This is a genomic window from Novosphingobium sp., assembly GCF_030696665.1.
Taxonomy (GTDB): Bacteria; Pseudomonadota; Alphaproteobacteria; order Sphingomonadales; family Sphingomonadaceae; genus Novosphingobium.
In genome coordinates, this window is sequence record NZ_JAUYRV010000046.1 from 513,624 (window position 1) to 567,466 (window position 53,843).

Sequence of the window (53,843 nt, forward strand, 5' to 3'; positions counted from 1 at the left end):
CGCGCGGCTGGCGGCAGAGAAAGAGGCCAAGGCCGACGCTCGCGAACGCGCGCTGGCCAAGGCGCAGCGCGATGCGGAGCTCGCCGTGATTTCGGAACGCGACAACGGGCTTGCGCTGGCCGCGTTGCTGTTGGTGGCGGCGCTGGCGGCGGGCGGCTGGGGCATGGTGCAGGCTTCGAAGCGGCGCGGACGGTTTCAGCGCAAACATCTGTTTGGTGCAGGTGCGCTGCTGGTTTCGGCGATTGCCGTGTGGTTCCTGCGCCCCTCCCTCGCTTCGATAGACAGCCGTGCGACGGAACTGTTGAGCCAGCCTGAAGCAAGCCCCAGCGCCAGCACATCGGCCATCGCCACGGCGAAATCGGGCAACGGCAAAATGATTTGCGTGCTCGATCCGCAGCGCAGCCGCGTCACCGTGTCCGACATTACAGACGTTCCCATCGAGTGGACCGAGAGCGGCTGCATGAACGGCAAGACGCAATATGGGACGGCACAGGATGGGTGGAGCCGGATTCTCGTGCCCAATCAGGAAGAGGCCGTCTCTGTAAATTCGTATGACCCACAGACACGCACGTACACGGTGGAGCGCTTCCTTGTGGACCTCGATACCATGACCAAGGCCCGTGCAGAGCGTGCAAAACTCAACGCGCCTGCCTGCGGTGCGGGCGAGGATGCCGCACTGCAATTTGGCCGGAGTCAGCAGGCAATCAAGGCACTGCTGCCGCCCGAACCGAACGAACGCATGCGGTATAACTGCCAACCTGCCGGATAAATACGCCCCGCATACCAAAAAACAGGGTCATACCTATGCACGAGAAGGCAAGTCGCATCTTGTCATAACCGCGTGACGTTGCTAGGCGCGCCCCGTCTGCAGGCCACTCGGTGTTCGTCACCGGGCAATGGTCTGCTTCGGCTTATCCTTGGATGAAGGAACCTCGACGCGTGGAGATTTCCGGCGGCATTACGGCCAGCTTGTCAGGGCGTTACGCTTCGGCGTTGTTCGAACTGGCGAATGAACAGGGCCATGTCATGGCTGTCGAGAGCGATCTCGAAAAGCTCGATGCTGCACTGCGCGAATCGGCTGACCTCAAGAATCTGATCGGCAACCCGCAACTGGGCCGCGAAGACGCGGGCCGCGCGATGGACGCGGTCGGCGGATTGATCGGTCTGGGTGAGCTGACAAAGAAGTTCATCGGCGTGCTCGCCGCCAACCGCCGCCTCTCGGCCCTGCCCGATGTGATCCGCGCCTTTGCACAGATCGCTGCTGCCAGCCGGGGCGAGGCAACGGCCGAAGTGACCAGCGCACACGCCCTCGACGATGCCCAGATCGCCGCCCTCACTGAAAAGCTGCAGGGCCGCACCGGCAAGTCGATCAAGCTCAAGACCAACGTCGATCCCGATATTCTCGGTGGCCTTGTCGTGAAAATCGGCAGCCAGATGATCGACAGCTCGATCCGCACCCGTCTCAATTCCCTCGCTACGGCGATGAAGGCTTGAAGCCTCAAGGCTCTGTGAAAGGCTGAAAATGGAAATCCGCGCCGCTGAAATCTCGAAGGTCATCAAGGACCAGATCGCCAGCTTCGGCACCGAAGCCCAGGTCTCGGAAGTTGGTTCCGTGCTCTCGGTGGGTGACGGTATCGCCCGCATCCACGGTCTGGACAACGTTCAGGCCGGCGAAATGGTCGAATTCTCGAACGGCGTTAAGGGCATGGCCCTGAACCTCGAAGCCGACAACGTCGGCGTCGTGATCTTCGGCTCGGACGCCGAGATCAAGGAAGGCGATGTCGTCAAGCGTACCGGCACCATCGTGGACGTTCCCGTCGGCAAGGGTCTGCTGGGCCGCGTGGTCGATGCACTGGGCAACCCGATCGATGGCAAGGGCCCGATCGTGGACGCCACCCGCCAGCGCGTTGAAGTCAAGGCTCCGGGCATCATCCCGCGTAAGTCGGTGCACGAACCCGTGCAGACCGGCCTCAAGGCAATCGACGCTCTCGTGCCCGTCGGCCGTGGCCAGCGCGAACTGATCATCGGTGACCGCCAGACCGGCAAGACCGCCGTCGCCATCGACACCTTCATCAACCAGAAGGGCCCGAACGCGGGCGACGATGAAGGCAAGAAGCTGTACTGCATCTATGTTGCTGTCGGCCAGAAGCGCTCGACCGTGGCGCAGATCGTCCGCCAGCTCGAAGAAAACGGCGCGATGGAATACTCCATCGTCGTGGCCGCCACCGCTTCGGAACCGGCTCCGCTCCAGTACCTCGCACCCTACACCGGCGCGACGATGGGCGAATTCGTCCGCGACAACGGCATGCACGCTGTGATCGTGTATGACGACCTTTCGAAGCAGGCCGTGGCCTATCGCCAGATGTCGCTGCTGCTGCGTCGTCCTCCGGGCCGCGAAGCTTACCCCGGTGACGTGTTCTATCTCCACAGCCGCCTGCTTGAGCGCGCTGCGAAGATGAACGACGAAAACGGCAACGGTTCGCTGACCGCGCTGCCGATCATCGAAACCCAGGCGGGTGACGTTTCGGCCTACATTCCGACCAACGTGATCTCGATCACCGATGGCCAGATCTTCCTTGAAACCGGCCTGTTCTATCAGGGCATCCGTCCGGCAATCAACGTCGGCCTCTCGGTGTCGCGCGTGGGTTCGGCTGCTCAGACCAAGGCGATGAAGAAGGTTGCCGGCTCGATCAAGCTGGAGCTGGCGCAGTATCGCGAAATGGCGGCTTTTGCCCAGTTCGGTTCGGACCTCGATGCCTCGACGCAGAAGCTGCTGAATCGCGGTGCGCGCCTGACCGAGCTGCTCAAGCAGCCGCAGTTCTCGCCGCTCGGCTTTGAAGAGCAGACCTGCGTGATCTTTGCTGGTACGCAGGGCTATCTCGATGCCGTGCCAGTGACGCGCGTGACCGAATACGAAGCCGAACTGCTCAGCTTCCTGCGCACGCAGCATGCCGATCTGCTGACGCTGATCCGCGACACCAAGGATCTTGGCGACGAAGCCAAGGGCAAGCTGGTCGCCGCGCTCACCGCTTTCGGCAAGCAGTTCGCATAAAGTCTTAGGCAACATCCACTTCGTCATCCCCGCGAAGGCGGGGATCCAGAGCGACAAAGCGCAAACCCGGACTGGATTCCCGCCTGCGCGGGAATGACGAAAGAGGAAGGAAACGAGAGTGGCTTCACTCAAGGAACTCAAGGGTCGGATCAACTCGGTCAAATCGACCCAGAAGATCACCAAGGCCAAGCAGATGGTCGCAGCCGCAAAGCTGCGCAAGGCGCAGGCGGCTGCCGAAGCCGCGCGTCCCTATGCCAGCCGACTGGCCGAAGTGATGGGCAGCCTTGCCACCAAGGTTGCAGGTCAGGACAACGGCCCGCTGCTGATGCGCGGTACAGGGTCAGACAAGCGCCACCTCCTCGTCGTGGTCAACACCGACAAGGGCCTGTGCGGCGGTCTGAACTCGAATCTTGTCAAGGAAGCCAAGATTCAGGCCCGCGCGCTTGAAGCCGCTGGCAAGACCGTGACCTTCTACCTCGTAGGCAAGAAGGGCCGCGCGCCGATCAAGCGCGACTATCCGAACGGCATTGCTGCCGGATATGACACCAGCACCGTGCGCACGCCCGGCTTCGATGAAGCCAGCGCGATTGCCCACGAACTGATCGCCATGTTCGAGGCTGGCAAGTTCGATGTCGCGCATCTGATCGCCCCGGTGTTCAAGAACGCGCTGACGCAGCTGCCAGTGACAACGCAGCTGATCCCCGTGCCCGCCCCCGCTGTGAAGAGCGAAGGCGGATCGGTTGTGGAATATGAGCCGAGCGAGGAGGAAATCCTCGAGGAACTGCTGCCGCGCTATGTCACGACGCAGGTTTTCGGTGCGTTGCTGGAGCGCGAAGCTTCCGAACAGGGCGCCTCGATGACCGCAATGGACAACGCCACGCGCAACGCCGGCGATCTCATCAACAAGCTCACCATCCAGTACAACCGCAGCCGTCAGGCCGCGATCACCACCGAACTCATCGAAATCATTGCTGGTGCCGAGGCACTGTAGCAACAACAAATGTCTTGGGCGCAGAAGCGCTCTGACGACGGCTTAGAAGGCAAGGAAACAACATGGCCACCGTGCTCACCTCTACCGGCAAGATCAGCCAGGTCATCGGCGCCGTCGTCGACGTGACCTTTGACGGCGAACTTCCCGCCATTCTCTCGGCGCTCGAAACCGACAACAACGGCAACCGCCTTGTTCTCGAGGTTGCGCAGCACCTTGGTGAAAACACCGTCCGCACCATCGCGATGGATTCGACCGACGGTCTGACCCGTGGCAACCCGGTGCGCGATACCGGTGCGCAGATCTCGGTGCCGGTTGGCCCGATGACGCTGGGCCGCATCATGAACGTGATCGGTGAGCCGATTGACGAGCGTGGCCCGGTCGGCGCGGCCAAGACCGCCCCGATCCATGCCAAGGCTCCTGAGTTCATCGACCAGTCGACCGAAGCCGCGATCCTTGTGACCGGCATCAAGGTCATCGACCTGCTCGCGCCTTATGCACGCGGCGGCAAGATCGGCCTGTTCGGCGGCGCAGGCGTTGGCAAGACGGTTCTCATTCAGGAACTGATCAACAACATCGCCAAGGGCCACGGCGGCGTGTCGGTTTTCGCAGGCGTGGGTGAACGCACCCGCGAAGGTAACGACCTCTATCACGAATTCCTCGACGCTGGCGTTATCGCCAAGGACGCCGATGGCAACCCGACGCCCGATGGTTCGAAGGTTGCTCTCGTGTTCGGCCAGATGAACGAGCCTCCGGGTGCGCGCGCGCGCGTTGCTCTGTCGGGTCTGACGATGGCAGAATACTTCCGCGACGAAGAAGGCCAGGACGTGCTGTTCTTCGTGGACAACATTTTCCGCTTTACCCAGGCGGGTTCGGAAGTGTCGGCTCTGCTCGGCCGTATTCCTTCGGCTGTGGGCTACCAGCCGACGCTGGCGACAGACATGGGCCAGCTCCAGGAGCGTATCACCTCCACCACCAAGGGTTCGATCACCTCGGTGCAGGCGATCTACGTTCCCGCCGACGATCTTACCGACCCTGCGCCAGCCGCTTCGTTCGCCCACTTGGACGCAACGACCACGCTGAACCGCGCGATTTCGGAACTCGGCATCTACCCGGCGGTCGACCCGCTCGACTCGACCTCGCGCGTGCTGACGCCCGCCGTGGTTGGTGAAGAGCACTACCGCACCGCCCGCCGCGTTCAGGAAACGCTGCAGAAGTACAAGTCGCTGCAGGACATCATCGCGATTCTGGGCATGGACGAGCTTTCGGAAGAAGATAAGCTCACCGTCGCCCGCGCCCGCAAGATCCAGCGCTTCCTGTCACAGCCCTTCCACGTGGCCGAAGTGTTCACCGGCATCAGCGGCAAGTTCGTGCAAGTCGAAGACACCGTGCGCTCGTTCAAGGCTGTGGTTGACGGCGAGTACGACCACCTTCCCGAAGCCGCGTTCTACATGGTCGGCGGCATCGACGAAGCAGTCGAAAAGGCCAAGAAGCTGGCTGAAGAAGCTTAAGCTACGTGAGGCCCCTCCCGTAAACGGGAGGGGTTTGGGGTGGGCCTGTTCATACACAGTGCTTGCCCTCGCCCACCCCCGACCCCTCCCGCCTGCGGGAGGGGGGAGAAGATAGAAATGTCCCTTCACTTCGAACTCGTCACCCCAGCCCGTCTCGTCCGTTCGGAAGAGGTGCACATGGTCGTCGTTCCCGGCACCGACGGTGAATTCGGCGTGCTGGAAGGCCACGCGCCGTTCATGTCGACGGTGAAGGACGGCTCGATCAAGGTCTACAAGTCGGCGGGCTCTGCGCCGGAAGAGATCAAGGTTCAGGGCGGCTTTGCCGAAGTTGGCGTCAACGGCCTGACCGTTCTGGCTGAACACGTCGAAGGCTGATTGGTCTTATCCGTGACACCGAAAGGGCTGGCCTGCGAAGGTCGGCCCTTTTCGTTTGTCGAATTCAGACCTTCGTCTTTCCTACATTTCATCGTCATTCCCGCGCAGGTGGGAATCCAGTCAAATAGAGCAGCCGTCGCACAGCGACGACCTTTTGTGCGCTGGATTCCCGCCTGCGCGGGAATGACGAAGGTGGGGTGGCATACATCGTATGCAACACATACATTTTTCATTCACTTCATCATTCCGAACTTTTCAAGCACGCGAAAATAGTGCATAGCCTCTCCACAGCCGTGAAATCGCATCGGGAGAGCCAAGAACCATGTCCCAGACACTCGAACAGGTCATCCAGAACGCCGGTGACCTCGTCAATTTCGTCCGCAACCAGCAGGTCGGGCCAAACGTCTATCCGGGCGTTCCATCAGAATTCTCGAACTGGCGCGCTGAGCAGTGGGCATGGGGCCACACAGCCGTGCTTTACAACCAGTCGTACCACATGGTCGATCTGGCGGTTAAGGGGCCGGATGCGTTCAAGATGCTGGAACACCTCGGCATCAACTCGTTCAAGAACTTCCAGCCGGACCGCGCCAAGCAGTTCGTGCCCGTCACCCCCGATGGCTACGTGATCGGTGACGTGATCCTGTTCTATCTTGATGAGAACCACTTCAACCTCGTCGGCCGCGCGCCGACCATCGAATGGGTCGAATTCCACGCCGCCAGCGGCAACTGGAACGTCACCGTAGAGCGTGACGAACGCTGGGCGATGCGCACCGACGGCAAGCGCAACTCGTATCGCTTTCAGGTGCAAGGCCCGAACGCGATGAAGATCATCGAGAAGGCCACCGGCAAGACCCCGCCCGAACTCAAATTCTTCCACATGACCCGCATGACCATCGGCGGCAAGGAAGTGCGTGCGCTGCGTCACGGCATGGCCGGGCAGCCGGGCTTTGAGCTGATGGGCCCGTGGGAAGACTATGGCGCGGTGCATGCCGCGCTGGTCGAGGCTGGCAAGGAGTTCCAGATGGCACTGGTCGGTGGGCGTGCCTATTCGTCCAATACGCTGGAATCCGGCTGGATCCCCTCGCCCTTCCCCGCGATCTACACCGGCGAGGCGCTCGCGCCCTACCGCGCATGGCTCTCGGCCAATTCCTATGAAGCCAAGTGCTCGGTCGGCGGCAGCTATGTGCCCGAAACCATCGAAGGCTATTACACCACGCCGTGGGATCTGGGTTACGGGCCGTTCGTGAAGTTCGATCATGACTTCATCGGTCGCCCCGCGCTCGAAAAGATGGCAGCCGAAGGCAAGCACCGCACCAAGGTGACGCTGGCGCTCGACAACGAAGACGTGATGCGCGTCCAGTCGTCGGCGCTCAGCACCGGCGACCGCGCGAAGTTCATGGAATACCCCAGCGCCGTGTACTCGATGCACCCGTTCGATCAGGTGCTGGCAGACGGCAAGATGGTCGGCCTCTCCACATGGATCGGCTACACTGCCAACGAGGGCAAGTTCCTGACGCTCGCCATGATGGAGCCGGGCTTTGAAACGCCGGGCACCGAAGTCAGCCTGCTGTGGGGCGAACCGAATGGCGGCACCACCAAGCCCACCGTGGAACCGCACGTGCAGACCGAAATCAAGGCTACTGTTTCCGCCGTGCCCTATGTCGCCGCCGCGCGCGACAACTACGCCGAGGGCTGGCGCACGCGCAAATAGGCTACGGGCGAAAGCCTGACAGCGAGAGCGCCGGCCCATCCCGACGGGTCCGGCGCTCTTTGTGTTTGTCGTTCCTATTCCACCCTTCCTCGTCGCCCCGGGCTTGACCCGGGGTTGGGCTTCTTTTGCGGGATTGCGCGGTATCGCAAGAACAAGCCTTGCCCCGGATCAAGTCCGGGGCGACGTGAGTGCAGGACCAGCATGAAGCACAAATATCGTTTGTGTTACTAACAATATCTGGCAGTATGCTCGCAACAAAAAGTGAGGATGCAATGGCCGCCAACAACACCATCACCTTCTATGATCTGGCCCTCTCCACAGGCGCCACGATCAGCCCGTTCGTCTGGGCCACCAAGTACGCCTTGAAGCACAAGGGCTTCGATCTCGATGTCGTGCCCGGCGGTTTCACCGGCATTCTTGAGCGCACCGGCGGCAAGACCGAACGCTTGCCCGCCATCGTCGACGATGGTGAGTTCGTGCTCGATAGCTGGGGCATCGTCGAATACCTCGACGCCAAGTATCCTGACCGCCCTGCCCTAATCCCGCATGAAAGCGTTGCCGCCACCACCAAGGCGCTCGACAACTGGTTCTGGAATGCCGCCGTCGGCCCGTGGATGTTCTGCTTCTGTCAGGATTACCGCGATCTTTCGCTGCCGCAGGACCACGAATATGTGACCCACAGCCGCGAAAAGATGCTCGGTCGCAAGCTGGAAGACGTCCAGGCCGGTCGCGAAGGACGCCTGCCGAAGATCAGCGCCGCTCTGGAACCGTTGCGTGCTGCGATTGGCCAGCACCAATGGCTCGGCGGATCGACGCCGAACTATGCGGACTACCGCATCATGGGCGGCATCCTCTTCACCGCATCAGTGTGCAAGACGCCGGTTTTGGCCAACGATGACCCGCTGCGCGATTGGATCGAGCGCTGCCTCGATCTTTATGGCGGCCTTGGCCGTCACCCCGGCCTGTTCCCGCTCTTCGGGCTTGAGCAGCGCGAAGGTGACCCGGACCTGTTCAACCGCGCCGCAGGCCAGGGCGGCATCTACAAGCGCAACACCGGCCCGGATTCGACCCGCGCCGAAACCCAGCGCATCACGGAAGGCATGTCGAAGTAACGATCCAAAGCCGGGCGGCGACCAACCGCCCGGCATCCGATCATTTCAGCTTGGCCAGCATGTCGGCAAAGGTCAGCCGCGTGTCGATGGTGGTGTAGACCCGGATTTGGCGGCCTTGCGGATTGGCCTGATACAGCCCGTCAGCGCGGATCAGGGGGCATGGCCGCATCACATAATCGCTCGACGCCGGATCAGGTTCGAACGTGGATTGCAGCGCGGTCAGTGTCACCAGCGGGCTATCGCCCAGCACATAGGTTTCGCCGGTCGACAGATCGAACTTGGCGACCATCTCCCAGACCTTCTCAACCTCGGCCACCAGCCATGCCGAAAGTCCGCCACGCGCCTTCATTTCCATGAGTTCCGCTGCGCTGAAAAGCATCCGGCGATAGGTGTTGCGCGGCACCTGCCAGATCGGAACGGTGGACCGGTTGAACACGACTTGCGCGGCCACCGTATCAATCGTGAGGTTGTATTCGGCAGGTGTGGCGTTTGGTACCGGAATGCCCAGCCCTTCATATTCCTGCCCGCCGATCCACACCAGCGTCATGCGCTTGGCAATGGCCGGTTCGATCAGCAGCGCCATCGCCAGATCGGTAAGGCCCGCACCCGCGCAATAGAATAGCGGGCGGGCATCATCGCGCATCGCTTCGGCAATGATCACATCGGTCGCCGCCGTGCGCGTGGGCACCTGCATTGACGTGATGGCTTTTGCTGCCCCGGCGATGACCGGAACCTTGCCTTCCATGCCCAACTTGCCCAGCAGTTCCACCCCACGCGCTGCCGATGCCTTCGCCTGATCGCCGGGGCCGCCCCACGGCTCATTCTCATGCATGTGCGAACCGATGATCGCGCGGATTTCGACCGAGGGTGACCGCAAATGGTGGGCCAGCTGGAACAGCCCATCAGGATCGCCCGCCAGATCATTGTCCACAATCACGCGGTAACGCCGGGGATCGCGCGCAGCAAAGGCCGGAACCGGCAAGGCAAGGGCGCTGGCAATCGCCCCTATCGACAGCAGCAGACCGCGGCGGTTTGGCTTTATCATCCGGCCTGAATGGCAGCAGCCGTGCGGATCAGCAAGGCAGCGATGCGCGCCTCGCTGGCAGCATCAAAGCGCACTGCTGGCACGGCCACGCTGAACGCACCCATCAGTTGCCGGTCGATCCACACCGGCACCGCCGTGCCGCAAATGCCGGGCGTCGCCTCTTCCCGCGCAACGCAGATGCCTTCGTTGCGAATGCGGCTGAAATCGGCGCGCAATTCAGCCTCGGTCGTGCGTGTTGCGGCGGTAAAGCGCTCGCGTTGCACCTGTTCGAAGTAGCGCGCCAATTCGCCCTCGGGCAACCACGCCAGCATGACCTTGCCCGCCGCCAATGCGTGCAACGGCCGCCGCGTGCCGGGATCGACGGCATAGCGCAGTGCCTGATCGCTTGCCTCGGTCACCAGCGCTTCCACGTCCCAATCGCGCCGCACCATGAACGATGACGTCTCGTTCAATTCGCTGCGCAGCGCACGCACCAGTGGCGTTACGCGATCTTCCAGCGTCAGCGCCGCATCGGGCGCGCGCAACCGCTCAAGCCCCGGCCCCGGCAGATAACGCCGCCCTTCGCGCGCCAGATAGCCGCGCTCGGTCAAAGTGGCCAGCAGGTAGGACAGGCTGCTGACCGGGATCGCCAGCGCGCCTGCGATCTCCTGCGCCACCGCGCCCTGCCGATGCGCGACGACATACTCGATCACATCGAGCGTGCGCATCGCTGATTTGACAGGATTGGAGGCGGCAGGAGTGATCACTTGAACAACAGGCTACCCCGCCGCTCTGCAAAGCGCCAGCCCTCGGCGGTCAGCACGAAGCGGTCATGGAACGATCCTACCAGCGGCACAGGATCGCCCGTGAACAGCAGCATGGCACTGGTGCCGTGCGCCGTCGTCGGGCTTTCCACGTCGATCACCACGTTCGAACAGACATGCCGAGTGGTGCGGGCTGCGCGCGCCTTGAACGCGGCAAGGATCGCCTCGCGCCCTTCCACGCCCGCATCGGGTGCAGTCGGGCGGAACATCACGCCGTCCTCGGCATAGAGCGCCGCCACTTCATCCCACCGTGCCTCGTCGTTGAGATTGGCGTAAAGCGCTATCAGCCGCGCGCAATCGGCTTCTGCGCCGCGCCGCTCATCAGGCGTCACAGGCGGCCCGCGGCGATGTCCGCGCCTTCGCGCAGGGACTTGAGCTTGCGCCACGTCACGATGGGATCAAGCTTGCCATAGCCCGCAAACGTGCCGAACCCGCAGTCCGTGCTGGCAACCACGCGATCCGCACCCACGATGGCGGCAAAGCGCTCAATGCGCTGCGCGATCAGTTCAGGATGCTCGATATAGTTGGAGCAGGTGTCGATCAGGCCCGGTGCAAGGATCTTGTGGTCCGGCAGCTTGGCCTCCTTCCACACCTTCCATTCGTGTTCGTGGCGCGGGTTGGCCGCTTCGAACAGGATTGTGGCGGGGCGCGCCTTGATGATCGTGTCCACTACGCGCTCCAGCGGAATGTCGTGATCGTGTGGGCCTTCATAGTTGCCCCAGCAGATGTGCATGCGCATCTTTTCGGGCGGAATGTTCGCCGTCGCCGCATTCAGCGCCTCGACGTTCGCTTCGGCCACCTTGACGAATTCCTCGTCGGTCAGATCCTGATAGCCGGTGTGGCGGCTCATCGCCAGATCGGGGCAGTCGAGTTGCAGGTAGAAGCCTGCCGCAACGATGGTCTCGTATTCCTCGCGCATCGCATCGACCAGATCGGCGAGGTAGGCCTCGTGCGTCGGATAGTGGCGGTTCACCTGAAACGCGGTAATCAGCCCCGGCGAAGCGGCGTTGAGGAAAGCTTCGGTATCGGGCGCTGCGTGCTTTTCCAGCGCAGCTTTGAAGCGGCGAATGTCTTCGTGCAGCGGATCGAGCGTGATCAGGCGAACGTCACCGATGCACGATGCGCGCACGAATTCCTGGCTGCCCATGATCGCCGAGAGCTTCTTCACAAGGTTCGGCACTTCGGCCAGATCTGCCGCAGGCTTGCGATCAATGTGCCCACCAAAGCCCGAAAGGCGCTCGATCATGTAGGTCGAATAGCCAACCTTGCCCAGTTCCCCGTCAGACACGACCGAGACCCCGGCCTCAACCTGAGCCTTGACCCCCGCATCAACCGCAGCCGACACAACGCGGTCAAATTCCACTGCGTCATAAGGCTCGCCCTTGTCGCGCGCCAGCAGCAGCGGGGTCAATTCGTCTCCGCGCGGGAGACTGCCGACGTGGGTGGTTTTGATCCGGGCCATTTCGCAAACCTCTCCGTAAGTTCATATCCGTGAAAATTTCATAGCGAAGTTTGCAAACGAAACAAGCGGTTTCAGGCGGCGATAACCTTGTCCTCAGATGGCCGCCGCCCGGTCATCCGCTGGTAGAAGCGCGAGAAGTAACTGGGGTCGTCAAAGCCCAGTTCCGCTGCCACTTGCGTTGCCGTGGCATTGGTAAAGCGCAGCAACCGGTGCGCTTCCAGCGCCATGCGGCGGTGGATCACTTCCATTGGGCTGCACCCCAACCCCGCTGCCGTCATGCGCGACAGGGTGCGGCGGGTCATGCCCAGTGCGCCTGCGTAGAAGTCCAGATCGCGGTGCTGGCGATAGTGCAGTTCCACCAGTTGCCGGAAGCGCTCCAGCCGCCGGTCGTCACGGGCATCCTCCTCCGGCGCAGCCTCCGCCGCCACACAGCGGATCAGTGCCTCAGCCAGCGCCATGAACAGCGGGTCTTGTTCTTGCCACTCCTGCTGCAACCCCAGCATCTCGCGCGCCAGCCAGAAGGCGCGCCGCGCCGCATCGGGTGAAAGCGCCGCCATTCCGCCTCGCGCCAGCGCCGCCAACAGCATATCGGCAGGGCCGTTTGCCCTTGTGGAAAAGTCTGTGGACAGAGTGAGGACAAACCCGCGCGTGCCCTGCCGGAAACGAAATCCATGCACCGCGCCAGCAGGCACGATCACGCGGCCCGGCCCCTCCAGCCCGCTCTGCGCGCCATCAAGCGCCACGGCGGCGTGTCCCTCCTCTACCAGCAGCACCTGCACAAAATGGTCGTGCCGATGCACCCCGATTTCCCAGTCATGCAGCGCACTACGCTCGGCAATCGTTTCGATATGCGCAAAACCGCCGGAAGACCGCGCCGCGCCCTCACCGTACAGTGAATATGTCGGTATCGCCTGCGCCATGTCCCGAAAGTGCCAGCAGTTTGTCCTGCCGCTGCCTTCCGCGATTGCGCCTCCGATGTCAAATTCCTCTCCATAGTGGCCCGCATCGCAGCGCGGCTGCGTGGGAGAATTGCCATGAAAACCCAAGTCGCCATCATTGGCGCAGGCCCCGCTGGCCTGCTGCTCGGACACCTGCTCAAGGCCGAAGGCATCGATTGCGTGGTGGTCGAGCGCCAGCAGCCCGACTACATCCTCGGCCGCATCCGCGCTGGCGTGCTCGAACAGATCACCGTTAGCCTGATGTCCCGCCTCGGCCTCGATGCCCGGCTCAACGCAGAAGGCTTGGTCGAAGAAGGCTTCAACCTTGCCGATGGCGAACGCCTGATCCGCATTGATGTGGCCAACCTCACCGGCAAGACCGTGGTGGTTTATGGCCAGACCGAGATCACCAAGGATCTGATGGACGCCGCCCCCTCACGCGGACTGCAGGTGATCTACGGTGCCGAAGACGTGGCCCTGCACAACATCGAGAGCGATGCCCCAGCCGTCACCTACACCCTCGATGGCACCGCCCAGCGCATCGACGCACGCTTCATCGTCGGGTGCGATGGCTTCCACGGCCCCAGCCGCAAATCCATCCCGGCCAGTGCCGTGCGCGAATACGAGCGCGTCTATCCCTTCGGCTGGCTCGGCATCCTCGCAGATGTGCCTCCCTGCAATCACGAACTGATCTACGCCAACCACGAACGCGGCTTCGCGCTCGCCTCGATGCGCAGCCACACACGCAGCCGCTATTACGTGGACGTGCCGCTGACCGAGAAGATCGAGGACTGGTCGGACGAGCGCATCTGGGACGAACTCGCCATCCGCCTTGGCCCCGATGCCGCCGCAAACATCACGCGCGGTCCCTCGATCGAAAAGTCGATCGCACCCCTGCGTTCCTACGTGTTCGAACCCATGCGCCACGGCAGCCTGCTGCTCTGCGGCGATTCCGCGCACATCGTGCCCCCCACCGGTGCCAAAGGCCTGAACCTTGCCGCCAGCGACGTCCACTACGCTGCCGAAGCGCTCACCGCCTACTTCAAGCACGCCAGCAACGATGCGGTCGAAGGCTACTCGGCCAAGGCGCTGGCCCGCGTGTGGAAGTCCGAGCGGTTCTCATGGTCGCTCACCAAACTGATGCACCGCTTCCCCGATGACGGCCCGTTCGAACGCGCAATGCAGGTGGCCGAACTCGATTATATCGCCACCAGCACCGCAGCACAGACCAGCATCGCCGAAAACTACGTAGGCCTGCCGGTTTAAGGTCGAGAGGCCCACCCCCAACCCCTCCCGCCTGCGGGAGGGGGAAAGACAGCACTGTGAACGCCCTCCCGCCTGCGGGAGGGCCGCGAGACTTACTGAACGTCGTGAAGTTAGTCGCAGCGGGGTGGGCTTTGACACTTGCCCAGAAATCCATGCGCCCCAAAACCATGCAATCGCTGTAACATCGTCATTCGCCCGTCACAAAACAGCGACAGAAAGCCTTCATCGACAGGGGCTTTCTTCACATGCGGCGTATCGACATTTTGCTGACGGATGACCTTTCGGGGGGCCGTGAAACTTTCCAGCATTCAGATTTGCGCGTGGTGTTCCATCGCTGGAAGTCCGATGGCCCCCTGCCGCTGATGGAAGGCAAGCCGTGGGCCTTCATCGATTGGGTGCTGCCTGAAATGTCCGGCCTCGAACTGTGCCGTCGCCTGCGCTGCGCCGACAGTCTGGGGCAGGACGCCCACATCACCATGATCCTTGAGGACGATGACGCCGAGGCCAAACGCCGCGCCCTTCGCGCCGGGGCCGACGACTATATCCTCGGCCCGGTAGACCGCAGCGCACTGCTGGACCGCGTGCTGTCGATCCAGTTGCCCGAACACGATGCCCCCGCCCGCGTATTGAAGCTGGGCGATCTCACGCTCGATCTTTCCGCGCTGCAGGCCCGCTGGCGCGACCGCCCGCTGATGCTGATGCCCAACGAATTGCGCCTGCTGCGCTACCTGATGGAGCAGCCAGGCCACGTCTTCAGCCGCCAGCAACTCATCACCGCGCTGGGCAAGCACGATCAACCCATCGACGAACGCACCGTAGACGCATGGGTCAGCCGCCTGCGCCGCGCCCTGCGCGATGTAGGCGCGGGATCGCCCCTGCGCACAGTGCGCTCGTTGGGGTATGTGCTCGACAGGCCATAAATCTACGCCCCGCAAACCAAAACGCCCCGCCCGGCCTCGCCGTGGCGGGGTTTTTTGTCGCGATGATTCCAAGGCCACAAAAAAGAGGCGGCCCCGGTGAAGGGCCGCCTCCTGAGGGTGGTTGATTGAACCGCTGGATCAGAACGTCATCGAAGCCGAAAGCGCAAAGGTCCGGCCCACGTCATAGGAGTTCACCTCGACGCGGTTTTCGCCCGACTGTTGGTATTCGATATGACGACGGCCGGTGATGTTGCGGGCTTCGAACTTCAATTCCACCTGCTTCTTGAACACATCGAAGCCCTGACGCGCAACAAAGTCGATGCGCAGGCCAGGATCTTCAAAGATGTCCGGCTGTCCGGTGTTGAGCAAGCCACGGCTGAACACGCGCTTGCTGGCATAGTTGAACAGGATCGTCTGCTGCGAAAGGCCGTCGGTGTCCTCCAGCCCCAGTTGCACGTTGACGATGTGCTCGCTCTGCCCGGTCAGCGGCGCGCCATTGCGGAAGTAATCCAGCGCGCGGGTTGATGCGGCAAGGTAGTACGAAGTCTGGTCGCCGTCCTGCACCTTCAGCTTGGATTTGGTGTAGGTGTAGTTGGGGATCAGCGCAAAGCGCCGCGATTCCCACATGCCGCCCCAATCGCTCAGGTCGAAATACTTCTGCAGCTCGATTTCCGCGCCGTAAAGGTCTGCCTTGGGCGCATTGGCGAAGCTGGTGATGAAGTTGTCGCTTTCCAGCGCAACGAAGCTTTCGATCGGATTGTTGATCCGCTTGAAGAAGCCCGCCACCGAGAAACGCTGATCGCGGTCGAAGTACCACTCATAACGGGCTTCGGCGTTGGTCAGTTGGCTGTCCTGCAGGTTCGGGTTGCCGCGATACTGGCGGTTGGTGTCAGGATCGAAGTAGAACTGATAGATCAGCTCGCGGAACTGCGGGCGGGCGATGGTCTTTGATGCGTTGACGCGCAACTGCATGTCATCGCGGAACGACCAGGTCAGCGTCGCTGCGGGCAGCCAGTAATCGTTGTTCAGCGCAGTCGGCGTGGCGGTGGTAGCGCCATCGTTGAACACCTGAACTGGCGACACGACCAGCTTGGCCGTCTCATACCGCACGCCTGCATCCAGCTGCAGCGTATCGGTCAGCTGTGCGTCCACCTTGGCATAGGCACCGTGGTTGCGCAGCGTGGCGAGGAACGCCGGATTGCCTTCGTTGGTGTCGATCAGGTTCACGTCGAACGCCTCGATCACTGCATTGCTCAGCAGATAATCGGGGCGGAACATATTCACGCCATCGGGCAGATCCACCGCGCGCCACTGAAAATCGCGGCGCGAACTGGTGCGGCGCGTATCGACATAGGCATAACCGACCGTCGCAGTAACCGTGGGCATGATCTTGTACGAAACGTCGATCCCGCCGGTCCACAGATCCTCGTTCAGGTCAGAGAAGCTAACCGTGGCGCGGCCTGCGTTGCCGTCCAGATTGTTGACGAAGAATTCACCCAGCGGGTCCGACGCCACGTTCGTGCGCACATATTCAAAGCCCAGCTCATACGGAGCTTCACGCTGCGAATTGGCAAAGCCGCCGCGCAGGTCGACACTCAGACCGTCCACCGGCTTGAGTTCGGCCACGATCTGCGTGTCGATCAGCTGGCGTTCAAACCAGGCCGTGTCCTGCTGCTGATAATCGACCGTCGTCTGGTTGCGCTGGCCAAGGCCAAGACGCGTGTTCTTCAAAGTGTCGCGGATATAAAGGTTGGTCCAGCGGATCTTGTTGCGATCCCATTCCAGACCCAGCCCCAGCATCCCGTTCACCACAACGCGGTTGTCCGTCACCACGCGGCGGAAATTGGACTGCAGATCGGCCAGATCGGATTCGACCGATGTCTGGCTGGTCACATCGCGCGTCTGCCACTTGTTGTTGTATCCCGCCGTGGCAATCACGCCCAGCGTCACCGCGCCCAGTTCAAACGATTTGCCCGCCGCAAGCGAGAGCGAGCCATTGCCCGGCATGTTCGGGATCTTCTGGATCAGCCCGTTGCGCGTATTGACGATGCCCTTGCCGATCTCGACATTGTCGAGCTTGCCCGAACTCAGCCGCTCACCGCTGTCGAAGAACGTCTGGAGCGCGTTGGTATAATCGCGCTGGCCGTTGTCGAACCCGGTCCAGTCGGTGCTGGAGCCATAGTAGGTATAGCCCAACTGGTTGGTCGTTTCGCTGTCCCAAGCACCGCCTGCGCCGATAGTGATGAACGGTTCGGCCGGGCTGGACTTGGTGGTGAGGTTCACCACGCCGCCGCCGAATTCGCCGGGGTAGTTCACCGAATAGGACTTCTGCACCAGCGTCGATGCGATGATGCTTGATGGGAACAGGTCAAGCGGAACCACGCGCTTGAGCGGTTCGGGGCTAGGCAGCGGCATGCCGTTCAGCAGCGCCAGCGAATAGCGATCCCCAAGGCCACGCACATAGACATAGCCGTTGCCGACCACGCTCAGGCCGGTCACGCGGCCAAGTGCGCCTGCAATGTTGCCTTCGCCGGTCCGCGCGATTTCGGCGGTGCCGAGGACGGAGACGACCTGCGGCGCAGAGCGCTGGTAATTGCGATCACGCGCGCCGGTGACCACGATCTCGCCGCCGGGAATGGAAACTTCGGCCGCCTCGTCCTGCGGCTGTTCGGCAGCGGGATCGATGGGCGCTTCTGCCGCAGCATCAGCGGGAGGGACAGCGTCCGCAGGGGCGCTTTGGGCGTCCTGCGCAAAGGCAATGGACGGCGCCAGAAGCGCGGTGGAAAGCAGCAGCATGGTTGCGAGCCGCGACGTATTCATGTCGAAGTCCCCCCTGGGGAAAAGTGTGTTCTCTGGTGCTGAAAAGGGGGCAGCCGTCACCGGCCACCCCCGTCTCAGCGAAAGGCGGCCGATCAGGTCGTCGGCAGCGCCGTGCAAGCCGTGCTGGTGGTGCCGAAGTTGGCGGCACCGCTGTTGCAGGTCCAACCGGCATACCAGGTGTCGGTGCTGTCCTTTACTGCGCCAATGTAGGTCACAGCCGAGAAGAACGAAGACAGCGTGGTCACGTCAAACGCAGCAACCGCAGTTTCGTTGGCACCATTGATGAAGCCACCGGTCAGGGTCGAGGTCAGCCCGGCGTTGTTGCCGTTCGCACCCGAACCGAAGAACCCGGCAACCTGTGCAGCCGTATAAGCACCCGAACCGATGAAGCGATCATCGCCCGTGCCCGAGCAGGTCATCACCACCGAACGTGCGGTCAGCGTTGCCGAAGCCGTGCCGCCCGAACCGTTCATGCGAATGCACTGGTTGGCAGGGGTTGCGATCACGCTGTTGTAAAGCGAGATGTCCGAGTTGCCACGGAAGAACAGCGAGGCCTGTGCGTTGGCTTCGTTGTTGCTGCTCGTCGCAGGCTGGATCGCCGTCACGTTCGACATGCGCGAAACCTGACGCGGGGTCTGGGCTTCGTTGCCGTTGCTGTCGAGTTCCATCAGGCCATCGCCCTGACCCGAACGCTGGATCAGCAGCAGATACTGCAGGTTTGCCTGCACGCCGGTATCCATGTCGAGGCTGTCATCGTCAGCACCAACCGCGATGTAGCGCTTCATGTTGACCGTGCCGCCGAAGAATTCAGCGCCATCGTCCGAACTGTTGTAGCTCTGGATGTATTCAAGCGTGGTGCCCGAACCGGTGCCTTCAAGCGTCAGCGCCTGAAGTTCGGAGTTCGAACCAAGGACGAAGCCCGAATAACGGATCTGGACATACTTCATCGTGCCGCTGTTGTCGGCCGAGTTGGTGCCGCCGTAAAGCGCAGGATCTGCAGCGCCTTCGGTCTGGCGTTCGCACGTGCTGGCGGTTCCGCCGCTGGCAACTGCGCCGGTGGTGCAATCGGTGATCGGCGCGCGGCCCATCAGCACGACGCCGCCCCACTGGCCCTGCGACGTTTCACCGTTCAGGCCAAGCACGTTGTCGCGGCTGGTGAAGATGATCGGCGCCGTGGCGGTGCCGGTGGCGTTGATGCGGTTGCCACGGTTCACAGCCAGCCACGAAGTGCCGGTGTTGCCGAACAGGATCACGCCCGGTTCGATCGTCAGCGTCACGCCGGTGCTGGTGCTGCTGAACCCGGCGTCGGTGCCCACGTCCACGCGGCCGTTCATCGAATAGAGCAGGCCAGCGATCTTGGGCAGCGTGGTCGACGCGGTGATGCGCGAAGGCAGTGTGCACACGCGCCATGAACCCTGCGACGAGGTCACCGTGCCCGAATCGGTCAGTGCCGTCGGATTGGAAATGGTCGGGCAGCCAGCAGCCGCAACAACACCGCTCGAAGTCGGCGTTGGCGTCGGCGTCGGTGTGGGCGCAGGCTGGTTGATGACTACATTGCCGCCGGTGCCGGGCGAAGCAATGTCGGTGGGGCCGCAGCCGGCGAGCGCAATCGCGCTGCAGCCGACGAGGAACAGGCCGTGGTTGGTCTTCACTTGAAATCCCCCAAGGATAAGCGGCGGGAGCAAATTCCAGCCGTCGCGAGGGACCGTCTAGGGATGCAAAGTGACAGCCTGTTTGCGGTTTCCTGACAGTTTTGTGTCAAAAAACATGACGGCTGTAAGACATTTTTGACAAGAAACGCGGAATTGCGGGACTTAGATGATTGCACTTTTGTGACAATATTTCAGTTTGATTGCAGACGCAGAGAATCAGCGCATACTCCACCCAACAAACGCATTCAGAAACGGAGAGCCTTGATGTCGACCAGCCTGTTCCTTGCCGCTGCACTCCTCACCCAGTCGGCCGTCATGGTCACCCCTCCGCTGACCGTGCCCGCGCCTTCGCTGCCCAGTGGTGATGTCGGCTATCACGAGATCATGGCCGGTCGCCCCCTCGCCGCCATCAACCGTATCGAAGCCAGCGAGCTTGCGCGGCAGGGCGATCCGCTTGCACTCATCAACCTCGGCACCGCCTACAAGATGGTCGGACGCAAGGATGATGCCGCCCGCCTCTATCGCACCGCCGCCGGCAGCGATGTCCGCTACGACGTAGAGCTTGCCAATGGTCGCTGGATCGATTCACGCCGCGCCGCCACGCTCGCCATCGCCCGCCTCGGCACGGATGAAGTGCTGGCCCTGCGATAATCGGCAATATTTGAAGCCCTGACGGCCGCCAAACGCAACTTTTGTCACCTCTCTGGGGTGACAAAGTGCGTTATCATAACTTTCGATAAGCTATCCAAACCACGCTTTATCCGTGCAATCTGCCAAAAGAAATTGGATCGGATTCGGATTGAAACGTGATTTCCTTGAGATGCCTTCTCGGTTTCCACAAACCAAACCGTAGCGCTGTGGTCCGTGAACCGCTCTATTACGCCACGCATTGCCTTGGTTGTGGCAAGGCGTTGCGCCGCATCAGCAAAGGCCGATGGGTGATTAAGGCCGATGGCCAAGGCTCGGCCCATTCGCGGACAAAGCGCGTCCATGCTTCCTCCGATACCGCCGATATGGTGCAGACTGCCCCCGGAAACACGCGTCGAAACGACGCGCCGGTTGATCGGAGCGACGCTGGCCGTGCATAATCAAGCTGCTGCAGGACAACCGGTTTCGAACGAACTCGCACGTCTGTACAAGGCAATTGCCGAAGCGCTCGAAGAAGCTGACCGGCTTGAACTGCGCATGGTCGGCATCCACTTGTGCAACGCGCTGCACAGCTTGGACGAGGAACTGGAACAGGGCTGAAATTCAACCCGCCAGCAGCCGATACCCCACGCCAGGTTCGTTGCGCAACAGGCTTGGCCGCGCCGGATCATCCTCCAGTTTCCGCCTGATACCGCGCGCCGCCACGCGCAAATATTCAACGTCGCTTTCGTGCCCTGGCCCCCAGATCGCACGCAACAATTGCGCGTGCGTCACCACCCGTCCTGCCGCCTTGGCCAGCATCGCCAGAAGGTCATACTCCTTGGGCGTCAGATGCACTTCCTCTCCCCGCTTGCGCACGATCCGCGCCACCAGATCGATCTCCACCGCGCCGCTGCGCACCACCGATGTCACGCTCTCGCTCGCCAATCGGTGGCGCAGCGCGGTGCGGATGCGCGCCAGCACTTCCTCGCTGTCGAACGGCTTGGATACATAATCGTCCGCCCCAAGATCCAGCGCTGCCACCTTTTGCGCTGTCGCATCGCGCGCCGAAACCACGATCACCGCCGCCCCCGCGCCCCGGATCAGCGGGATCAGTTCCAGCCCATCGCGGTCGGGCAGCCCCAGATCAAGCAACACCACTTCGGGCTTGTCGATGGCCAGCGCCGCCATCGCCTCGCGCGCCGTGCCCGCTTCGACCACGCGATAGCCTGCGCGGGAAAGGCTGGCGTGGAACAGCCGCCGGATTGCCGGTTCATCGTCCACCACCACCACCGTGATCGGCCTGCTCATCCCTCGGGCAACTCCTTCAACTGGGCTGGTTCAAAGCGGATACGCAGCGATGCCCCCGGCCCACCGCCACGGTTCGCCGCCTCCACGCCCAGCCCCATCGCCTCGGCAAAGCCCTTCACAATGGCAAGGCCCAGCCCCGTGCCACCCTTGCGGTCAGACCCTTCGATCCGCGCAAATGTCTCGAAGATGCGCCGCTCGTCGCCCGGCGGAATGCCCGGCCCTTCATCCTCCACCGCCAGCACCAACGCGTTGCCCGCGCGTGTCGCGCGCACCGCAACCGGGGTCGGTCCGCCATGTTTCACCGCATTATCAATCAGATTGATCAGGCAGTGGTGGAACAGTTGCGGATCGACCATGACCAGCGGAAGGTCCGGCGCAATCTCTACCATCACCGCCTGCCCGCCCAGCGTTCGCGCCATATCATCCACCGCTGCCGCCACCGCTTCGGACAGGTCCACCGCCTCGATCCGCCGATCCAGCGCGCCTGCCTCGATCCGCGCCATGTCGAGCAGGTTGTCAACGAAACGGTGCAGACGGGCGGCCTCGCTGCGCGTCGTCGCCAGTTGCTGCGCCTGCTCCCCGTCTGCCGCGCGCATTGCGCCCAACGTGCCAAGGATCGTGGTCAGCGGCGTGCGCAAATCATGGCTGACCGAAGATAGCAGCGCATGGCGCAACCGGTCCCGTTCGCGCACTTGCGCCAGCCCCGCCATTTCCTGCTCCAGCGCGATCCGCTCCAGCGCCAGCCCCGCCTGATCGAGCAGGCTTTCCAGCAATGGCCGCCGCTCCTGCGCCAGCGGCATGGCTGCATCTTGCCGCGCAATGCCGAACACCGCGATTACCCGCTCACCCGTGCCGACCGGTTGAAACAGCCATTCCGACGCGCCGCCCATGTCGCTGCCCAGCCCCGCAGGCCGGTTGCGTTCAAATGCCAGACTGGCCGCTGCAATATCAATGGGGTCAGGGCGGAATCCTTCGGGCAGCGATGCCGCAACTGCGATCGTGCCCTCATCGCGCACCAGCAGCACGGTATCGCCATCCAGCAATTCGCCGATGGTCCGGCACAGCATCTGGGCCAGCGCGTCCATTGTCGAAATGCCGGTCAATTGCCGCGCAAAACCCGCCAGCATCGCGCTTTGCGCTGCGCTGGCCCGGGCAATCAGCGCCTGTCCACGCGCGTGTGAGGCCAGCTTGCTCGCCACAATCGCCACCCCCAGCAGCACCATCACGCCCACGATGTTCTGCGGGTCTTCAATTGTGAACGTGTGCGTCGGGGGAATGAAGAAGAAGTTGTACGCCAGCGAACATACCAGACTCGTCACGATCCCGGTCCGCAACCCGTACCGTGTCGCCGCCACCAGCACCGGCAGCAGATAGAGCAGCCCGATGTTGGCAATCGTCCCATGTCCGGCAATCGCCAGACCCGCCAGCGTAACCAGAGCAGTCGTGCCCAGCGACACTGCATGGCCGGTCACCGTGCCAAAAGGTCCGGGGTGCAGATTCTCGGTATCGGATCGCAGCGCGGCCATTACCGCCATTTGGCCCCGCGTTCGCCACATTGTCGAGTGCGCATGCAGGACATCACTTCAAAAAGCTGCGCGGCGGCATCGGCACCGTGCCAAACAGCCCTGCCCCCTCAACCAGCAGCGCCAACCCAATGCTCAATGCGATAAACGCCAGCAGCATTACCGCGCAGGCAAACGCGCCCGCGCCATGTTCGCGCACAACCGCATGACCACCCAGCCCCAGCCCTGCGGCAAGCACCACCAGCCCTGCCCCTGCGCCACGGGCAGCAAGATTGCGAATGCGCCGCCGCGCAGCAGCTCGGCGTTTTTCTTTTGCAGGCAATGGCATGGCGTCGGCTCCCACCGAGATTTCTTCCAGCCCGCTCTCTGCCGCCGATGGCCGTAAAGCTTCGCGGTGGAATTTCGCCCGCGCCATAAAGATTGCGTAAAGTCGGTCGCAAAGCCGCAACAACGCGCATAGCTGCCTTGCCCATGAACGAAACATCCGGGCATTCCGCCGAAAAGGAATCACTCGCCGCGCTGGCTCTTGGCGCTGTCGGGGTCGTGTTTGGCGATATCGGCACCTCGCCGCTCTATGCGCTGAAGGAAAGCTTCATCGGGCACCACCCGCTGACGGTGGACCGCGCGCATATCTTCGGCGTGATCTCGCTGATCTTCTGGACGATGACGCTGGTCGTCACGGTCAAGTACGTCCTCGTCATCTTGCGGGCAGACAACAAGGGCGAAGGCGGCAGTCTTGCCCTGCTGGCGCTGATCGGGCGCAAGCTGGGTGAAAGCCGCTGGACCGGTCTTATCACCACGCTGGGGCTGATCGCGACCGCGCTGTTCTATGGCGATGCGATCATCACACCGGCCATCTCGGTGCTTTCGGCGGTTGAGGGTCTGACGGTGGTCAACGCAGGTCTGGCAGACTGGGTGCTGCCGCTTTCCATCGCCATTCTCATCGGCCTGTTTGCCATCCAGTCGCGCGGAACGGCGGCGATGGGCAAGTTGTTCGGCCCTGTCATGCTGGTCTATTTCGTCGTGCTGGCAACGCTCGGCATCATCAACATCGCCCGCGCGCCTGAAGTGCTATGGGCGCTCAGCCCGCACTATGCGGCCGAATTTTTCCTGATCGATCCGGGCCTTGCCTTCCTTGCACTCGGCTCGGTCGTGCTGGCGGTTACCGGGGCAGAAGCGCTTTACGCCGATATGGGCCACTTTGGCCGTCGCGCCATCATGGTCGGCTGGCTCTATGTCGCCTTCCCCTGCTTGTTGCTCAACTATCTGGGCCAATCGGCGCTGATGCTTGTGGATCCGTCCACCGTCCAGAACCCGTTCTTCTACATGGCTCCCGAATGGGCGCGTCTGCCGCTTGTCGGCCTTGCCACGATGGCCACGATCATTGCCAGCCAGGCCGTTATATCCGGCGCATTTTCCGTGTCGCAGCAGGCGGTGCAGCTTGGCTTCCTGCCGCGCCTCAAGATACTGCACACCAGTGCGCGTGCCGCCGGGCAGATCTACATGCCGCTGGTCAACTGGGGTCTGCTCGCCCTCGTCATCCTGCTGGTGCTGTCGTTCCGCAGTTCCACCAATCTCGCCGCCGCCTATGGCATCGCGGTTACGGGCACCATGTTCATCACCGCCTGCATGCTCGGCATTCTCACGTTCTCCGTGTGGAAGTGGCCGCCGGTGCTTTCGATCAGTCTCACCGCGCTGTTCCTGCTGGTCGATGGTCTATACTTCGCCTCAAACGCCACCAAGATCCCCGATGGCGGCTGGTTTCCGCTGCTGGTGGCAGCCATTGCCTTCACCCTGCTTGCCACTTGGGCGCGTGGGCGGCATCTGGTGCGGGCGCGCCTTGCGGAAGATGCCATGCCGATCGATCTGTTCATCCGCTCGATCAAGGACCGCGTGCCGCGCGTAAAGGGCAGCGCGGTGTTCCTCGCCTCCACCACCGATGGCGTGCCGCCCGCCCTGCTCCACAATGTGAAGCACAACCATGTGCTGCATGAACGCGTGGCGATCCTGACCGTGATGATCGAGGGCGTGCCCCATGTTTCACCCGCAAGCCGTTGCCATGCCGAGGATTTGGGCCACGGGCTGTACCGCATCGTGCTGACTTATGGCTTCATGGACGAGGTGGATGTGCCCGCGGAACTCGCGCTTAGCAATCCAGCGGCGGGCGGCGCGTTCCGGCCGATGGAAACCAGCTACGTCCTCGCCCGGCAAACCCTCGTCCCTTCACGCCGCCCAGGAATGGCGCTGTGGCGCGAAAAATTATTCGCCTGGATGGTGCGCAACGCCGAAAGTGCGATGCTGTTCTTCAAGCTGCCAACCAACCGCGTCATTGAATTGGGTAGCCAAGTGGAAATCTGATGCGTCAACGCGCCCGTTTCGACACGACATTACGTCCATTTTCGCTTATAATTTCATGTATTTGCGGTTGCATGACGTTCATCCCGTTGTCATAGTTGGATGCGGGACAGGAACTGGGATGCGCGACCAATGGACAGCGATGACCGGGGAAAGCTAGCAGCCATAACAACTATGCTGATAGATCTCCTGCGCCAACAGGGTGCAGAGGCGGCAACCGAACCCGTCCTGACAACCGAACAATTGATCACGATGGCCAAGGCAAATATCCGCGCACGGCGGCGGCGGCAGGAACTTTTCGCCGGAATTCAGGTGGCTGACCCGGCGTGGGATCTGTTGCTGGAACTCTATGTCAACTGCGCCGAAAAACGCCGAATATCCGTCACTGGGCTTGGCCTTGGTGCGAATGTGCCCGGCGCCACCGTGCTGCGCTGGCTTGCCATGTTTCACGAAGCTGGCCTGATCGTGCGCGAACCCGATCCGCTTGACCGGCGGCGCATCTGGGTGCGGTTGACCGATCTTGGGGCGGGACGGGTAGCGCAGGGAATTGCGGCGTCGCAAATTCCGGCGAGCGCCACTTTCAATCCGTCAATGGCTGCCTGAACCGCCTCAGCCGCGCCCGCGATAGGGGGCAACCCCTTGATCTGGAAGCCAAAGTCCAGCTGGCGGCGCGCCGCTTTGCCAGAACACGTCGATGGGAATTCCGCCGCGCGGATACCAATATCCGCCGATGCGGAGCCATTGCGGCTTCATTTCATCGAACAGGCGCTGGCCGATGCCGACCGTCACGTCCTCATGAAAGCCTGCGTGGTTGCGGAACGATCCGAGGAACAGCTTCAAAGCCTTTGATTCCACGATGGTTTCACCCGGCGCATAATCGATCACCAAGTGCGCGAAATCGGGCTGGCCGGTGACCGGGCAGAGCGATGTGAATTCGGGCGCGGCGAAACGGATCATGTAGAGCGCGCCGATGCGCGGGTTGGGCACGTAATCCAGCACGGCCTCTTCCGGAGAAGCTGGCAAGCTGCTGTTTTGCCCGAGAAAAAGCGGTGTCTTCGTCATGATTCAGCCTGTGTTTCCGAAGTGCACCTAGATGCACCTAACTGCACCTAGGCGCACGCAAAGGCCGCCAACAGGTGCAAAATCGCCTCGTCCCATGCACTTGTCGCAGGGTTAGGGCAAGTGGCCGGACAACGCCCTTTGGTTCAGCCGCGATTAAACCGCCACGCCCCTTTCCAACCGCCATGACGATCCGCGCGGGGCATGCACTTCTCACCACCACGATCCTGCTCGCTGCCCTCCCGGCGGCGGCGCAGGATGTTGGCAGCTACCAGTTGCCGCCAGCGTCCTCCCCGACGCCGACTGCGCAAGGCCCGGTTACCCCCGACGCCCCGCCACCGCGCGTCGCTCCAACAGCGGAACCAACACCCGCGCCCTCCGCCGCGCCGACGATAACGCTGCCGCCCGAACCGGCAACCAGTGTGGCGGCAAGTCCCACAACCCGCCCTTCGCCTCCCCCCTCTGCGCGTGCATCCACCAGCGCGCCGGTAGTAACGCCAAGCGCCGCGCCGCCGTTGGCCGGGCCATCAGCGTCGATGGCTGAACCGCCTGCACTCCCGACAGAAATCCCTGTTTTACCGCAAGTTACCCGTGATGACAGCGCGCCTTGGTGGCCGTGGGTGGCGGGCGCTGTCGCGCTGGTGGGGCTTGGCGGGATGGCACTGCTGGTCCTGCGGCGGCGGGGGCGGGAGATCGCGCAGCCAGCGTTCGCGCCGCCGGTCATACCGCTTGCCGCCCCGCCCGAGCCTGCGCCCGAGCCTGCGCTTGCGCCTCCCCCGCTCACGCTGGAACTGGAGTCGGTGCGGATGAGTGCCAGCCTGATGAATGCGACACTGGCCTATCGCCTTGTTCTGACCGCAAGGTCCGATCTGGACCAGATCGTGGTGCGCGCCGACATGACCGCCGCCCATGCTTCACGCCCGGCAGAGGAGCAACTGGGCGCAAGCGATGCGCCGGTATTGCACCGCGTTCCGGCGCTCGCAGCAGGAGAAGCCGTTGTTCTAACAGGCGAATTGCGCCTTCCGCTAAGCGCCATAACGCCGATTCGGCATGGGAGCGCGGCGCTGTTCGTGCCGCTGGTGCGGATTGCGGTGGAAGGGCTGCCCAACGAACCCTTCTGCCTGCGCCGCGCCTTTGTGGTGGGTCTGGAAGAAAGCGCCAATGCCTTGCGTTTGCAGCCTTTCCGGCTGGATCATGGGCCGCGGGTCTATGCGCAGGTGGGTCAGCGTGAGCTGACGGTGCCGCAATTCGCCTAAGTTCCAAGCCGCCAAAAACAGTTGTCATCTGACCGTTTTTTCATGGTGACGCCCATCACACCCGCGTCTAGTCTGCCGCACGTGCGAACTCGCAAAGACGGGTCGTGCGCAGCAGGCAGGAGCATTGAGAACTTATGGATTCGCTGGTTTCCACCCAGTGGCTCGCCGACGAGATGGGCGCGAGCGACTTGCGCATTGTCGACGCCACCGCATTTTTGCCGGAGCATGGCCGCGTGCCGCTGCTGGAATACGAAGCCTGCCACATCCCCGGCGCGGTGTTCATGGACCTTGGCGAACTGGTAGACTCGGCCTCGCCGGTGCCCAACACCCTGCCCTCGCCCGAGAAATTCGCCAGCCGCATGCAGGCGCTCGGCCTTGGCGATGGCAGCCGCATCGTGATCTATGACGACAGCCCGGTGAAGACCGCCACGCGCGCGTGGTTCATGCTGACGATGTTCGGCGCGCAGAACGTGGCGCTGCTCGATGGCGGCATCGCCAAATGGAAAGCCGAAGGCCGCAAATGCGCGCAGGGCACCGAAACGCTGCGGCAGCGGCACTTTACCGTGTGGTCCGATGACAGCCATGTGCGCAGCAAGGCCGATGTCCTCGCCAATCTGGGCAGCAAGGCCGAACAGGTGGTGGACGCCCGCGGCGCAGGCCGCTTTACCGGCGATGTGCCCGAAACGAACCCGGCGCTGGCCAGCGGCCACATCCCCGGCGCGCGCAATGTGCCCTATGCCAGCCTGTTCAACCCCGACGGCACGTGGAAAGCGCCTGACGCGATCAAGGCGCTGTTCCAGGCGGCTGGCGTGGATTTGGCGCGCCCGCTGATAACCTCGTGCGGATCGGGCATGACCGCGAATGTGCTGATCTTCGCCGCGCATTTGATCGGCAAGGAGGACGTTTCGCTTTACGATGGTTCGTGGAGCGAGTGGGGGCTGGACCCGGCTACGCCTAAGGCGACGGGGGTGGCTTGAGTTGTGGGGCATAGGCATGACTGATCAAGACAACGACTTCGAACTAGTACGCGGTTCCGGCAATGTTTTTGTCGATCTGGGCCTGCCCGATGCCGAAGTCGAACAGCTCCGCGCCATCCTTGCCGCCCAGCACGCCAAAATTTCTGCCGCCGAGAAGCCCGCAGAAGTGCGTTCAACACTACAGTCATTCTAGTAAATAAATTCTTCAGCACAGCCCAAAGATAGAACCTATTTTTGACAGAATCTCCCTTTCAACAACTAATACTCTCGGAAATATTTTTTCAAGATTTCTTGCAGGATTTCATTTTGTGGAACCTTCTTCTTCTCAGATTCTTGCTGTATTTTTCTCCTGAACAAATCATCAATTTCGAGTTGGGCATATTGTTCAGGGTATGCCCAGTAACATACGCCACACTCCTTTTCGCAACCCTGGCAGGCCGCACTCTTAAGGATATTGCATGATTGGCACAGTGGTTGCCAATTCAAATCATCACCTGTGCCACCTCTACTTCTTGGCCTACGATGATCTGGGGAAAGCGTGATTTCCGGCTCTTTCCTGCCGCATTTTGCACAAGTGCCATCGCAATCCTGCTTGATTTTTCTCCACAGTGCGGCGCCTGGCTTTGTCCGCGGCTCCTTTTTGGGTGACAATTCAGGCGACTGAAGTTGATAGGCCACCCCGCTTTTAACGATTGATTTGAATCCTTCGTCGCCTTGCAATTCACGCATACGCCGAAAGGGATCGCGATAGGGCGCCAGATGCTCACGAATTTGAGATTCAGTGATTGCAGGACCGGGCAAGCCATGCCCCTCCGGCCACAACAACTCCAATATCTTACGATAATAGACATGGTTCGCTTTGCTTGGGTTGACGAATGACGCGCTTGCGGCATCAAGCCATTTCAATCGAGCATCCGGCGAATGTGTCAGGGTGTTCGCCGGGGCAAAATGCGCCCCCTTTGAACTGCGATTACGAACCATGAGTTATCACCTCCAATCCCGAGCAGACCCATTGACCTGAGCCATGTTCGCTATATGTTTTATCCACACATATGGAGGACTCATGCGGTTTGCATCCTTTTTTGCTGGCGTTGGAGGGTTCGATCTTGGTTTTCAACAGGCCGGACTCTCACCTGCATTCCATTGCGAGATAGACGAGTATTGTCAAAAAGTCTTGAAGCGGCACTGGCCGACAGTACCGCTTCATGGAGATATTAATAGCCTTGTGCCGGAGGAAATCCCAAATGCCGAACTCTGGAGCGCCGGATGGCCATGCCAAGATCTTAGCCATGCAAACTCTAAGCGTGAAGGTCTTGACGGAAGAAGAAGCGGCCTTTTCTTCAAGTTTGCGGAACTTGCTGCAATCAAAAAACCTCGCTGGATTGTCCTTGAAAATGTGTCCGGGCTCCTCAGCGCAGACAACGGCCGTGACTTTGAACGGGTTATCGACGAGCTCGAAGAGATCGGGTATTTGGGGATATGGTTCTCGTGCAACCTTCTCAGCGTCGGCATTCCCCAAAATCGAGAAAGAGTATTCCTTATCGGAAGTTATAAGTCCGAACTTTCCTACAAGTTCTATACTGACAGCAGCGAATTGCTTAGGGATTATCCGACGCGAGCGGCGCGCTGGTCGGGGAGGAAAGCTGGATCAGAACTTTCGGAAAGCTCTCTTTCAGACGATCCGCTTCTGGTTCAACGTCGCGGCGGCTTCGGGTATACCAAAGCAGCAAGCTTTAGCCCCACGTTACGTGCCCAAACTGGACGCCATCAAGGCGGCCACACCGATCGCCCCATTGTCTGTGGCCAGAAACTTGACTTGGAACGAGTGCGAGAAACTGATGGGGTTCCCAGAGGGATGGACGGTCGCAGAGGGAGATTCATTGGCAACGCAGTAGCGCCACCGATTGCAAAGTTCATTGGATCTCGGATTCTGGAGATTGAAAGGGAAGTCCGGCTTCTAAATGGCGTGCGTATGCGCCTCAAAAACTTGGATTTGGACACCTTTGCTGAGAGCGAATAGCTTTCTCTCACATCTGATCGCGAGGGAGTTTAATCCGTCACCTAACCCCATGACTCCCGCCCCTTCCCTCTGCTATCGCCCAGACAATGAGCAGTTCTGATGATTTTGACGCCCTTGGCCCCGCAACGCGCGGGGTGTTGGCGGGGCGGCGTGCGGGGTGGACGGGGACGCCGGAGCATCCCGGCGCGGTGGTCAATCCGGCGGTTTGGCGGGCTTCCACGCATCTCTATCCCGATATGGCGGCGCTGCGCAGCGCTCCGGCCAATGAGGATGGGAACTTCTACTACGGGCGGCGTGGAGGGCCTACGCAGTGGGCTTTGGCTGAGGCGCTGACACAGGTGGAGCCGGGGGCGGCTGGGACGGTGCTTTATCCGTCCGGGGTGGCGGCGATTGCGGGGGTGTTGCTCACCGTGTTGCGGCCGGGCGATGTGCTGTTGATGACCGACAATGCCTATGAGCCGAGCCGGGCGATGGGGCGCGGGTTGTTGCGGGATTTTGGGGTGGAGACGCGGTGGTTCGATCCTACCGATCTGGCCGCGTTCGAAGCGGCCTGTTGTGAGCGGACGCGGTGCGTTTTGCTGGAAAGCCCCGGCAGTTTGACGATGGAAGTGCAGGATGTTCCGGCGCTGGCGGCGGCGGCCAAGGCGCGCGGGATTGTGTCTGTGCTGGACAATACCTGGGCCTCTGCACTGGGCTTTGCCGCGTTGGCGCATGGCGTGGACATCAGCGTGATGAGCCTGACCAAGCATGTTTCCGGCCATTCGGACTGCATGATGGGGTCTGCCTCTGCTGGGCCTGAGTGGTATGGCAAGCTGCGCGTGCGGGCGCAGGGGTTGGGCAATGTGGTTTCGCCCGATGATGCTTCGCTGATGCTGCGGGGATTGCGGACGATGAAGCTGCGGCTGGAGGCGGAGACGGCTTCGGCATTGGCGATTGCACAGTGGCTTTCCGGGCGGGCCGAGGTGGCGCGGGTGCTGTGCCCGATGCTGGCGGGATCGCCGGGGCATGATCTGTGGGCGCGCGATTTTTCTGGCGGGTGCGGGTTGTTCAGCTTTGTGCTGAAAGGCGGGACGAGTGCGGCGCGCGATACCTTGATCGATGCGCTTTCGCTGTTTGGCATCGGTTATTCGTGGGGCGGGTTTGAAAGCCTTGCCACGCCGGTTGATCCCGCCAGCATTCGCACGGCGAGTTCGTGGCCTTTGCCGGGGATGGAACCTGCGGATTGCTTTGGCGTGCGGCTTTCTATCGGGTTGGAAGATACGGCGGATTTGATCGCCGATCTTGAGCGTGGTTTGGCCGCCTGGGCGGCGCCGGGCAAGGCGATCTTGGGGGGGCAATCTTGAGCGATTTTCGCAGCCGGGTGGCGGACGTGATCCGCGTGCTGAACGAGATCGGCTTCGATATGGGAACCTACCATATCTCGGTCTGGGGAGCGCTGCGCATCCTGATCGTGATGGTGCTGGTGTTCATGTCTGCCCATCTGATCGGCAAGCTGGCGCGGCGCACATTCCGCCGGATCGACAGTCTGGACCGCACGCAGCAATTGCTGGGCGAGAAGATCGCCACAATTGTGGTGTGGGGCGTGTCGTTCCTTGTCGGCATCGATGTGCTGGGCATCAGTCTGACGGCGCTGACGGTGTTTTCGGGCGCATTCGGCCTTGCCATCGGGTTTGGTCTGCAGAAAACGTTCGGCAATCTGATCGCCGGGATCATTCTGCTGATGGACCGATCCATCAAGCCCGGCGACGTGATTGCCGTGAACGATGGCAAGGGCAATTCGTTTGGCGAGGTGAAGAAGATCGGCATACGCGCGGTGTCCGTCACCACCCGCGACAACCGTGAGTATCTCATTCCGAACGAAAACCTGATGACGCAGCAGGTGGAGAACTGGTCCTATTCCTCACGCGAGGTGGCGATCAATATTCCCATCGGCGTGGCCTATGGCAGTGACCTGGATCAGGTGGAGAAGCTGTTGCTGGAGGCGATCACCTCCACGCCGCGCGTGCTGCCCTTCCCCTCGCCCGGTGTGCTGCTCAGCGGGTTCGGGCCGAGCAGCATCGACATGACGATGGTGGTGTGGATTGACGATCCCGAAGGCGGCGTGGGCAATGTGCGGTCAGATGTGCTGTGGCGCGTGTGGCGCTTGTTTGGGGAGCATGGTGTGCAGATCCCTTTTCCGCAACAGGACGTGAACCTGAAGGATAGCGAGGGTTTGCGGGCGCTGGCCGAAGCGATGGGCAAGCCGGGTCACGCGCCCGAGGCATAGGCTCCATGCTCGCCACCCCGGGCTTGACCCGCGGTCCCGCTATGCGGCCACGCCGTGCTTTGAGTGAAGAAGCGGGATCCCGGGTCAAGCCCAGGATGACGGTGAGTGGGGTGGTCGATGCTTGGGTGGCTAAAGCTGATCTAGGCGGGGGGCAAAGGTTTCTCGCTGGCAGGTTGCGCGGCCCGCGCCCATCTGCCCCGTCATGAGCAATTCTTCTTCAAGAATCGGAACCGTGTTTCTGGTGGGCGCTGGGCCGGGCGACGCGGACCTGATGACGCTGCGCGCGGCGCGGCTGGTGATGAATGCGCGCGTGCTGGTGCACGATGGGCTGGTCGATCCTTCGATTCTGGCGATGGCGCCCAAGGACTGCCGGATGATTTCGGTGGCCAAGCAGCGGTCGCGCCACACGATGAAGCAGGAAGAGATCAACGCCCTGCTGGTGCGCGAGGCTTTGGCCGGGAATGACGTGGTGCGGCTGAAAGGCGGCGATCCGTTCGTGTTCGGGCGCGGCGGCGAAGAGGCCGAGGACTGCTTTGCAGCGGGCGTGCCGGTGCAGGTTGTGCCGGGGATCAGCGCGGCGATGGGGGCGGCGGCTTCGGCCATGATCCCCCTTACCCACCGTGATGCCGCCAGCATCGTTACGTTCGTGGCCGGGCAGTGCAAGGGATTGACCGAACAGAACTGGGCGGGCCTTGCCGGGGTTGGCAGGACACTGGTGATCTATATGGGCGTCGCCACAGCAGAGGCGATTGCCGAAAAGCTGATGGCAGACGGGCTTGCGCCCGACATGCCGGTGGCGGTGATCGAAAACGCGGCGCGGCCGCAGATGCGCGTGCTGCGCGGGGCACTGGCTGGGCTTGGCCCGCTGGTGGCTGGAAACAAGGTCAAGAGCCCTGCCCTTATCGTGATTGGCGATGTGGCAGGCCGGGGAGACATGATGGAATTGAAGCAGGTTTTGGAGGCCGTAAAGTGAAGATCATCACCGGAAGTGATCTGCGCACCGGAGACGTGATCTGGTGGACCGGCGAAGGCTGGTCGCGCCATGTCAACGATGCCGTGGAAGCAGGCGAACATGCCGAGGCGATCATCGCGCGCGAGAACGCCAAGCAGATCGTCACCGACACGCAAGTGATCGAAGCGACCGTGACCGACGATGGCGTGCGCCCGGCGCATATCAAGGACCGCATCCGGGCGCTTGGCCCCACGGTGCGGCTCGACCTTTCCCTCAAGCCTGCCGATCCTGCGGCAGGGAACTGGGTGATCTGAGATGTATCAGTACGACAGCTATGACCAATCGATGGTCGATGCCCGCGTGGCCGAATTCCGCGATCAGGTGGAGCGCCGCCTGGCAGGGGACATCACCGAGGACCAGTTCAAGCCGCTGCGGCTTAAGAACGGCCTGTACCTGCAATTGCACGCCTACATGCTGCGTGTGGCAGTGCCCTATGGCACGTTGAACAGCCGCCAGATGCGGATGCTGGGCGACATCGCGGACAAGTATGACCGTGGGTACGGCCACTTCACCACGCGCCAGAACATCCAGTACAACTGGATCAAGCTGGAAGACGCACCGGATATTCTGGCCGATCTCGCATCGGTGGAGATGCACGCGATCCAGACCAGCGGCAACTGCATCCGCAACACCACGTCCGACCAGTTTGCGGGCGCTGCAGCGGATGAGCTGGTTGATCCGCGTCCTTATGCAGAGCTGCTGCGCCAGTGGTCAACCTTCCACCCGGAGTTCGACTACCTGCCGCGCAAGTTCAAGATCGCGATTATCGGCAGCGAGACTGACCGTGCGGCGATGAAGCTGCACGACATCGGCATCCAGCTGGTGAAGAACGACGCGGGCGAGATCGGCTGCCGGTTCTACGTCGGGGGTGGCATGGGCCGCACGCCGATGATCGCGCCGGTGATCGGCGATTTCGTTTCGCCATTGCAGATGGTGTCTTATGCCGAGGCGTGTCTGCGCGTTTACAACCGCTATGGCCGCCGCGACAACAAGTACAAGGCGCGCATCAAGATCCTCGTCCACGAGATCGGTGCGGACGAATATCGCCGTCAGGTGGAAGAAGAGTTCGCGCATATTCTGACGCTGGGGCTTGAGCCGCCTGCGGCAGAACTGGAGCGGATCAAGGGCTTCTTCGAGCAGCCGGGCTTTGCGGCTGGCGCTTCGGACGAACTGGACCTGTCCGATCCCGACTTCGCGCTGTGGGTGGACCAGAACGTTCATGCCCACAAGCAGCCGGGCTATGCCATCGTCAACATCAGCCTGAAGCCGACCGGTGGCATTCCGGGCGATGCGACGGCTGACCAGATCCGCCTGATGGCCGATCTGGCGTTGGCTCATTCGTTCGACGAACTGCGCGTGACGCACGCCCAGAACATCGTGTTGCCGCATGTGAAGAAGGCCGACCTTTACGGTCTGTGGCAGAAGCTGGACGAAGCTGGCCTTGCCGCTGCAAACCTTGACCTGATCGGCGATATCATCGCCTGTCCGGGGCTGGACTATTGCGCGCTGGCCAATGCCCGCTCGATCCCGGTGGCACAGAAGATTTCGAACCGCTTTGCCGACCTTGGCCGCCAGCGCGAACTGGGCGAGCTGAAGCTGAAGATCTCGGGCTGCATCAACGCCTGCGGTCATCACCACGCGGGCCACATCGGCATCCTTGGCGTGGACCGGAAGGGCGTGGAGAACTACCAACTCCTGCTCGGCGGATGCGAAGGTGCTGATACCTCGCTTGGCACGATCACCGGCCCCGGCTTCAACGAAGACGGGATCGTGGATGCGGTGGAAAAGGCGACCGACGTTTACCTTGCCCAGCGTGCCGAGGGTGAGCGCTTTGTGGACACGTACCGCCGTATCGGCATGGCCCCGTTCAAGGAGGCGATCTATGCCAAGGAGCCAGTCAATGGTTGAGCAGAACTTGCGCTATCGCAGCGATGAGCCGGTGAGCGATCCGGCAGTGACGGTGGATGCCTTTGCCGACCAGAGCAACGCCACCGCCGTGCGGATCGAGCCGGGCGACGATGCGCGCGCGCTGCTGCCGCATCTGGACCGTATCGCGCTCGTGGAAGTCAACTTCCCGGCCTATACCGACGGGCGCGGCTATTCGGCGGCGCGTATTCTGCGCGAGCATGGCTATGCGGGCGAATTGCGCGCGGTGGGCGATGTGCTGTTGGACCAGCTGAGCCACATGCGCCGCTGCGGGTTTGACAGCTTTGCGCCGGATCAGGCGATCAGTTCGGAAGCCGCCGAAAAGGCTTTTGCGACATGGCCTGACGTTTACCAGAAGACCGTTGATGGCCGCCCGGCAATCTGGGCGAAGCGCCACCCCGCCTGAGGGCGGGAGAAGGATTGAAGCATGGACAGGACGCCGAGTTCTATGGTTGCCAATCGCAAGATCGACCTGATCGACACGCGCCCGCGCTTTGTCGAAACGGACGCCATTCGCCTGAACAACCTGTTCCGGGGCAGCGACACGCAGGAAATGCTGCGTTCGGTGATCCGTGACGGGCTGGCGGGCGATCTTGCGGTGGTTTCGAGCTTTGGCGCGGAAAGTGCTGTCCTGCTTCACCTTATTGCCGAAGTCGATCCTTCGGTGCCGGTGCTGTTCCTTGAAACGGGCAAGCATTTTCCCGAGACCGTGGCCTATCGCGATGAACTGATCGGGTTTCTGGGGATGACCAATCTCCTGATCATCGAACCTGATGCAGAGGCGATTGCCAAGAAGGACGAGAATGGCCTGCGCTGGTCATGGGACCCGGATGGCTGCTGCGAAATCCGCAAGGTGGAGCCGCTGGCCAAGGCGCTGCTGCACTTTGACGCATCGCTGACGGGCCGCAAGGGCTTCCAGTCCAAGACCCGTTCGGGCCTGCCGCGTTTCGAGATCGACCATTCTGACGCGCAAGGACGGTTGAAGATCAACCCGCTGGCGTCGTGGGATAAGGCTATGCTTGAGGCCTACTTTGCCGAGCATGGTCTTCCGGCGCACCCGCTGGTGGCTCAGGGCTATCCGTCGATTGGCTGCGCGCCCTGCACCAGCAAGGTTGCTGACGGAGAAGACCCGCGTTCCGGCCGCTGGAAGGGCTGGGACAAGACCGAGTGCGGCATCCATTCGCCCACCGATGGCGCTGATGGTGCGGCCAAGCCGGGTGATGAGCTGCCTCCGGGGTATGAACCGGTTTTCTGAAGCCTGCCCATTGGCACGAACGGGGTAAAGCGTGGGCGTCAGAATTTGCCAGCCTTGCTTAGGCTCTGCTAGGCCCTGCCTTGAGGTTGGGGGAACGGGCTGTTGGCATTGGATGCGCGCAGAATTGGGCTTTGGGCGGGGCCGCTTGGCTTTGCAGTAACGCAGTTGATTGCCGCGCCTGCCGGGATGCCCGATGCCGGGTGGAGCGCGGCGGGCTTGGTCTGGTGGATGGCAGCGTGGTGGATGACCGAGGCTTTGCCGCTTTCGGCCACCGCGCTCCTTCCGTTTCTGATCCTGCCGTTGACCGGCGTGGCCAACGCCAACAAGACCGCCAGTGCCTATTACTCGCCCATCATGTTCCTGTTTGTGGGTGGGGCGTTTCTCGCGCTGGCGATTGAACGCACCGGCCTTCACCGGCGGCTGGCGCTGTTCATCATGGGACTGGCGGGTGCAAAGCCGGGGCAATTGCTGATGGGCGTGATGGTCGCCACGGCGGTGCTTTCGAGCTTTATTTCAAACACATCGACCGCGCTTATCATGATGCCGATGGCCATTGCCATGCTGCGCGCAGGCGGCGTGCAGGAGGGCGAAACACGGGGCATGGCGGGCGCTTTGCCGATGGGGATTGCCTTTGCCGCGTCCATCGGAGGCCTCGCCACGCTGATCGGCACGCCGACCAATGCAATTGCTGCAGGCCTGATCGAGACAGCGCTGGGGACGCGCGTTACGTTCCTGCAGTGGGCACTTTATGGTGTGCCGATCGCGCTGCTGGCGGTGCCGTTGGCCGGGTGGATCATCGCGCGGGTGCAGAGCCTGCACACCGACAGCTTCGATCCGGCGGCGGCGCGGGCCGCGATTGCACAGGCAACGCAGTGGAGCGTGGCCGAGCGCAGACTGGTGCCGGTCGTGGTGCTAGCCTTCATCGCATGGGTGTTTCAGCCGGTGATCGAAGGCTGGTTCCCCGAAGGCGGCTTTACCGATGGCACTGTGGCGGCGATCGCGGGGCTGGTGCTGTTCGTCCTGCCCGATGGCACGGGGCGGCCGATGCTGACCTGGCCCGAAGCCAACCGTGCGCCGTGGGATGTGGTGCTGATGTTCGGCGGGGGGCTGGCGATGGCGATGGGCATGACCGAAAGCGGGCTGACCAAGTGGATGGGCGAAATGCTGCTCCCGCTTGCCCATGTGCCGCTGCCGATTGTGGCGCTGGTGCTGGTAGCGTTCGTGATTATCGTGACCGAATTTGCCAGCAATATTGCAGCGGCCAGCGGGATCATGCCGGTGGTGGCAGCGCTGGTGGGTGCGCTGGGCGCAGACCCGATCCTGCTGGCCCTGCCCGCCGCCTTTGCCGCAACATGGGGCTTCATGTTGCCCGCCGGGACCGGGCCGAACGCGCTGGCCTGGGCAACCGGGCACTGTTCGATGCGGGCGATGGTGAAGGCCGGGTTTGCGCTGGACGTGGCGGGGGTGTTCCTGCTGGTAGGCGTGGTGTGGGCGGTGACGGCGCTGATCGGATAAAGGACTTCGTCCTCATCTGGACAAGCGCCCCCTCACCTTCCTAGGGTGCATGCCGAAGGGGTCTTGATGGAACGGGATGGCGACGCATCTGCGCTGACGCAGGGGGCGAACTCGGTTTTGGGTTCGCCGCTGCGGCTGCTGACCGGCACGCTGATCTTCGTGATGGCGGTGTTCGTGGTATCAATCTGCGGCTTCGTGTTTGCAGGCTGGCCAATGGGCGATGCGGCCTACATGGTGCTGCTGACGATCTTTTCGGTTGGCTATGGCGAAATTCGGCCAGTCGACACAACCTTTCTGCGCTGGTGGACGAGCGCGACGATCATGCTGGGCTGCACCGGCATGATCGTGCTGACCGGCGCGCTGGTGCAGGTTTTCACCCTCTTTCAATTCCGACGCCTGCTGGGGCTGGACCGTATGACAACCGAAATCGAAAAGCTGGACGGCCACGTGATCATCTGCGGTTATGGCCGGATCGGCGTGCAACTGGCCAAGGCCATGACCGAAGCCAAGCGCCCGTTCCTTATCCTGGAACGCGATCATACCAAGGCCGAGGATGCCAAATCCCACGGCTTCCTGTGCATGGTGGGCGAAGCAACGCACGAGGAAACGCTGAAAGCCGCCGGGATTGCGCGGGCCAAGGTACTGGCGACAGTGCTGCCCGATGATGCCGCCAACGTGTTCATCACGCTATCGGCCCGAAATCTGAACCCGGCCATAGAGATCATTGCGCGCGGGGAGGCGCCGACGACCGAGAACAAGCTGTTCCATGCCGGTGCCGACAAGGTGGTGATGCCCACGCACATCGGCGCGGAGCGGATCATGGAGATGATCCTTTACCCTGCGACGGGCGAACTGGAGGACATCGGCGCGGTGCGGCGGAACCTGCACGACTTCGGGCTGGATATCGAAATGGTCGAGATCTTGCCGGAGAACGCGCTGACTGGCGAGAGCGTTGGTGAGGCCGAACGGCGTGGCAACGGCGCGTTCTTCGTGGTGCAGATCGACCGCGCGAACGGCCAATCGATCCAGCATCCGGGCGAGGATATGACGCTGGAAACAGGCGACAAGGTGATGCTGGTGGTGCGCGGCAGCAGGCTCTCGGCTGGCGCGGTGTTCAGCGCCACCAAGGCGCGCGTAAAGCATGGGCGGACGTTTGTGGGGTGATTGTGGCGCGTGGGCGTAGAAGCCCACCCCCAGCCCCACCCGCCTGCGGGAGGGGAGTTGCGGTGTTCTGTTCCCCCTTCCCCCAAGCGGCGGGGGTCGGGGGTAGGCTTTCCTGCCTTACCCGTGTGCGCCGAAGTAGTTGGCGATGGCGACCGCTACGCGGATGTTAAGCGCGTGGGCGCGTTCGATGGGATCGATGAAGCGGGCGCGGATCACACCGTAGTCTTCGCCGCGATGATCGGGGTAATCGGTTTCCTCGTCCACCGGGAAATCGGTGATTTCAGGTTCGATCACCGGGTAGGCGCGACGGAGCTGCGCCAGCGCATCATCCACGCGCAGGGACAAGACCATCTCCAGCACATCGTCGCGGCTGACATCGTTCGAGCGGGCGAAGGGTGGCACCTGCACCGCGCGAATGAACATATGCATCAGCAAGGCGAGACGCACCGATTGGAGAAGGCCGATGTTGCGTCGGTCTGAATCCTGCGCAGGATCGCGGCCCGCTTTGTGGCCGGGAACCAGTGAGAGCAGGCGGTGGAGCTTCATCCAGTCCACGCGCAGGCGGGAGGTCAGGCGGCGGAAGACCCCTGCCCGGTCGTCCTTGGTCAGATATTCGGCGAGCGCAAGGCATGCCGATTCCAGCGCGGTTTCAGTGCCGCGATAGGGGCGGCTGGCCCAGTAGGCGGAGTTGAACAGTTCGCCGTGGGCGGCGACGGTTTTCACCGAGGCGAGGCCGTTGGCGGCGCGGAGCAGGCGCACAAGTTGGTTGCCGCGTTCGGACCGGCCGAGCAATTCTGCGACCGATTCCATCTCCTCACCCGCAGCCGTGCCCGCGCCCGCGATCACATTTACCGGATAGCCGATCTGCTGGAGGATGGCGTTGTGCGGAATCGCGCGGATCTGGCGCAAGCTCATCGTGCGGTCCGCGCCGATATCGGACTGGCGGCGCGATACGCGGCTGCCAGTGGATTTCAGCAGGCCGAGACCAAAGGCGGTCAGCGCGCGGGAATAGGTTGAGCTTTCAAGGTGTTCGCGCTGAACGCGGCGGATCGAGCGGTAGAAATCGAGACTGAGGTCGGTGCGATCATAGAACGGGTCTTTGACGGTGAGATCGAGGTCACCGGCTTCGGCTTCAGCAATGCGGGTGAGCGTGGCGAGCGCGAGTTCATCGTTGCGGAAGAACAGGTAGCCATCGCCACCCTGAAAGCTGGCTTCAGGTTCGATAGTGACGCCCGCCTTGGCAAAGCGGCGGCGCGCCCATCCCGAGAGCGGCCAAGTCAGGCGGTCGGCAAAGCCTGAGGGGTGGGCGCCACGGCCCATCGATTCGCCGTGAGTATCGAAGATCAGCGCGGCCACATCGGTCAGGCCGTTGTTCTTCATTGCCTCGGCAAGGCGCCCCTGCAGGCGTTCGATGGCGAGCGCGGCTGGGATCTGCCCCATGAAACGGCCGGCATCGGAAAAGCCGGTCTGGATCGAGACGCGACCGCGCACGCGGGCGTAGCTGCGGTAGGATTCTTCAGAGAGCAGCGCTTCGAGGAAGCGGCCGCCGTGTTCCAGCGCGGTTTCGGTTTCGAACAGGGGCGAGACATCGACTTTGCCTTCGATGCCGAACAGCTTGGCGAAATAGAGTGCGGCCAGCACGGTCTGCGGCTGTTCGCATTCGGCGATCAGCATGCGGATCGGGGCATCGGCATCGATGTGCTGGAGCATCTTGGCCATCACCAGGAACTGGCGCATGGCGGTGCTGGTTTCGATGGCCAGCGCGCCGAAATTGACGCGCAACGGCTTCACTTCGGCGAGCAGTTCGCGCAGGCGTGACAGCGCGCTTTTGCTGCCGAGATCGAGCGTGCCTTCAGGATCTATACGGCGACGCAAGGCGTTGAGAAGCTGCGAGGAATTGACGCGGAAGTGTATCCACCCAATGCCAAGGCCGTCTGCGCGCATGGCGGCAGCGAGTGTGGCGAGCGGAACAGCCTTGTCCTCGTCAGCCTTTTTCGCTTCGGCTTCAAGCGCTTCGGCCACGGGCGTTAGGCTGAGGAGTTTGGCGGGATCGTCAGCCGAGAGGCGGTTGGCGGCTGCGGTCAGCGCTTCGCTGTCGCCCAGGTCGGACGAGAACAGTTCGGCCATTTCCGCGGCGTGGGCCTGCGCCCCGTCGAGCGTTTCCAGCAAGGCGTGCGTCTCGTCGATCGCGCGCAGGCTGGCGGCGTAGCTGCCAAGGCGCAGCGCCTTTTCGCGCAGGCGGAACGCGATGGATGTGGTCCAGCCGATGTCGGTGCGGCCATCCATGTCATAGCCGACCCACGTGGCGAAGCGGAATGGCAGCGGGCGGAAATCGAGCCAGCGGCCCGGCCAGCGCTGGCGCGCATGGCTTAACAGCGTGGCATTGATCCGGTCACGCGCGTTGGCGGCACGCTGGATCGCGTTGCACACTTCAACGTGTTCGAATTCCAGCGTGATCTTCGGCCCTTCGTGGGGAACGGTGCAGACGGTAGTGGTTTGCGGATCGTCCGTGAGCGCGGCGGTGGCGACGGCATCGGACTGCGCGGGGCTGAGCAGGAATGTGGGGTGCGCTGTGAAGACTGCGTGGAGGAGTGGCTTTTCCCAGCGCTTGCGGAATTCGGAAAAGCCCGCTTCTTCGGGGTTGAGCGCGGCAATCCGGTCAAGATTTTCAGTCGCCGAGGTGGGCGCGATCAGGCGCTTCAGGCGCGCGGCGCGGCTTTGCAGCGCTTCGCATTCCAGTTCGGCGACAAGGCTGTCCATGTCGTTCAGCGACAGGTCGCCGCCTTCGAGCAGGCGCGAAAGATCGTGGCTGAGTTGAAAGACGGGATTGAACAGCGGCGTTTCGGCCGTCCGCTCATGGAGTTTCTGCAACCTGGCCTTGAGCTTGGCGACCGTCTTCATATCCGCTGTATTCCCCTGATTGCTTTACTTCCCTAGCGAAAAGGCTTCGCGCGCGGCGGCCTCAATCGCTGCTTCATCAGGCATGCCCTTGCCCACAACCCAGCTGCCACCCACGCACAGGACCGGATCGAAGCCCAGCCATTCCGGCGCCGTGGCGGTGGTAATGCCACCCGTGGGACAGAATTTGCACTGGTGGAACGGTGCCGCCAACGCCTTTAATGCAGGAAGTCCGCCCGAAGTGGAGGCAGGGAAGAACTTGAAGTGGGTAAGGCCAAGGTCCAGCCCGCGCATGATATCACCCGCGCTGGCCGTGCCGGGCAGGAACGGGATACCCGAAGCGACGGCGGCTTTGCCGAGGTTTTCGGTGAGGCCGGGCGAGACGATGAATTCCGCGCCCGCATCGATTGCGGCCTTCAGCTCGTCAGGATTGGTGACGGTTCCCGCGCCGACAATCGCGCCTTCAACCGCCTTCATCGCGTGGATCACATCGAGCGCCGCTGGGGTGCGCAGCGTGACTTCGAGGACGCGAAGGCCGCCTTTGACCAGCGCGCGGGCGATGGGGAGCGCATGATCGACATTGTCGATAACCAGTACCGGAATGACCGGCGCGGTGCGCATGATGGTTTCGATAGGCTTCATGGCGTCTCCCTCGCGCAATGGCGCGCAATCCTTTGTGGCTGCGGGCTTAACGCGAGTCAGACATATTGTGCACCTGCTAACGCCGGGTGCATAGCTATTCTTAGGGCGCGATCACACCGCCGAGCTGAACTGGCGAGCGCCTGACCGGTAAGCATCGAACACGGCGGCGATGGAGCGGGCGTAGGGTTCAGTGCCCGGTTCGAGCGTTAGAACTGCGCCATCAAGCCGCGCAAGGCCGCGCGCGATGAACGATTCAAGCCGGTCACGATTGATCGCGATGAGGTCTGCTGGGACCACTGCCCTGCCCCGGCACAGCAGATCGGTGATAACCTCGCCCCGCCTGCGGTCGTCAGCAGTGCGGACCACGCCTTTGCGCCCGGCGAGCTGGTCAGCGCCGATGAGCATGCGATAGCGGCCAGCGTTCTTTTCAGTCTGGACGAACAGGTCGGGAAACGCGCTGATCGAGGACGCGCCGAGGCCGATGAGCGCGGGTGCCTGATCGTCGGTAAAGCCCTGAAAGTTGCGCCGCAGCGTGCCGGTGCGGGCGGCGATGGCCAGATCGTCACCCGCAAGGGCGAAGTGATCGAAGCCGACGGGCTGATAGCCTGCATCGGTCAGCCGCACGTAGCCTTCGGCGGCCATGCGGAAGCGGGCGCGCTGATCGGGGAGTTCGCTGGCATCGATGCGCTGCTGGCGCGGGATCATGTGCGGCACGTGGGCATAGCCGAACAGTGCAATGCGGTCTGCACCCATGCCGACCGTCTGCTCCAGCGTTTCGGCGAGGATCTCGTCGGTCTGAAACGGCAGTCCATACATCAGATCGAAATTGATCGAATTCACGCCAGCCTTGCGCAGGCCATCGGTGGCGCGTTCAATCATCTCGCGCGGCTGGACGCGACCGATGGCCGCTTGCACACGCGGATCAAGCGTTTGCACACCAAGGCTGGCCTTGATCACGCCTATGCCGCGTATCGCCCTGAACCAGTCAGCCGCCAGCGTGCGGGGATCGAGTTCGATCGACAGAACCGGGTCTTGCAGGCGAAAATGGACCGTAAGGCTATCGACCAGCCGAACGAAATCGGTGGGCTTGATCGCGTTGGGACTACCACCGCCAAAGGCAATGCGTGAAACCTTGACCGAAGGATGAAGGTGGCGTGCGACCAGTGCAATCTCGTGATGCAAGGCCTCAAGATAGGCTGCGAGGCGCTGGGTCTTGTTCGCCGCGCCGGTATTGCAGCCACAATACCAGCATATTTCCTTGCAGTAGGGGATATGGAGATAGAGCGAAACGGTGCCGCGCAAGCTTTGCAAGGCTTGCGTCTGACGCTCCTCGAAGCTCTCCTCGACGAATTCCACGGCTGTGGGATAGCTGGTGTAGCGCGGCACCGGCGTTTCGAGCAGTTCTGGCCAGTAGGTCCACTGCCCAAGGACTTCGGGTCCGGTCGTCGTATCAGCCGCCATCGGTATCGTCCTCGCCTTCATCGCTGTTTCCGCAACAGCTATCGGCAGTCAGGCGCTTGCGCATTGAGATATGACAAACCTTGCAGCACGGCAGGTTTTGGCTGCCATCATCCTTGCCGGGAACACGCACGGGCACAATGTTGCCGCTACCCCCGCACGATGCGACCATGATGTAGGCTGCGCTGGCCGGGCCGGGGGCCGCCATCTGCAGGACGGCGAGCGGCGCAAGAAGGCGCAAGGCGCGGCTCATGGCGTGTCCTCGTCTTCGATCAGGATGCGTGCAGCTGCTCCATCCAGATCGCTGAACTGGCCGCGCTTCAGCGCCCAGAAGAACGAGGCCAGCCCGAACAGGCCCATGCCGAGCGCGATGGGCAGCATGAAGGCCACGCCGTTCATTTGGCTTCTCCGGCAAGGCGCAGCGAATTGGCCACCACGATCAGCGAGCTGGTAGACATGGCGACCGCTGCGAACAGCGGGGTGACATGGCCGAGAATCGCCAGCGGCACAGCCAGCAGGTTGTAGCCGATGGCGAGGACGAAGTTCTGGCGCACGACGCGCATGGTCTTGCGCGAGACGCGGATGGCGCGGGGGATGGCGAGCAACGATTCCGCTGTAAACACCATATCCGCCGCCTGCCGCCCGACATCGCTGGCCGAACCCGGTGCGATGGAGGCATGGGCGGTGGCAAGCGCGGGGCCATCGTTCAGCCCGTCGCCTGCCATCATCACCTTGCGTCCGGCGTTTTGCAGGCGCACGATCGCTTCCTGCTTTTCCGCCGGCGACGCTGCAGCCTGTCCGGTAAGACCGGTAGCGCGCGAAACTGCGGCAACCGCCGCGAGCGAGTCTCCGGACAGGATCGACGCTTCGACGCCAAGCGCAGCCAGCCGCAAAAGTGCCGCTTCGGCATCGGGGCGCAAACGGTCTGCAAAGGCAATGATACGAACGGGATCGCCCTGAATGCGCAATGCTGTGGCCATGCCCTGGGCCGATGCCGGGCGGCCAAGCGCGACAGCAAGGCCATTCCAGCGCCCGGTGACGCCCTGCCCTGCTTCCTCGGCCACGTCTTCGAGCATGGCAGCATGGACCCCGCGCGCACCCAACGCCTGGACGAGGCCAAGCGATAGCGGATGGCGACTGTGGCTGGCGAGCGCCAATGCTACCGAGGCCTGAAACGGCGAAAGCGCGCCGAGTGCGGCTTCATCGGGAACTGGCCTGCCCAGCGTAAGCGTGCCGGTCTTGTCGATCAGGATGCGGTCGATTTCGGCCATGCGCTCCAGCGCCGAACCGTCTTTAACCAGCACGCCCATTTTCAGGAGCGCGCCTGCAGCGACAACTTGCGCGACCGGCACCGCAAGGCCGAGTGCGCAGGGGCACGTGATGATGAGTACCGCAATGGCGATGACCAGGGACTGATACCACCCCGCCCCGGCGATCATCCACCCAGCAAAAGTCAGCGCGGCCAAAGTGTGGACGGCGGGCGCATAGAGGCGCGCCGCACGATCCGCGATGCGCACGTACTTCGAGCGAGACTGGCCTGCCGCTTCCATCAGGCGGGCGATTTCGGACAGCGCGGTGTCTTGTCCGATAGCGCTTACGCGAACGTCCACCGGCGCATCAATGTTGAGCGTGCCCGCATGGACGAGCGTTCCCGGCCCTGCCAGCACTGGCGCACTTTCTCCGGTGAGGAGCGATTGGTCGAACCGGGTCTGGCCGCGCAGCACTTCACCATCGGCGGCAAGGCGCTCACCGGCGGCAACGCGCATCAGCATGCCGGGTTGCAGCGCTTTTGTATCGAGCCAGCGCGTTTCGCCATCGACAGCGACAACCATCGTGCCAGTGGCGACCTGCCGCAGCAAGGCATCGACGCCCGAACGCGCGCGATCGCGCATCATCGCATCCAGCACGCGGCCTGCGAGCAGGAACATCAGCAGCATGAGCACGCCATCGAACCATGCCTCGGCTCCGCCGGTCAGCGTTTCGTAGAACGACAGGCCGGTGGCAATGGTGACGCCGATGGAAATGGGCACATCCATGTTGGTCTTGCCGTGGCGCAAAACTTTCCAAGCCGAGGCAAAGAACGGGCGGCCTGCATAGACGATGGCAGGCACGCCAATCAGAGCCGAGACCCAGTGGAACAATGACCGCGTGGTGCCATCTGCGCCGGACCAGACGCTGACCGACATCAGCATGACGTTCATGCAGGCGAAGGCAGCGACGCCAAGCGGGGCGAGCAGCGGTTTGACGGCCGAAACCGGTTCTGCCTCGATCTCGCGCGGTTGAGCGTCGAAGCCGGTGGCAGCGAGTGCGGCAACGAGCGTCGGTGTTTCGACATGCGGGGAGTGTACCACCTCGACAGTGCGCGCAGTGAGGTTGGTGCGGGCGCTGGCGACGCCTTCAACAGCTCTGAGGGCACGCTCAACCTTGCCCATGCAGCCAGCGCAATGCATGCCGGGCACGGCAAGAACGGTATGAACGGTGTCGTCGGGGACGGCGAGATTCCGGACTGGCGCGGTCATTGCACTTCGCCCACCGTGCGCCAGATCTGGCCATCGGCGTCGACCATGACGTTCAGCCTCCAGCGGCCCGGTTCCAAATGAGCGCTGTACACGCCGGAGGCGGTCTCATGGAGGACAAGCGCGGTGGTGGGGCGTTGACCGAGCGGGTGTTCGGCAACGGCGGTTACCTTGGCCGACGCGATCGGTTTGCCCGCGCTGTCGGTTAGGGTGATGACGGCGAGGTTGTCCGCATGGCGCGCGATCTGGCCTTTCCAGCCGAGCGACTGGTCGGATTTCGCCTCCTTGAGCCAGCCGTTGAACTGCTGGCTGGCAACATAGGAATTGTCGACCACCACACCGCCAAAGGTGGAACTTGCAAGGCGCGCCATCAGGACATTAACGGCGACCACAACGGCAAAAAACGAGACGAGGATTACCGCCATCTTGCGGCCCGTGAACGGACGGGTCATTGGCCATTTCCTTCTGCTGTCGTGAACGTGGTTCCGCCGCGATCCGTGCCGCCATCTTTGTCTGTCGCCTTAAGGACGAAGGCGAAGTCGGCAGGTTTTGCGCCGCGCGGCAGCACGGCATAGACGCGCACTGCCTTGGTGGTGTCAGGCGGCACTTCGATGGTCAGCACACGCTTTGCTGCGGCGGCGTCCATCTCGTCGGTGAACATCGCGCCGCCATCAAGGCCATCAAGCGCGACGTTGAAGGTGCGCGGGCGCGCTTCCATGTTGCGCAGCTTCAGCGTGTAGGCGTTGCGGATTTGCCCATCGGATAGCATCACATATTCAGGATTGCGGTCCTTGGCGACCGAGAGGTCCAGCCGGGCGCGCTGGCCGAGCATGAACAGCAGGGCAAGGCCGATACCGCTCCACACGCCGAGATAGACCAGCGTGCGCGGGCGGAAGATCGTTTTGAGCAGCGGCGTCGGCTCTTCCCCGCGCTTTTCCTTTTCGGCATCGTCGAGCGTGCAGTAATCGATCAGCCCGCGTGGGCGGCCTACGTCGGCCATCGCCTTGTCGCAGGCGTCGATGCACAGCGCGCAGGTGATGCAGCCGATCTGCGCGCCTTCGCGGATATCGATGCCGGTGGGGCACACCGCGACGCATTGCATGCAGTCGATGCAATCGCCCAGCGGGGTCGCGGCCTTGATCGCGGACTTGACCGAGCCGCGCGGTTCGCCACGCCAGTCCTTGTAGGTGACGACGAGGCTCTTTTCATCGAGCATGGCGGTCTGGATGCGCGGCCACGGGCACATGTAAACGCACACCTGTTCACGCATGAACCCGCCGAAGATCAGTGTTGTCATCGTCAGCACGAACGTGGTGGCATAGGCGACCGACGCGGCGGTCCCTGTCCAGAATTCGTACTGCAGCGTGGGTGCATCGGCGAAGTAGAAGATCCAAGCGCCGCCGGTGAGGAAGCTGATCGTGAGGTATAGGCCCCACTTTAGTGTGCGCTTGGCGATCTTGCTGGCGGTCCACGGAGCTTTCTGCAGGCGAAGCTGCGCGTTACGGTCACCGTCCACCAGCCGGTCAACATGCTGGAACAGGTCGGTCCACACCGTCTGCGGGCAAGCATAGCCGCACCATGCACGGCCCACGGCCGAGGTGACAAGGAACAGGCCGATGCCTGCCATGATCAGCAATCCGGCCACGAAGTAGAACTCGTGCGGCCAGATTTCGATGTTGAACATGAAGAAGCGGCGGTTGCCCAGATCGATCAGCACTGCCTGATCGGGGGCATAAGGGCCGCGATCCCAGCGGATCCACGGCGTGCCCCAGTAGATGAGGAGGCACACGGCCATGACCAGCCACTTGAAGCGCCGGAACGCTCCATCGATGGCCTTTGGGAAAACCGACTTGCGCTTTGCGTAGAGGCCGATCTCGTTGGAATGGTCCGCGCTGAGTTTGGGATCGTGCGCAGTCATGACCGTGTGTCCTTGATGGGTTTACTTGGTGGCTGCAGCGGGAGCTGCTGCAGCCTCTTCAGGTGCTGGAGCGGGGGCTTCCTCACCGCCGCCCAGCGAATGGACGTAAGTGGCAAGCATCTTCACCGTGACCGGATCGAGGCGGTTGCCCCACGATGGCATCACGCCGTAGCGCGCGTTGGTGATGGACTGCGTGAGCGCCGCACGGGTGCCGCCATAGAGCCAGATCGCATCGTTGAGGCCCGGCGCACCGACAGTGCGATTACCCTCGCCCGCAGCGCCATGACACACGGTGCAGTTGTCGGTGTAGAGCTGCGCGCCGCGCTGGGCCGATGCACTCGGCTTCTCCTCGCCTGCCAGCACGCGCACGTGGCTGACCACGTCCTGCACTTGCGCGGCATTGAGGATACCGTCGCGACCGAATGAGGGCATCTGGCTGATGCGGGTGGCATCATCGCCGGGCTGGCGGATGCCGTTGACGAGCGTCTGGTGGATTGCCGAGACATCGCCGCCCCACAGCCAGTCATCGTCGTTGAGGTTCGGGTAGCCTGCGCTGCCTGCGGCACCATTGCCGTGGCACTGGATGCAGTTGACCTTGAACGCGGCGCGGCCACCATCAATCGCGGCGCGGCGCAGCTTGGGGTCGGCAGCGATCTGTTCGATCGAGGCTTTGCCGAGTTCGGCTATGAGGCTTGCCCGGCGGGCGGTTTCCGCCTTCATCTCACCATCAAGCTGGCCTCGGCTGGTCCAGCCGAGCGTGCCTGCGGTGGCCTTGTCGATCAGCGGCCATGCCGGATACGCCACGCAATAGCCAATCGAGAAGACGATGCAGGCATAGAAACTCCATAGCCACCAGCGCGGCAGCGGATTGTTGAGTTCCTCAATGCCGTCCCACTCGTGGCCGACGGTTTCGACGCCGGTTGCGTCGTCAATTTTGGGATTAGCCATCGTTCTCATCCTTGAAGATCGAAGTGGCAGCTTCGCGGTTGAGTGACTTCGCGCCGGGCCGGAATGGCCACGCGCTCAAGCCCACGAAGATCGCCGTCATCAGCAGGAGGCCCCAGCTGTCGGCGAGGTGCCGCAGCATGTCGTAAGTGGAGTGCGCGCTCATCGGCCCTTCTCCTTGGCAAGGGCTTCCTGCGCGGCAGGGGCGTTCACATCAACGAGCGTGCCCATCATCTGGAGATAGGCGACGAGCGCGTCCATCTCGGTCAGGCGCTTGGGATCGCCGTCAAAATCACGCGCCTGCGCCTTGGGATAGCGCTTCTGCAGGTCGGCTGCGTCAGCGTTCGGATCGGCCTGAGTCTTCAGGTCGTCGTTGGCTTTGGCAATGTCGTCCTGCGAATAGGGGACGCCGATCTGGTAGAGCGTGCGCAGTGTCGCGGTCATGTCGCCCATGTCGAGGTCATGCTCGGCAAGGTGGGCGTATGTCGGCATGATCGATTCCGGCACTACGGCGCGCGGGTCTTTCAGATGCTGGACGTGCCATTCATCCGAATAGCGATTGCCGACGCGAGCAAGATCCGGCCCGGTACGCTTCGACCCCCACTGGAACGGATGGTCGTACATCGATTCCGCGGCGAGGCTGTAGTGGCCATAGCGTTCGACCTCGTCCCGGAAGGGGCGGATCATCTGGCTGTGGCAGGTGTAGCAGCCTTCGCGGACATAGATGTCGCGCCCGGCCTGTTCGAGCGGGGTGTAGGGGCGCATGCCATCCACCTTCTCGATCGTGTTGTCGATCCAGAACAGCGGGGCGATTTCAACGATGCCCCCCACGGTGACCGCCGCAAAGGCGGCCAGCCCGAGGAACGTGACGTTGCGCTCCAGTTTCTTGTGTTTTTCGACGATGGTGGTCATCGGAGTTTCCTTGCCTTGGCGTCGGGATCAGGCTGCGGCCGGAGCGGCAGCGACGACGGGGCGGTCCTTTTCGGGATCATAGGGCGCATCGCGCATCGGAGCTTCCACTCGGCTGTGACCAAGGATGGTGCGCCATACGTTGACGGTCATCACCACAGCACCAGCCAGGTAGAGCAACCCACCGAAGGCGCGCAGGAAGAACATCGGCTTCAGCGCAGCGACGGTTTCGACGAAGCTGTTCACCAGATACCCGTCAGCGCCATATTCGCGCCACATCAGGCCTTGGGTGATGCCCGCCACCCACATTGAGGCGGCGTAAAAAACGATGCCTACGGTCGCGAGCCAGAAGTGCCAGTTGACCATGCGCAGGCTGTAGAGGCGTGGCTGGTTCCACAGGCGCGGGACGAGGTAGTAGATCGACGCGAAGGTGATCATTCCGTTCCAGCCCAGAGCGCCAGAGTGCACGTGGCCAATCGTCCAGTCGGTATAGTGCGACAGGCTGTTGACCGACTTGATCGACATCATCGGGCCTTCGAACGTGCTCATGCCGTAGAAGGCCAGCGCCATCACCATCATGCGGATGATCGGATCGGTGCGGACCTTGTCCCATGCGCCGTTCAGCGTCATCAGACCGTTGATCATGCCGCCCCAGCTCGGCATCCACAGCATGACCGAGAACACCATGCCCAGCGTTTGCGCCCAATCGGGCAGCGCGGTGTAGTGAAGGTGGTGCGGACCCGCCCAGATGTAGAGGAAGATCAGCGCCCAGAAGTGGATGATCGACAGGCGATAGGAGAATACCGGACGTTCGGCCTGCTTGGGCACGAAGTAGTACATCATCGCCAGGAAGCCAGCCGTCAGGAAGAAACCGACGGCGTTGTGGCCATACCACCACTGCACCAACGCGCCCTGCACCCCTGCGAAGATGGGGTAGCTGCGGCTGCCAACGAAGCTGACCGGCCAGTTCAGGTTGTTGACGATGTGGAGCATCGCAACAGTGATGATGAACGACAGGTAGAACCAGTTGGCCACATAGATGTGCGGCTCTTTGCGCTTCACCAGCGTGCCGACGAATACCGCCAGATAGGCGACCCAGACGACCGTCAACCACAGGTCGACGTACCATTCAGGCTCGGCATATTCCTTGCCCTGCGTAATGCCCAGCAGATAGCCGGTAGCGGCCAGCACGATGAACAGCTGGTAGCCCCAGAACACGAAACGGGCGAGGCCGGGGAAGGCCAGCCTCGCCCGGCAAGTACGCTGCACGACGTAGAACGACGTGGCGATCAGCGCGTTGCCTCCAAAAGCGAAGATGACAGCAGAAGTGTGCAATGGGCGCACCCGGCCGAACGCGGTCCATTCAAAGCCCAAATTCAGCACCGGCAGCGCAAGCTGCAAGGCGATGAACAGGCCAGCCAGAAACCCGGCCATGCCCCAGAAGACCGTCGCGATCACGCCCCAGCGGATCGGATCATCGTCATAGCGGCCCTGATCGGGGGCAAGGATGGCTTTCGACAGATCCACCCCGCGCAACGTGACGATCAGCCCGATGATGCAGGCGAGCGCCACGATAAGCATGTGGATTGCGAAACCCGTGTCGACAGCTGCAGCGCAGGCGACCACGGCGATAAGGAGCGACACAAGCCAGAGGCTTGAGCGCGATAGTGCGGTAACCATGGAGCCTTCCTTCCATGAGTGATGTTGATGCCGCGCTGCACCCACAACAGGGAAGGAACATTGACACCGGTCAATTATCGGACGGCTGCGCAGTTACTTTGACCGCCACCGGCGATTTTTGATTTTTGCGCTCTGTCAATGTCGGTTGATTCGCTGCGGTGCATCAGGCTGCCCAAGCCACGGAACGACCTTGGGCCAACGAGGGGTTGGCCAGCCGTGGTGCAGGACAAGAGCAATGAAGAAGCTGATCACCGCCGCCATCCCCGCTATCGCCGCCGCTGTTGCGTTGCTGGCTCCGGCACAGGCGATTGCGGGTTCGTCAGATGGTAAGTTGCAGGTCAAGGTGCTTGGCACTGCCGTGTTGCCCGATGGCAAGATCGTGGAAGTGAAGAACGATCCGCTCGGCCTGACTGTGGGTGCAAACACCAAGGCGAACGACAACTATGTGCCGACGCTGGCAGTCGAATACTTCGCAACGCCAAACGTTTCGGTCGAGACGATCTGCTGCTTCACCACGCATGGCGTAAGCGGGACCGGCACGCTGGCACCTGCCACCAATATCGTTGATCACGTGATGATCCTGCCCGCCACGCTGACCCTGAAGTATCACCTGCCGCTGGAAGGCGGGATCAAGCCCTATATCGGCGCAGGTCCGTCGTTGTTCATGATCTTTGGCGAAAAGCCCGGCGCAAGTGTTACCCCGCTGGGTGTGACCAAGGTCAAGATGTCTAACGAACTCGGCTTCGCACTTCAGGCTGGCGTAGATATTCCGCTGAACGACAAAGGCATGGGCCTGAGCCTCGACGCCAAGAAGTATTTCATGGACACCACTGCGCACTTCTTTGCGGGCAATGCCGAAGTGCTCACCACCAAGCACTCGCTTGATCCGTGGGTGCTGAGCGCGGGTTTGGCATTCAGGTTCTGAACGCCGAGCGCTGACAATATCCCCAACCGGT

52 protein-coding genes (1 of these 52 only partly in view) are annotated in these 53,843 nt (G+C 62.4%); 28 read left to right on the plus strand and 24 right to left on the minus strand.

Going from position 1 to position 53,843, the window contains the following annotated elements:
• The 8 genes from Q8R81_RS15255 to Q8R81_RS15290 form a co-directional block, all read left to right on the plus strand.
• Positions 1 to 769, plus strand: the 3' end of a protein-coding gene (locus Q8R81_RS15255) for a serine protease (protein ID WP_305619290.1). 794 nt of this gene lie to the left of the window's left edge; only the last 769 of its 1,563 coding nucleotides appear in the window; the start codon falls outside the window, past its left edge; its stop codon occupies positions 767 to 769.
• Positions 770 to 939: 170 nt separating this feature from the next.
• Entirely contained in the window at positions 940 to 1,494 is a 555-nt protein-coding gene (locus Q8R81_RS15260; RefSeq protein WP_305619291.1) for a F0F1 ATP synthase subunit delta, read from the plus strand.
• 28 nt (positions 1,495 to 1,522) lie between these two features.
• On the plus strand, positions 1,523 to 3,052 hold the full coding sequence (gene atpA, locus Q8R81_RS15265) for a F0F1 ATP synthase subunit alpha (protein ID WP_305619293.1): 1,530 nt from the start codon (positions 1,523 to 1,525) through the stop codon (positions 3,050 to 3,052).
• A gap of 118 nt (positions 3,053 to 3,170) precedes the next feature.
• Complete coding sequence (locus Q8R81_RS15270; RefSeq protein WP_305619295.1) at positions 3,171 to 4,043, plus strand: F0F1 ATP synthase subunit gamma; 873 nt, start codon at positions 3,171 to 3,173, stop codon at positions 4,041 to 4,043.
• A 62-nt stretch (positions 4,044 to 4,105) separates the two neighbouring features.
• On the plus strand, positions 4,106 to 5,551 hold the full coding sequence (gene atpD / locus Q8R81_RS15275) for a F0F1 ATP synthase subunit beta (RefSeq protein WP_305619296.1): 1,446 nt from the start codon (positions 4,106 to 4,108) through the stop codon (positions 5,549 to 5,551).
• Positions 5,552 to 5,668: 117 nt separating this feature from the next.
• Positions 5,669 to 5,926 (plus strand): ATP synthase F1 subunit epsilon, encoded by a 258-nt coding sequence (locus Q8R81_RS15280; protein ID WP_305619298.1) that lies wholly within the window; start codon positions 5,669 to 5,671, stop codon positions 5,924 to 5,926.
• A 322-nt stretch (positions 5,927 to 6,248) separates the two neighbouring features.
• A complete protein-coding gene (locus Q8R81_RS15285; protein ID WP_305619300.1) occupies positions 6,249 to 7,637 on the plus strand; it encodes an aminomethyl transferase family protein in 1,389 nt (462 codons plus the stop codon).
• Between the two features lie 272 nt (positions 7,638 to 7,909).
• On the plus strand, positions 7,910 to 8,749 hold the full coding sequence (locus Q8R81_RS15290) for a beta-etherase (protein ID WP_305619302.1): 840 nt from the start codon (positions 7,910 to 7,912) through the stop codon (positions 8,747 to 8,749).
• A gap of 40 nt (positions 8,750 to 8,789) precedes the next feature.
• Here the strand turns inward: Q8R81_RS15290 and Q8R81_RS15295 are convergent, their stop codons facing one another.
• From Q8R81_RS15295 to Q8R81_RS15315, 5 genes are all read right to left on the minus strand, one after another.
• Positions 8,790 to 9,794, minus strand: a complete 1,005-nt coding sequence (locus tag Q8R81_RS15295) for a nucleoside hydrolase (RefSeq protein WP_305619304.1) — start codon at positions 9,792 to 9,794, stop codon at positions 8,790 to 8,792.
• Positions 9,791 to 10,501: an IclR family transcriptional regulator gene (locus tag Q8R81_RS15300; protein ID WP_305619306.1), complete on the minus strand. Its 711-nt coding sequence runs from the start codon at positions 10,499 to 10,501 to the stop codon at positions 9,791 to 9,793. The genes Q8R81_RS15295 and Q8R81_RS15300 overlap by 4 nt, the downstream gene beginning before the upstream one ends.
• Before the next feature lie 35 nt (positions 10,502 to 10,536).
• A complete protein-coding gene (locus Q8R81_RS15305; RefSeq protein ID WP_305619308.1) occupies positions 10,537 to 10,929 on the minus strand; it encodes a nuclear transport factor 2 family protein in 393 nt (130 codons plus the stop codon).
• A complete protein-coding gene (locus Q8R81_RS15310; RefSeq protein WP_305619310.1) occupies positions 10,926 to 12,059 on the minus strand; it encodes a cobalamin-independent methionine synthase II family protein in 1,134 nt (377 codons plus the stop codon). Before Q8R81_RS15310 ends, Q8R81_RS15305 begins: the two co-directional genes overlap by 4 nt.
• Before the next feature lie 71 nt (positions 12,060 to 12,130).
• Positions 12,131 to 12,979 carry a helix-turn-helix domain-containing protein gene (locus Q8R81_RS15315; RefSeq protein ID WP_305619312.1) on the minus strand — a complete coding sequence of 283 codons (849 nt, stop codon included), beginning with the start codon at positions 12,977 to 12,979 and terminating at the stop codon, positions 12,131 to 12,133.
• A 114-nt stretch (positions 12,980 to 13,093) separates the two neighbouring features.
• On the opposite strand from Q8R81_RS15315, the gene pobA reads away from it, so the two are divergent.
• Together pobA and Q8R81_RS15325 are read left to right on the plus strand one after the other, a co-directional pair.
• The gene (gene pobA / locus Q8R81_RS15320; RefSeq protein WP_305619314.1) at positions 13,094 to 14,263 is read left to right on the plus strand and encodes a 4-hydroxybenzoate 3-monooxygenase; all 1,170 of its coding nucleotides are present in this window, start codon (positions 13,094 to 13,096) and stop codon (positions 14,261 to 14,263) included.
• Positions 14,264 to 14,508: 245 nt separating this feature from the next.
• Positions 14,509 to 15,183: a response regulator transcription factor gene (locus tag Q8R81_RS15325; RefSeq protein WP_305619317.1), complete on the plus strand. Its 675-nt coding sequence runs from the start codon at positions 14,509 to 14,511 to the stop codon at positions 15,181 to 15,183.
• A 138-nt stretch (positions 15,184 to 15,321) separates the two neighbouring features.
• On the opposite strand, the gene Q8R81_RS15330 is transcribed toward Q8R81_RS15325, so the two are convergent.
• Both Q8R81_RS15330 and Q8R81_RS15335 read right to left on the minus strand, forming a co-directional pair.
• Positions 15,322 to 18,003: a TonB-dependent receptor domain-containing protein gene (locus Q8R81_RS15330; RefSeq protein WP_305619319.1), complete on the minus strand. Its 2,682-nt coding sequence runs from the start codon at positions 18,001 to 18,003 to the stop codon at positions 15,322 to 15,324.
• Positions 18,004 to 18,095: 92 nt separating this feature from the next.
• On the minus strand, positions 18,096 to 19,655 hold the full coding sequence (locus tag Q8R81_RS15335) for a hypothetical protein (RefSeq protein WP_305619321.1): 1,560 nt from the start codon (positions 19,653 to 19,655) through the stop codon (positions 18,096 to 18,098).
• A gap of 264 nt (positions 19,656 to 19,919) precedes the next feature.
• Between Q8R81_RS15335 and Q8R81_RS15340 the strand changes: the two genes are divergently transcribed.
• Both Q8R81_RS15340 and Q8R81_RS15345 read left to right on the plus strand, forming a co-directional pair.
• Complete coding sequence (locus tag Q8R81_RS15340) at positions 19,920 to 20,306, plus strand: hypothetical protein (protein ID WP_305619323.1); 387 nt, start codon at positions 19,920 to 19,922, stop codon at positions 20,304 to 20,306.
• A gap of 339 nt (positions 20,307 to 20,645) precedes the next feature.
• On the plus strand, positions 20,646 to 20,903 hold the full coding sequence (locus Q8R81_RS15345) for a hypothetical protein (RefSeq protein ID WP_305619325.1): 258 nt from the start codon (positions 20,646 to 20,648) through the stop codon (positions 20,901 to 20,903).
• Positions 20,904 to 20,906: 3 nt separating this feature from the next.
• Here the strand turns inward: Q8R81_RS15345 and Q8R81_RS15350 are convergent, their stop codons facing one another.
• The 3 genes from Q8R81_RS15350 to Q8R81_RS15360 are packed head-to-tail and all read right to left on the minus strand — an operon-like array spanning position 20,907 to position 23,531.
• Positions 20,907 to 21,593: a response regulator gene (locus tag Q8R81_RS15350; protein WP_305619326.1), complete on the minus strand. Its 687-nt coding sequence runs from the start codon at positions 21,591 to 21,593 to the stop codon at positions 20,907 to 20,909.
• Positions 21,590 to 23,119 carry a DUF4118 domain-containing protein gene (locus Q8R81_RS15355; protein ID WP_305619328.1) on the minus strand — a complete coding sequence of 510 codons (1,530 nt, stop codon included), beginning with the start codon at positions 23,117 to 23,119 and terminating at the stop codon, positions 21,590 to 21,592. Before Q8R81_RS15355 ends, Q8R81_RS15350 begins: the two co-directional genes overlap by 4 nt.
• Positions 23,120 to 23,171: 52 nt before the next feature.
• On the minus strand, positions 23,172 to 23,531 hold the full coding sequence (locus Q8R81_RS15360) for a hypothetical protein (protein ID WP_305619330.1): 360 nt from the start codon (positions 23,529 to 23,531) through the stop codon (positions 23,172 to 23,174).
• 56 nt (positions 23,532 to 23,587) lie between these two features.
• On the opposite strand from Q8R81_RS15360, the gene Q8R81_RS15365 reads away from it, so the two are divergent.
• Complete coding sequence (locus Q8R81_RS15365) at positions 23,588 to 25,474, plus strand: potassium transporter Kup (RefSeq protein WP_305619332.1); 1,887 nt, start codon at positions 23,588 to 23,590, stop codon at positions 25,472 to 25,474.
• Positions 25,475 to 25,645: 171 nt separating this feature from the next.
• On the plus strand, positions 25,646 to 26,074 hold the full coding sequence (locus Q8R81_RS15370; RefSeq protein WP_305619334.1) for a hypothetical protein: 429 nt from the start codon (positions 25,646 to 25,648) through the stop codon (positions 26,072 to 26,074).
• 6 nt (positions 26,075 to 26,080) lie between these two features.
• Here Q8R81_RS15370 and queF read toward each other — a convergent pair whose 3' ends face one another.
• Positions 26,081 to 26,533, minus strand: coding sequence for a preQ(1) synthase (gene queF, locus Q8R81_RS15375; protein ID WP_305619336.1), 453 nt, complete (start codon positions 26,531 to 26,533; stop codon positions 26,081 to 26,083).
• Positions 26,534 to 26,715: 182 nt separating this feature from the next.
• Here queF and Q8R81_RS15380 point away from each other — a divergent pair, with 182 nt between their 5' ends.
• The 3 genes from Q8R81_RS15380 (at position 26,716) to Q8R81_RS15390 (ending at position 28,956) form a co-directional block, all read left to right on the plus strand.
• A complete protein-coding gene (locus Q8R81_RS15380; RefSeq protein ID WP_305619338.1) occupies positions 26,716 to 27,786 on the plus strand; it encodes a hypothetical protein in 1,071 nt (356 codons plus the stop codon).
• A gap of 134 nt (positions 27,787 to 27,920) precedes the next feature.
• Positions 27,921 to 28,763, plus strand: a complete 843-nt coding sequence (sseA, locus tag Q8R81_RS15385) for a 3-mercaptopyruvate sulfurtransferase (RefSeq protein ID WP_305619339.1) — start codon at positions 27,921 to 27,923, stop codon at positions 28,761 to 28,763.
• 16 nt (positions 28,764 to 28,779) lie between these two features.
• The gene (locus Q8R81_RS15390) at positions 28,780 to 28,956 is read left to right on the plus strand and encodes a hypothetical protein (protein ID WP_305619341.1); all 177 of its coding nucleotides are present in this window, start codon (positions 28,780 to 28,782) and stop codon (positions 28,954 to 28,956) included.
• 65 nt (positions 28,957 to 29,021) lie between these two features.
• Here Q8R81_RS15390 and Q8R81_RS15395 read toward each other — a convergent pair whose 3' ends face one another.
• Positions 29,022 to 29,744, minus strand: coding sequence for an HNH endonuclease (locus Q8R81_RS15395; protein ID WP_305619343.1), 723 nt, complete (start codon positions 29,742 to 29,744; stop codon positions 29,022 to 29,024).
• Positions 29,745 to 29,826: 82 nt separating this feature from the next.
• Here Q8R81_RS15395 and Q8R81_RS15400 point away from each other — a divergent pair, with 82 nt between their 5' ends.
• From Q8R81_RS15400 to Q8R81_RS15445, 10 genes are all read left to right on the plus strand, one after another.
• A complete protein-coding gene (locus Q8R81_RS15400; RefSeq protein ID WP_305619345.1) occupies positions 29,827 to 30,783 on the plus strand; it encodes a DNA cytosine methyltransferase in 957 nt (318 codons plus the stop codon).
• An 86-nt stretch (positions 30,784 to 30,869) separates the two neighbouring features.
• The gene (gene metC / locus Q8R81_RS15405; protein ID WP_305619346.1) at positions 30,870 to 32,126 is read left to right on the plus strand and encodes a cystathionine beta-lyase; all 1,257 of its coding nucleotides are present in this window, start codon (positions 30,870 to 30,872) and stop codon (positions 32,124 to 32,126) included.
• Positions 32,123 to 33,049 carry a mechanosensitive ion channel family protein gene (locus Q8R81_RS15410; protein WP_371135383.1) on the plus strand — a complete coding sequence of 309 codons (927 nt, stop codon included), beginning with the start codon at positions 32,123 to 32,125 and terminating at the stop codon, positions 33,047 to 33,049. Before metC ends, Q8R81_RS15410 begins: the two co-directional genes overlap by 4 nt.
• A gap of 202 nt (positions 33,050 to 33,251) precedes the next feature.
• Positions 33,252 to 34,022, plus strand: coding sequence for a uroporphyrinogen-III C-methyltransferase (gene cobA / locus Q8R81_RS15415; RefSeq protein WP_305619347.1), 771 nt, complete (start codon positions 33,252 to 33,254; stop codon positions 34,020 to 34,022).
• Positions 34,019 to 34,315 carry a DUF2849 domain-containing protein gene (locus tag Q8R81_RS15420; RefSeq protein ID WP_305619349.1) on the plus strand — a complete coding sequence of 99 codons (297 nt, stop codon included), beginning with the start codon at positions 34,019 to 34,021 and terminating at the stop codon, positions 34,313 to 34,315. The genes cobA and Q8R81_RS15420 overlap by 4 nt, the downstream gene beginning before the upstream one ends.
• A gap of 1 nt (position 34,316) precedes the next feature.
• On the plus strand, positions 34,317 to 35,969 hold the full coding sequence (locus tag Q8R81_RS15425; protein ID WP_305619351.1) for a nitrite/sulfite reductase: 1,653 nt from the start codon (positions 34,317 to 34,319) through the stop codon (positions 35,967 to 35,969).
• Positions 35,962 to 36,393: a DUF934 domain-containing protein gene (locus Q8R81_RS15430; RefSeq protein WP_305619352.1), complete on the plus strand. Its 432-nt coding sequence runs from the start codon at positions 35,962 to 35,964 to the stop codon at positions 36,391 to 36,393. The genes Q8R81_RS15425 and Q8R81_RS15430 overlap by 8 nt, the downstream gene beginning before the upstream one ends.
• A gap of 21 nt (positions 36,394 to 36,414) precedes the next feature.
• Positions 36,415 to 37,242, plus strand: a complete 828-nt coding sequence (locus Q8R81_RS15435; RefSeq protein WP_305619354.1) for a phosphoadenylyl-sulfate reductase — start codon at positions 36,415 to 36,417, stop codon at positions 37,240 to 37,242.
• 108 nt (positions 37,243 to 37,350) lie between these two features.
• Complete coding sequence (locus tag Q8R81_RS15440) at positions 37,351 to 38,757, plus strand: DASS family sodium-coupled anion symporter (RefSeq protein ID WP_305619428.1); 1,407 nt, start codon at positions 37,351 to 37,353, stop codon at positions 38,755 to 38,757.
• A 66-nt stretch (positions 38,758 to 38,823) separates the two neighbouring features.
• Positions 38,824 to 39,921: a TrkA family potassium uptake protein gene (locus tag Q8R81_RS15445; RefSeq protein ID WP_305619355.1), complete on the plus strand. Its 1,098-nt coding sequence runs from the start codon at positions 38,824 to 38,826 to the stop codon at positions 39,919 to 39,921.
• Positions 39,922 to 40,038: 117 nt separating this feature from the next.
• Here Q8R81_RS15445 and Q8R81_RS15450 read toward each other — a convergent pair whose 3' ends face one another.
• From Q8R81_RS15450 to ccoN, 12 genes are all read right to left on the minus strand, one after another.
• Positions 40,039 to 42,822, minus strand: coding sequence for a phosphoenolpyruvate carboxylase (locus Q8R81_RS15450; RefSeq protein WP_305619357.1), 2,784 nt, complete (start codon positions 42,820 to 42,822; stop codon positions 40,039 to 40,041).
• Positions 42,823 to 42,846: 24 nt separating this feature from the next.
• A complete protein-coding gene (gene eda / locus Q8R81_RS15455) occupies positions 42,847 to 43,461 on the minus strand; it encodes a bifunctional 4-hydroxy-2-oxoglutarate aldolase/2-dehydro-3-deoxy-phosphogluconate aldolase (RefSeq protein ID WP_305619359.1) in 615 nt (204 codons plus the stop codon).
• A gap of 111 nt (positions 43,462 to 43,572) precedes the next feature.
• A complete protein-coding gene (gene hemN / locus Q8R81_RS15460; protein ID WP_305619361.1) occupies positions 43,573 to 44,922 on the minus strand; it encodes an oxygen-independent coproporphyrinogen III oxidase in 1,350 nt (449 codons plus the stop codon).
• Positions 44,912 to 45,172 carry a hypothetical protein gene (locus Q8R81_RS15465; RefSeq protein ID WP_305619363.1) on the minus strand — a complete coding sequence of 87 codons (261 nt, stop codon included), beginning with the start codon at positions 45,170 to 45,172 and terminating at the stop codon, positions 44,912 to 44,914. Before Q8R81_RS15465 ends, hemN begins: the two co-directional genes overlap by 11 nt.
• On the minus strand, positions 45,169 to 45,318 hold the full coding sequence (gene ccoS, locus Q8R81_RS15470) for a cbb3-type cytochrome oxidase assembly protein CcoS (RefSeq protein ID WP_305619364.1): 150 nt from the start codon (positions 45,316 to 45,318) through the stop codon (positions 45,169 to 45,171). Before ccoS ends, Q8R81_RS15465 begins: the two co-directional genes overlap by 4 nt.
• Positions 45,315 to 47,438, minus strand: a complete 2,124-nt coding sequence (locus Q8R81_RS15475; RefSeq protein ID WP_305619366.1) for a heavy metal translocating P-type ATPase — start codon at positions 47,436 to 47,438, stop codon at positions 45,315 to 45,317. The genes ccoS and Q8R81_RS15475 overlap by 4 nt, the downstream gene beginning before the upstream one ends.
• The gene (locus Q8R81_RS15480) at positions 47,435 to 47,887 is read right to left on the minus strand and encodes a FixH family protein (protein ID WP_305619368.1); all 453 of its coding nucleotides are present in this window, start codon (positions 47,885 to 47,887) and stop codon (positions 47,435 to 47,437) included. Before Q8R81_RS15480 ends, Q8R81_RS15475 begins: the two co-directional genes overlap by 4 nt.
• On the minus strand, positions 47,884 to 49,353 hold the full coding sequence (gene ccoG / locus Q8R81_RS15485; protein WP_305619370.1) for a cytochrome c oxidase accessory protein CcoG: 1,470 nt from the start codon (positions 49,351 to 49,353) through the stop codon (positions 47,884 to 47,886). Before ccoG ends, Q8R81_RS15480 begins: the two co-directional genes overlap by 4 nt.
• 21 nt (positions 49,354 to 49,374) lie before the next feature.
• A complete protein-coding gene (gene ccoP, locus Q8R81_RS15490; protein WP_305619372.1) occupies positions 49,375 to 50,301 on the minus strand; it encodes a cytochrome-c oxidase, cbb3-type subunit III in 927 nt (308 codons plus the stop codon).
• Positions 50,294 to 50,464, minus strand: coding sequence for a cbb3-type cytochrome c oxidase subunit 3 (locus Q8R81_RS15495; RefSeq protein ID WP_305619374.1), 171 nt, complete (start codon positions 50,462 to 50,464; stop codon positions 50,294 to 50,296). Before Q8R81_RS15495 ends, ccoP begins: the two co-directional genes overlap by 8 nt.
• On the minus strand, positions 50,461 to 51,210 hold the full coding sequence (gene ccoO / locus Q8R81_RS15500; protein WP_305619376.1) for a cytochrome-c oxidase, cbb3-type subunit II: 750 nt from the start codon (positions 51,208 to 51,210) through the stop codon (positions 50,461 to 50,463). The genes Q8R81_RS15495 and ccoO overlap by 4 nt, the downstream gene beginning before the upstream one ends.
• A 27-nt stretch (positions 51,211 to 51,237) precedes the next feature.
• Positions 51,238 to 52,887: a cytochrome-c oxidase, cbb3-type subunit I gene (gene ccoN, locus Q8R81_RS15505; protein WP_305619379.1), complete on the minus strand. Its 1,650-nt coding sequence runs from the start codon at positions 52,885 to 52,887 to the stop codon at positions 51,238 to 51,240.
• A 235-nt stretch (positions 52,888 to 53,122) separates the two neighbouring features.
• On the opposite strand from ccoN, the gene Q8R81_RS15510 reads away from it, so the two are divergent.
• The gene (locus Q8R81_RS15510) at positions 53,123 to 53,812 is read left to right on the plus strand and encodes an OmpW family protein (protein ID WP_305619381.1); all 690 of its coding nucleotides are present in this window, start codon (positions 53,123 to 53,125) and stop codon (positions 53,810 to 53,812) included.
• Positions 53,813 to 53,843 lie beyond the last annotated feature (31 nt).

Bases quoted from the DNA above. Each gene is read 5' to 3' on its own strand.
- atpA (WP_305619293.1), top strand. From the start codon at position 1,523: ATGGAAATCCGCGCCGCTGAAATCTCGAAGGTCATCAAGGACCAGATC.
- atpD (WP_305619296.1), top strand. From the start codon at position 4,106: ATGGCCACCGTGCTCACCTCTACCGGCAAGATCAGCCAGGTCATCGGC.
- Q8R81_RS15280 (WP_305619298.1), top strand. From the start codon at position 5,669: ATGTCCCTTCACTTCGAACTCGTCACCCCAGCCCGTCTCGTCCGTTCG.
- Q8R81_RS15285 (WP_305619300.1), top strand. From the start codon at position 6,249: ATGTCCCAGACACTCGAACAGGTCATCCAGAACGCCGGTGACCTCGTC.
- Q8R81_RS15290 (WP_305619302.1), top strand. From the start codon at position 7,910: ATGGCCGCCAACAACACCATCACCTTCTATGATCTGGCCCTCTCCACA.
- Q8R81_RS15295 (WP_305619304.1), bottom strand. From the start codon at position 9,794: ATGATAAAGCCAAACCGCCGCGGTCTGCTGCTGTCGATAGGGGCGATT.
- Q8R81_RS15300 (WP_305619306.1), bottom strand. From the start codon at position 10,501: ATGCGCACGCTCGATGTGATCGAGTATGTCGTCGCGCATCGGCAGGGC.
- Q8R81_RS15310 (WP_305619310.1), bottom strand. From the start codon at position 12,059: ATGGCCCGGATCAAAACCACCCACGTCGGCAGTCTCCCGCGCGGAGAC.
- Q8R81_RS15315 (WP_305619312.1), bottom strand. From the start codon at position 12,979: ATGGCGCAGGCGATACCGACATATTCACTGTACGGTGAGGGCGCGGCG.
- pobA (WP_305619314.1), top strand. From the start codon at position 13,094: ATGAAAACCCAAGTCGCCATCATTGGCGCAGGCCCCGCTGGCCTGCTG.
- Q8R81_RS15325 (WP_305619317.1), top strand. From the start codon at position 14,509: ATGCGGCGTATCGACATTTTGCTGACGGATGACCTTTCGGGGGGCCGT.
- Q8R81_RS15330 (WP_305619319.1), bottom strand. From the start codon at position 18,003: ATGAATACGTCGCGGCTCGCAACCATGCTGCTGCTTTCCACCGCGCTT.
- Q8R81_RS15340 (WP_305619323.1), top strand. From the start codon at position 19,920: ATGTCGACCAGCCTGTTCCTTGCCGCTGCACTCCTCACCCAGTCGGCC.
- Q8R81_RS15345 (WP_305619325.1), top strand. From the start codon at position 20,646: ATGCTTCCTCCGATACCGCCGATATGGTGCAGACTGCCCCCGGAAACA.
- Q8R81_RS15350 (WP_305619326.1), bottom strand. From the start codon at position 21,593: ATGAGCAGGCCGATCACGGTGGTGGTGGTGGACGATGAACCGGCAATC.
- Q8R81_RS15355 (WP_305619328.1), bottom strand. From the start codon at position 23,119: ATGGCCGCGCTGCGATCCGATACCGAGAATCTGCACCCCGGACCTTTT.
- Q8R81_RS15360 (WP_305619330.1), bottom strand. From the start codon at position 23,531: ATGGCGCGGGCGAAATTCCACCGCGAAGCTTTACGGCCATCGGCGGCA.
- Q8R81_RS15365 (WP_305619332.1), top strand. From the start codon at position 23,588: ATGAACGAAACATCCGGGCATTCCGCCGAAAAGGAATCACTCGCCGCG.
- Q8R81_RS15370 (WP_305619334.1), top strand. From the start codon at position 25,646: ATGCTGATAGATCTCCTGCGCCAACAGGGTGCAGAGGCGGCAACCGAA.
- queF (WP_305619336.1), bottom strand. From the start codon at position 26,533: ATGACGAAGACACCGCTTTTTCTCGGGCAAAACAGCAGCTTGCCAGCT.
- Q8R81_RS15380 (WP_305619338.1), top strand. From the start codon at position 26,716: ATGACGATCCGCGCGGGGCATGCACTTCTCACCACCACGATCCTGCTC.
- sseA (WP_305619339.1), top strand. From the start codon at position 27,921: ATGGATTCGCTGGTTTCCACCCAGTGGCTCGCCGACGAGATGGGCGCG.
- Q8R81_RS15390 (WP_305619341.1), top strand. From the start codon at position 28,780: ATGACTGATCAAGACAACGACTTCGAACTAGTACGCGGTTCCGGCAAT.
- Q8R81_RS15395 (WP_305619343.1), bottom strand. From the start codon at position 29,744: ATGGTTCGTAATCGCAGTTCAAAGGGGGCGCATTTTGCCCCGGCGAAC.
- Q8R81_RS15400 (WP_305619345.1), top strand. From the start codon at position 29,827: ATGCGGTTTGCATCCTTTTTTGCTGGCGTTGGAGGGTTCGATCTTGGT.
- metC (WP_305619346.1), top strand. From the start codon at position 30,870: ATGAGCAGTTCTGATGATTTTGACGCCCTTGGCCCCGCAACGCGCGGG.
- cobA (WP_305619347.1), top strand. From the start codon at position 33,252: ATGAGCAATTCTTCTTCAAGAATCGGAACCGTGTTTCTGGTGGGCGCT.
- Q8R81_RS15425 (WP_305619351.1), top strand. From the start codon at position 34,317: ATGTATCAGTACGACAGCTATGACCAATCGATGGTCGATGCCCGCGTG.
- Q8R81_RS15430 (WP_305619352.1), top strand. From the start codon at position 35,962: ATGGTTGAGCAGAACTTGCGCTATCGCAGCGATGAGCCGGTGAGCGAT.
- Q8R81_RS15435 (WP_305619354.1), top strand. From the start codon at position 36,415: ATGGACAGGACGCCGAGTTCTATGGTTGCCAATCGCAAGATCGACCTG.
- Q8R81_RS15445 (WP_305619355.1), top strand. From the start codon at position 38,824: ATGGAACGGGATGGCGACGCATCTGCGCTGACGCAGGGGGCGAACTCG.
- Q8R81_RS15450 (WP_305619357.1), bottom strand. From the start codon at position 42,822: ATGAAGACGGTCGCCAAGCTCAAGGCCAGGTTGCAGAAACTCCATGAG.
- eda (WP_305619359.1), bottom strand. From the start codon at position 43,461: ATGAAGCCTATCGAAACCATCATGCGCACCGCGCCGGTCATTCCGGTA.
- hemN (WP_305619361.1), bottom strand. From the start codon at position 44,922: ATGGCGGCTGATACGACGACCGGACCCGAAGTCCTTGGGCAGTGGACC.
- Q8R81_RS15465 (WP_305619363.1), bottom strand. From the start codon at position 45,172: ATGAGCCGCGCCTTGCGCCTTCTTGCGCCGCTCGCCGTCCTGCAGATG.
- ccoS (WP_305619364.1), bottom strand. From the start codon at position 45,318: ATGAACGGCGTGGCCTTCATGCTGCCCATCGCGCTCGGCATGGGCCTG.
- Q8R81_RS15475 (WP_305619366.1), bottom strand. From the start codon at position 47,438: ATGACCGCGCCAGTCCGGAATCTCGCCGTCCCCGACGACACCGTTCAT.
- Q8R81_RS15480 (WP_305619368.1), bottom strand. From the start codon at position 47,887: ATGACCCGTCCGTTCACGGGCCGCAAGATGGCGGTAATCCTCGTCTCG.
- ccoG (WP_305619370.1), bottom strand. From the start codon at position 49,353: ATGACTGCGCACGATCCCAAACTCAGCGCGGACCATTCCAACGAGATC.
- ccoP (WP_305619372.1), bottom strand. From the start codon at position 50,301: ATGGCTAATCCCAAAATTGACGACGCAACCGGCGTCGAAACCGTCGGC.
- Q8R81_RS15495 (WP_305619374.1), bottom strand. From the start codon at position 50,464: ATGAGCGCGCACTCCACTTACGACATGCTGCGGCACCTCGCCGACAGC.
- ccoO (WP_305619376.1), bottom strand. From the start codon at position 51,210: ATGACCACCATCGTCGAAAAACACAAGAAACTGGAGCGCAACGTCACG.
- ccoN (WP_305619379.1), bottom strand. From the start codon at position 52,887: ATGGTTACCGCACTATCGCGCTCAAGCCTCTGGCTTGTGTCGCTCCTT.
- Q8R81_RS15510 (WP_305619381.1), top strand. From the start codon at position 53,123: ATGAAGAAGCTGATCACCGCCGCCATCCCCGCTATCGCCGCCGCTGTT.